The following is a 44,227-nucleotide window of genomic DNA, read 5'->3' as shown; positions in this document are numbered from 1 at the left end:
GGTTATAATCAGGTTTTTCTTTGTGTAACATAGGAGAACCTCACAAGTCCTTTTTCTTATATTATACTCCTAAATATCATGAAAAGCCCCTAGAAAAGTGATTCTAAGGACTTTGTCTTCAGTCTGAAAAAGCCTCTTTGGAGGCTTTTTTTGCCTGTTAAAAGCTGGCAAGTTTTATTATAGGAGTCATATCTTTATGTTATAATAAAATCATGACAAATAACATCGAACATCTAGCTATTTTTGATACTCATACTCATTTGAATGTAGCAGAATTTCAAGGACATGAGACTGAAGAATTGGCTCTGGCTCAAGAAATGGGCGTAGCCTATCACAATGTGGTTGGCTTTGATCAGGCTACTATTGAGGGAGCACTTGCTCTCGCAGACCAGTATCCTAACGTGTATGCTACTATTGGATGGCACCCGACAGAAGCAGGCTCTTATTCTGAAGCAGTTGAGAAGTCTATCGTCTCCCAGTTAGCACACCCTAAAGTCATTGCCTTAGGTGAAATTGGCTTAGACTATTATTGGATGGAGGACCCAAAAGAGGTTCAAGTTGAGGTTTTTAACCGCCAAATCCAGTTAGCGAAAGAGCACGATTTGCCTTTTGTAGTACACACCCGCGATGCCTTGGAAGATACCTATGAGGTCATCAAAGCAGCTGGTGTTGGCCCTCGTGGAGGCATCATGCATTCTTACTCAGGCTCGCTTGAGATGGCTGAACGTTTCATTGAACTTGGCATGATGATTTCCTTTTCAGGGGTGGTGACTTTCAAAAAGGCTCTTGATATTCAAGAGGCAGCGCAGCACTTGCCTTTGGATAAGATTTTGGTGGAAACAGATGCCCCTTATCTTGCTCCTGTGCCAAAACGCGGCAAGCAAAACCGTACAGCTTATACCCGTTATGTGGTTGATAAAATCGCAGAGCTGCGTGGAATGACTGTGGAAGAAGTTGCCGCAGCAACGACTGCTAATGCAAAGAGGGTATTTAAGCTTGACTGAAAAAATTATTATTCAAGAGGTTCTTGTTGTAGAAGGCAAGGACGACACGGCTAACCTACGCCGTTTTTACAATGTGGATACCTACGAGACCAGAGGATCTGCTATCACCGAGGAAGATTTAGAACGAATCAATCGCCTAAACGATTTGCGTGGTGTTATCGTTTTAACAGACCCAGATTATAATGGCGAGCGCATTCGTAAGCTCATTATGGCTGCTGTGCCCACAGCTCGTCACGCCTTTTTAAATCGAAACGAGGCGGTTCCGAGTTCTAAGAGTAAGGGCCGTTCCTTAGGTGTTGAACATGCCAGCTTTGAGGATCTCCAAAAGGCACTTGCGAAAGTCACTCAGCAATATGATGATGAGTCTTATTTTGACATTCGTCAAACAGACCTGACTCGTCTAGGGCTTTTAATGGCGGCAGATAGCCGTAAACGCAGGAAATACTTGGGTGAAAAGCTCCGCATCGGTTATGCCAACGGCAAACAACTGATCAAGCGCCTCGAATTATTTGGCATTACCCTATCAGAAGTGGAAGAAGTGATGGAGATGTATGAGGGGTAAAGAGTACTACGGAATATAACAGCCCCGTTAACTGAATGGCGTGTCTTGGCAAAAAAGTCTAGACCAGTGGTTCAAATGTCAAAAAGAAAGTGATCATAAAAAGAAGAGAATATATGAGAATTGCAGATTATAGCGTGACCAAGGCTGTCCTTGATCGTCACGGATTTACCTTTAAAAAATCTTTCGGTCAGAACTTTTTGACCGATACCAATATTTTACAGAAAATCGTTGACACGGCTGAGATTGATCAGAATGTCAACGTTATCGAAATTGGTCCTGGAATTGGAGCTTTGACGGAGTTTTTGGCAGAAAATGCTGCTGAAGTGATGGCTTTTGAGATTGATGACCGCTTGGTGCCGATTTTGGCAGATAACTTGCGCGATTTTGATAATGTGCAAGTGGTCAATCAAGATATTTTGAAAGTTGATTTGCAGACCCAAATCAAGCAGTTTAAAAATCCGGATTTGCCTATCAAGGTGGTGGCTAACCTGCCTTACTACATCACAACACCTATTCTCATGCACTTGATTGAGAGCAAAATTCCATTCCAAGAGTTTGTAGTCATGATGCAGCGTGAAGTGGCAGATCGTATTTCTGCGGAGCCAAACACTAAAGCTTATGGTTCCTTGTCCATTGCGGTACAGTATTACATGACTGCCAAGGTTGCCTTCATCGTGCCGCGCACCGTCTTTGTACCTGCGCCAAACGTCGATAGTGCTATCCTCAAAATGGTGCGTCGCGACCGGCCTTTGATTGAGGTTAAGGACGAAGATTTCTTTTTCAGAGTATCTCGTCTTAGTTTTGTCCATCGTCGCAAGACTTTGTGGAATAACTTGACTAGCCATTTTGGTAAGTCTGAAGACATCAAGGCCAAACTTGAAAAAGGTCTGGCACTAGCAGATATCAAGCCCTCTATTCGTGGTGAAGCCTTGTCGATTCAAGATTTTGGTAAATTAGCTGATGCTTTAAAAGAAGTTGGATTATAAAAACCTCTCAGTTAGTTGAAATCATAAGAAACCCCCTTGCAGTACATATCAGAGATGTACAGTGCAGGGGGAGTTTTTATTGACTAGTGCTATTTAAAGTTTTTTTCAAGGCTTGAACCTGTTGTTTAGCGGCAGCTTTAGGATCTTTTTTCAAGAGTTGTTGCAATTGTGCGGTAGCTTGTGGGTTGGCTTGTACCAATTTAGCTTGATCGGCTTTTAATTTGGGAAGAAGGACTGCTAATTGCTTAGCTTGTGCCTTAGTGACCGCCAGCCAAGTTTCTTTTGGAATGGCTACCACCGTCTTTTGTGATATTAATTGACCGTCTTCTCTAGCGAAACCAAACATGGCTTTAGCTAGTTTGGACTTCCAGATATAACGTTTGGTAGTGGTTGTGACCTTAGCTGTACTGCTATCAGTGGTAATATAATGGGCTTCTTTTTTGATGGCTTGGCTCATGTGTTTTTGATCAGGAATAAAATGAGCTCTTGGTTTGGGATCAGTTGCTTTATCCCGATATATCAAAACCTGATGCCTAGCAGTTTTACCGACAGGCTGGTAGATCAGGAGACCAAAGGGAGCTTTGCTATCACCAGCAGAATAAATGGCCTGTGTCTGACGCTTCGTTTCAACCGACATCCCTGTATGATTGACAAAGTGATTGGTTAAATAAAGCACAGAGCCAAGAAGGAGTCCTAAAGAGAGGGTTCCTAAAAGGAATCGCTGTTTAGCATTAGGGAGTAACATCCAACTAGCAAAAGAGGCAATAGTGGCAAGGCCAATAATAAGAATAATCATGCTGACAAATCCCTTTCTATTTCAATGTGTTTTCCTTTTCTAAGGAAAAGAGCAACCATAATCCCTAGTAAGGCAAAAACAAGACCGAGGCTAAACGAGGTTTGAAAGCCTTTCAAGCTGGCGTCAATCATTTTAGAAGCATACGCCAAGGGATCATTGGTCAAGAGTAGTTTGGCTGGTCTATTGGTATTGATGACATTTTGGGTTACGCTTGAGAGGAGAGCGACCACGATAGCAGAGGCAATTTGACGCGCAGTGTTATTGGCAGCTGTTCCGTGAGCCGCTTCGTGTGGTGATAAGGCGCTCATAGCAGAAGCGGTCAAAGGCATCATGACCATGGCAATCCCGAACATACGAACAGCATACATCAGTGTGATGAAGTGGTCTGGTGTTGCAGCCGTTAAGAAGGTAAATGGAATGGTACCGATAGCTAAAATACTAAAGCCGACAAGGGCCATACGACGAGCACCGACCTTGTCATAAACACGCCCAGCAATTGGACTAACGAGTCCCATCATAAGAGCTCCAGGTAACAAGGCTAAACCAGAATCAAGAGCTGAAAGACCATGGACATTTTGCAAGTAGAGGGGTAGCATCATTTCAACCCCCATCATAGCCATCATGGAAAGAGCAATGGCAGCAGTAGTGACAGAGAACTGTTTGACCTTAAAGACCCGAACATCAAGGAGAGGCACTTCGAGATGCAATTGTCGATAGATGAATAGGGCGATAACGCTAACCCCAATGACAATAGGAAGGATAACGATTGTGAGGTCGCCCCAGCCATTATTAGCGACGTTGGTGAAGCCCCAAAGGAAACTTCCGAAACCAATAATGGAAAGAATGAGAGAAGGGACATCGAGTGACATGTCCCGGTTGGCAATAACGTCTTTAACGACAAATGGTGCCGCTAAAAAGCTAAGGTTAGAATGACCAGTGGCAAGATGAAAATTGCTCGCCAGGACAGGTGGACACCCATTAAGACAAAATCGTGTTTTAAAATCCAGCCAGCAAAAGTAGGCCCTATGGCTGGTGCGAGCCCCACCACAAGACCGTTAAGTCCCATTGCAGCTCCGCGCTGTTCAGCAGGGAAAATATTGACCATCACCACTTGCATCAAAGGCATGGTAATCCCCACTGCAGAGGCTTGAATAATACGACCAAAAAGAAAAAGCGCCCAATTATCTGTCGGAGCAAGGGCAGTAATTAAGAGTCCAGTAATTAAGATAGCGTAGGCCGTGACATAGAGCCACTTGGTTGAAAAGCGGGTGGTTAAATAAGCGGACACGGGAATCATAATCCCATTTGCCAACAAGAACCAGGTCGTAGCCTGTTGAGCAGTAGCTAAATTAATATTGAAGCTGGTCATTAAGGTCGGAATTGCAGTGCCGAGACTGGTTTGATTTAATACCCCAGCAAAAGTAGCGATTAACAAGAGCATGACCATAGCGGTACGATTATACTCTTTTCCGTGAATATCAAAGGTTTTCTTAGAATTCATATCGTCTCCTATCTCAAAAAATCATTAGTGAACTGATTTTTATTTGGTGAAACATTATATTTTCAGAAAACAAAATAGTTACCTAGAGAACTATAGCACAAAAGCAAAGGAAGAGCAAAATCTTTGTCTTGAAATGATGGGGTCTGAAAAAGCTAAAACGATTGCGAGTGGAGTTGAGAACATTGTAAAGTCTTGAAGACAAGCGAAACTTAGAGTCAAATGCTGATTTGGGAGCGTTTTTCTGATATAATAGAGATATTATAGTAGGGCAAAGGAGCACAGTTGCAAGGCAAAATCATTAAATCTCTGGCTGGTTTTTATTACGTGGAGTCAGAAGGACAGGTATATCAGACGCGAGCGCGTGGCAATTTTAGGAAGCGCGGTGAGACACCTTATGTTGGAGATATCGTGGATTTCTCAGCAGAGGATAACTCTGAAGGTTATATTTTAGCGATTCATCCTCGTAAAAACAGTTTGGTCCGACCACCTATCGTCAATATTGACCAAGCGGTGGTTATTATGTCTGCTAAAGAACCAGAATTTAACAGCAATCTCCTAGATCGCTTTCTCATCTTGCTTGAACACAAAGCCATTCATCCGGTGATTTATATCTCTAAGATGGACTTATTAGATAGTCCCGAGGAGATTGAAGCTATTGGTCGACAGTATCAGGCAATCGGCTACGATTTTGTGACCAGTCTTGAGGAATTGTTGCCTTTGCTAGCTGATAAAATTACCGTCTTTATGGGACAAACAGGTGTTGGAAAATCAACCCTTCTCAACCGAATCGCCCCCGAATTGGCTCTTGAAACAGGAGAAATCTCTGATAGTCTAGGGCGTGGTCGTCACACCACCCGGGCTGTTAGCTTTTATAATACCCATGGTGGGAAAATTGCGGATACGCCAGGTTTCTCATCATTAGACTATGATATTGATAATGCTGAAGATTTGAACGAATCCTTTCCAGAGCTGCGCCGGCTGAGCCATGAGTGTAAGTTTAGATCCTGTACCCATACCCACGAACCCAAGTGTGCTGTCAAGGCAGCGCTTGAAACGGGAGAGTTGTGGCCAGTTCGTTATGAGCATTACCTGCAATTTCTCAGTGAAATTGAAAACCGTCGTGAAACATATAAAAAAGTTATCAAAAGAAAGTAGGAATTCTCCATGTCAACTCTAAAAATTGCCCCATCTATTCTAGCAGCTGATTATGCTAATTTTGCTTCTGAGCTAGCTCGTATTGAAGAAACAGATGCCGAATACGTTCACATTGACATTATGGACGGTCAATTTGTTCCTAATATCAGTTTTGGTGCAGATCTTGTGGCAAGTATGAGAAAGCACAGTAAATTGGTCTTTGATTGCCATCTAATGGTGGTTGATCCTGAACGCTATGTTGAGGCTTTTGCACAAGCTGGTGCTGATATCATGACCATTCACACAGAAAGCACTCGTCATATTCATGGAGCCCTTCAAAAAATCAAAGCAGCTGGCATGAAAGCAGGGGTGGTGATTAATCCCGGAACTCCAGTAACTGCCTTAGAACCTTTGCTTGACCTAGTTGATCAAGTCCTCATTATGACAGTAAACCCAGGGTTTGGTGGACAGGCCTTTATCCCAGAGTGCTTGGAAAAAGTTACGACGTTGGCTAAATGGCGTGATGAAAAAGGTTTGGCTTTTGACATTGAGGTTGATGGAGGAGTAGACAATAAGACCATTCGTGCTTGCTACGAAGCTGGAGCTAATGTCTTTGTAGCAGGGTCTTACCTTTTCAAAGCCAGTGACTTGGTAAGCCAAGTGCAGACTCTAAGGACGGCCTTACATGACTAAAGTAGCCCTCTTTTCTGGGGGGGATCTTTCTTATTTCACCCGTGAGTTTGATTATTTTGTCGGTATTGATAGTGGGAGCCTGTTTTTATTGGAAAATGGGCTTCCTTTGAATATGGCCGTTGGTGATTTTGATTCGGTTTTCCAAGAAACATTTACGGATATAAAAGAGAAGGCAGAACTTCTCATCACTGCTAATCCAGAAAAAAATGATACCGATACTGAATTAGCACTTAAAGAGGTCTTTGCTCGTTTTCCTGAGGCGGAAGTGACCATTTTTGGTGCTTTTGGGGGTCGAATGGATCACTTATTATCCAATATTTTCTTGCCTAGCGACCCTGATATTGCTCCTTTTATGAGCCAAGTCACTCTGCGGGATCAGCAAAATCTCCTGACCTATCGCCCGGCAGGTCGACACCTCATTCATCAAGAGGAAGGGATGACGTATGTTGCGTTCATGGCAGAAGGGGAATCAGATTTGACCATTACAGATGCCAAGTTTGAGTTAACTCAGGCCAACTTTTTCAAAAAGAAAATCTATTCAAGCAATGCTTTTACCCAACAGCCCATTATGGTCTACTTGCCAAGTGGCTACCTTATTATCATTCAAAGTAAAGATAGGAGTTAATATGGACCTGATAATGTTTGTTTTGGTGCTGGTTCTTGTGGGCTTAGGCATCTATTTACTGATAAAGCTAAATCGTCTTCAAGATCAACTTTCTCAGACTTTAGAGAGCAATGCGGATAATTTGTCTGACCAAATGACTTATCAGTTGGACACCGCCAATAAGCAACAGTTATTGGAAGTAACCAGTCTGATGACCAGACAGCAGACTGATCTCTATCAACAACTCACAGATATTCGTGACGTCTTGCACCGTAGTTTGTCTGACAGTAGGGACCGGTCTGACCAACGCTTAGAAGTGATTAACCAGCAAGTTAACCAGTCGCTCAAAAATATGCAAGAATCCAACGAAAAACGTTTGGAAGAAATGCGTCAAACAGTCGAAGAAAAATTAGAAGAGACCCTAAAGAATCGTCTACATGCCTCCTTTGATTCGGTTTCCAAGCAACTAGAAAGTGTGAATAAAGGATTAGGAGAAATGCGTACTGTGGCTCAAGATGTAGGCACCCTCAATAAAGTCTTGTCCAATACCAAAACTCGAGGAATCCTTGGTGAACTTCAACTGGGTCAAATTATTGAGGACATTATGACGTCTCACCAGTACGAAAGAGAATTTGTGACGATTAGTGGCTCTACTGAACGAGTAGAATATGCGATTAAGCTACCTGGAAATGGTCAGGGGGATTACATTTACCTCCCAATTGATTCCAAATTCCCTCTTGAAGATTATTATCGTTTAGAAGATGCTTACGAACTTGGAGATAAATTAGCTATTGAAAATAGCCGAAAAGCTTTGTTAGCAGCTATTAAGCGTTTTGCCAAAGATATTCGTAAAAAGTATCTGAATCCTCCAGAGACCACCAATTTTGGTATTATGTTTTTACCAACCGAAGGTCTGTATTCAGAAGTGGTCAGAAATGCTGCTTTCTTTGATAGCCTTCGTCGGGAAGAAAATATCGTGGTTGCAGGCCCGTCAACCTTGTCTGCTTTGTTGAACTCCTTGTCTGTTGGCTTCAAAACCCTCAATATTCAAAGAAATGCCGATGATATCAGTAAGATCTTGGGAAATGTCAAATTGGAATTCGATAAATTTGGAGGTTTATTAGTTAAAGCTCAAAAACAAATGAATACCGCCAATAATACCCTAGAACAACTCATTTCAACAAGGACAAATGCTATTGTTCGTGCTCTAAATACGATTGAAACCTATCAAGACCAAGCAACGGCATCTCTCTTAAACATGCCCCTATTAGAAGAGGAAAACAATGAAAATTAACCAAATGAAAAAAGACCAACTTTTTGAAGGTTTTTACCTCATTAAGTCGGCAGAAGTTCGTAAAACAAGAGCTGGGAAAGATTTTATTAACCTTACCTTTCAGGATGATACTGGCGAAATTTCAGGAAATCTTTGGGATGCCCAACCTTATAATGTGGAAGAATTCACTGCTGGTAAAATTGTCTTTATGAAAGGGCGCCGAGAGGTTTATAATGGTACTCCCCAAGTCAATCAAATCACATTGAGGAATGTTCGCCCAGGAGAGCCCAATGATCCAAAAGACTTCAAAGAAAAGGCACCTGTCAGTGTGACAGAAGTACGTGACTATTTGGAACAGATGCTCTTTAAAATTGAAAATGCAACTTGGCAACGAATTGTTAGAGCCCTCTACCGTAAATATGATAAAGAATTTTACACTTACCCAGCGGCTAAAACCAATCATCATGCCTTTGAGTCAGGGCTTGCTTATCATACCGCGACAATGATAAGATTGGCAGATAGTATCGGTGACATTTATCCTGAATTAGATAAAAGTTTACTTTTTGCGGGTATTATGCTCCATGATCTTGCAAAAGTATTGGAATTGACAGGGCCAGATAATACAGAATACACGGTTCGTGGTAACCTGATTGGCCACATCGCCTTGATTAACGAAGAAATTACTAAAGTGATTGCTGAGCTCAACATTGATGACAGTAAGGAGGAAGTGATTGTTCTTCGTCATGTTATTTTGAGTCACCACGGTCAATTAGAATACGGTAGTCCTGTTCGTCCTCGTATTATGGAAGCTGAAATTATTCACATGATTGATAACATTGATGCCAACATGATGATGATGACCACGGCACTTAACCGCGTTAGCGAGGGGGAAATGACCAATCGTATTTTTGCTATGGATAATCGTTCTTTTTATAAACCTAAATACTGATTTTAAATAAGATGAAAAACGGACATTTCCTTAATCGAATGTTCGTTTTTTTATGAAGAATATGGTATAATATGATAAAGTACACGAAAATGGGGAAAATATGAAATTAAGACGAAGTGAACGTATGGTTGTAATTTCAAATTACTTGATTAACAACCCTTATAAATTAACCAGTTTAAACACCTTTGCTACTAAGTATGAAGCAGCTAAATCTTCTATTTCAGAAGACATTGCTATCATAAAAAAAGCCTTTGAAGAGGCCAATATTGGAGAGATTGATACGCTAACAGGTGCTAGTGGTGGTGTGATTTTTACGCCAAGTATTTCAGAGGCGGAAGCTCGCACAATTGTTGAAGATTTGTGCCAACGGTTATCAGAAAGTGACCGTATTTTACCAGGCGGTTACATTTACCTATCAGATCTTTTGAGCACCCCTAAGATTTTACAGAACATAGGTCGTATTATTGCCAATGCCTTTAAAGGGCAAAAGATTGATGCTGTCATGACAGTTGCAACCAAAGGAGTGCCCCTTGCGAATGCTGTTGCTAATATTTTGAATGTTCCATTTGTCATTGTGAGACGCGATTTGAAAATCACAGAAGGGTCTACCGTCTCTGTCAACTATGCCAGTGCTTCGAGTGACCGTATCGAAAAAATGTTTTTGTCCAAACGTAGTTTGAAACCAAACAGTCGAGTGTTGATTGTGGATGACTTTTTGAAAGGCGGCGGGACGATTACGGGGATGATTAGTCTGCTAGCAGAATTTGATAGCACCTTGGTTGGTGTAGCTGTTTTTGCAGAAAATGCCCAGTCTGAGCGAGAACAAATGGCGTTTAAATCATTGCTAAAGGTGTCTGAGATTGATGTCAAAAACAATAACGTAGTTGTAGAAGTTGGGAATATCTTTGACAAATGAGACAAGGGGAAAAGGAGAGAGCATGGACCTAGAACAACCAAAGCCAAATCAAGTTAAGCAAAAAATTGCCTTAACATCGACTATCGCTTTATTAAGTGCCAGTGTCGGTGTGTCCCATCATGTTAAGGCAGACGATTTGGCATCAGAGGGAGCTCAAGCAAGTAATACTAGTGAAGAGAGTCTTCCAAAACCAGAAACTTTTGAAGAGGCAAAGGCAACTGTTGAAGCTGTTGAAACTAATCTAAATCAACAAAAAGCAGAACTGGCGCAAGTTGATGCTAGCCTTGCTGATAAAGAAAAAGAGGTTGAACAGCTACAAGCTCAAAAGACCGAACAAGAAGCGGCTCTGGCAACGGCACAGACAGTTTATACCGAGACCATTGCTAGCAACGAAGAGAACCTTCTTGCAGAAGCGCAGGCGTATCAAGACCAGCTCATCGCTACTGAAGTTGAACTTGCTGAGATACAAACAGGTCAAGAAGCTGAAGCGGCTGCTTTAGCTTCTCAAAAAGCCATTATTGCAAGTCAGAGTGAACAGGCGAAAAACTTAACGAAACAGGTCGTTGATTCAGAGCAAGAAGTGGCAAAGCTCAATGACATGATTAGCAAACCACAAGCCATTTCTGCAGCAGCACAAGCGGCAAGTGATGGTACTCAAAAGGTTGTGGCTGAGTTGGAAAAAGCTAAAGCTGCTTTAGCGAGTCAGAAAACGTTAGTGACTCGACAGCTCACTGAGGATTTAGCAGCCAATAAAGCAGCCTTAGCAAACAAGGAAGCGGAATTAAGTGGTCTAAAGATAACAGCGCCAACAGCGCAAAGTAGCATTATTGGACAAAATAAGATGCAAGCGCCGCAAAGTTATCCTTTTGAAGAGATTAAAAAGTTAGCTGCGAGTGGTTACATTGGTTCTGCGAGTTACAACAGTTATTACCGTGAACATGCAGATACCATCATTGCTAAGGCAACGCCAGGAAATCAGCAAAATCAGTATGTAGACATTCCGGCTGATCGCACTCGTTTTGTTGATCCAGATAATCTCACGCCAGAAGTTCAAAATGAACTGGCCCAATTTGCTGCACACATGATTAATGGTGTGCGTCAACAACTTGGTTTAGTTCCAGTCGTTGTGACAGCTGGTTCCCAAGAATTTGCTCGTCTACTCAGTACTAGCTACAAGCAAACACACGGCAATGTTAGGCCTTGGTTTGTTTACGGGCAACCTGGCGCTGCGGGTCACTACGGTGTAGGTCCTCACGATAAAACACTTATCGAAGCCTCTGCTGTTGCCACGGGTCTAGTGCAACGAGACGATAACATGTATGAAAACGTAGGGGCTTTTAATGATGTGCATACGGTTAATGGCATTAAGCGTGGTATCTATGACAGCATCAAGTATATGCTCTTTACTGATAATCTACATGGAAATACTTACGGCCATGCGGTTAATTTCTTACGTGTGGATAAGCATCGTCCGGAAGCGCCTGTTTATCTTGGTTTTTCAACAAGTAATGTAGAATCATTAAATGAACATTTTGTTATTTTCCCGGAATCAAATATTGTAGACCACAACCGCTTCAGCAAATCTCAAATTGCAGCTTCAGGTGACACTCACGATTATTCAACTAGAGTGGCGACAGTGTCCGCTGGTATTGCAACAATTAAAGGGAAAATTGCATCATTAGAAAGCCGCTTAAAGGCTGTTGATCAGGAAGCTGAAATCATCGCAGCGCAAGCAAAAATCATGCAGCTGCAAAATCAAGTAGAACAGTCAGCGAATCGCTCAGCTCTCTTGAATCGCCAAATGACACAACAATTGAGTAACAGTAAGGGTGCATTACGAACTAAGTTGTTGGCTGCAAAAACAGAATTAGAAGCGTTGCAAACAAAACTTGACCAGTCATTAGCGCAATTGGCGGCTTCGAAAGTCACTCTTCATCATATGGAGGAAGCAGCAGCAAAAGCTTCAGCAAAAGTTGCTGACTTAATGACAAAGAAAGCCAACCTGGAAGCCTTGCGTGATTTCAAAGCAAATCCAAACCGTCTTCAATTGGCGCTGAAACAAATCGACCAAACTAAACAAGAGTTAGAAGCCACAACAGTAGCTTTGGCAAATGCTCAAGAAAATCTCTCAAGTTTACAAACACAGAAAGCTAGCTTAGCAGCAGCTATTGCAACAGCAGAGCATCAATTGACGCTTCTAAGAACTTTAGTTCAGGAAAAAGAAGATCGTTGGGTAGAAGAGAGAATCACTGAATTGACAGACCTGTCAAGACTTCCTATTTTGGATGCTCGTGAATTTCTTCTTCCGGATCAAGAGGACAAAACACCTATTGTGAAAGAAGTGGTTAAAGAAACAAAAGAGCTACTCGATGCATCGGCTAAAATGGCTGCTGAGAGCACAAGTCTTGTAGCGGAAGCCCTTGTGGGTCAAGTCTCTGAAATGGTTGCTACAAACGCTATTGTTTCTAAAGTAACCTCTTCTGTTACGCAAACCTCAACCAAGAAATCATACGGTGCTGGTTCATCTACCACAAGCAATATGACTTCAGAATTTGACGAAAGTACGCAACGTGCTCTCAAAGCAGGTGTGGTTATGCTGGCGGCAGTTGGTTTGACTGGGGTTAAACTTCGTAAGGACACTAGATAAAAGCCTGTGTTTATCCTGTAGTCAGATTAGCATTCTATTGTTGTATGAGTCTCTAAACAGTAAGTTGAAATAAGCTAAAAAAGCGGAAAATCTATTTGACATGAAGTACCGTCTGTGTTATTATATTAGACGGTACTTTTTACTTTTGGTCTCTCAAAAGTGTACAGAGACGTGCTGACAATTGTTGCAAAAAGTGCACCGGATATGGGCTGTCACCAAGTGCCATATCAACCAAAAATAAAAAACACAGGAGAATGTAGATGCCTACAATTAACCAGTTGGTACGTAAACCACGTAAATCTAAAGTTGAAAAATCAGATTCACCAGCTTTGAACATTGGTTACAACAGTCACAAAAAAGTTCAAACTAAAATGGCTGCCCCACAAAAACGTGGAGTTGCAACTCGTGTTGGAACAATGACACCTAAAAAACCTAACTCAGCCCTTCGTAAATTCGCTCGTGTACGTTTGAGCAACCTTATCGAAGTAACTGCCTACATCCCAGGTATCGGACACAACTTGCAAGAGCACAGCGTTGTTCTTATTCGTGGTGGACGTGTAAAAGACCTTCCAGGGGTACGTTATCATATCGTTCGTGGCGCACTTGATACAGCAGGTGTTGCTGACCGTAAACAAGGCCGTTCTAAATACGGTGCTAAACGTCCAAAAGGATAATAGAAGGGGGATAAGAAAGAATGAGTCGTAAAAATCAAGCGCCTAAACGCGAAGTATTACCAGATCCATTATATAACTCAAAAATTGTAACACGTCTTATCAACCGTGTTATGCTTGACGGTAAACGTGGTACAGCTGCTACTATCGTTTACGATGCTTTCAACGCTATCAAAGAAGCAACAGGAAACGATGCTCTTGAAGTATTTGAAACAGCAATGGACAACATCATGCCTGTACTTGAAGTACGCGCACGCCGTGTTGGTGGTTCTAACTACCAAGTCCCAGTTGAAGTTCGTCCAGAACGTCGTACTACACTTGGGCTTCGTTGGTTGGTAAACGCATCACGTGCACGTGGTGAGCACACTATGAAAGACCGTCTTGCAAAAGAAATCATGGATGCTGCAAACAACACAGGTGCATCAGTTAAGAAACGTGAAGATACTCACAAAATGGCTGAAGCTAACCGTGCATTCGCACACTTCCGTTGGTAATATAAGATATTTTAGCGTCAAACAAATGCTAGCCAAAATAGGGAAATTGACGCAGAAACTTCAGTTTCTAGGCAATTTTATCTTTTTGGCAGACATTTATAGCTAAAATTCAACTAATATAAGATGTGAGAGCGTTAAGCAAGTCCAAGACAAAACAGGAACTATTATCTTTTTGTCAGTGGCTTGTAGCTCGAACTCAATTAATAAGATACAAAGAGTTAGCATATCAGTGAAAAATAGAGAAGTGACACTGTGCGCTTGTGCATAAGGGAGTCTATCTTTGTTCACTGAAGGTCTGTAACTCGTGTTCAATTATAAGATGTAACAACTTAACGATAACTGTTTGAGTTACTCACATCAAACTAATGAACTCTTATTATCAAAAATAAGAAGAAAAAACGGGTAGGTCCTGCCTATCCGTTTTTTCTAAATAATGCTATAATAAAGAGTAAACTAAAAAAATAGGAGAAACACATGGCTCGCGAATTTTCACTTGCAAAAACTCGTAATATCGGTATCATGGCTCACGTTGATGCTGGTAAAACAACAACAACAGAGCGTATCCTTTACTACACTGGTAAAATCCATAAAATCGGTGAAACACACGAAGGTGCATCACAAATGGACTGGATGGAGCAAGAGCAAGAACGTGGTATCACAATCACTTCTGCCGCTACAACAGCTCAATGGGATGGGCACCGCGTTAACATCATCGACACACCAGGACACGTGGACTTCACTATCGAAGTACAACGTTCCCTTCGTGTTCTTGACGGTGCTGTAACCGTTCTTGACTCACAATCAGGTGTTGAGCCTCAAACTGAAACAGTTTGGCGTCAAGCTACTGAATATGGTGTTCCACGTATCGTTTTTGCCAACAAAATGGACAAAATCGGTGCTGACTTCCTTTACTCAGTACAAACCCTTCATGACCGTCTTCAAGCAAATGCACACCCAATCCAATTGCCAATCGGTGCTGAGGATGATTTCCGTGGTATCATTGACTTGATCAAAATGAAAGCTGAAATCTATACTAACGACCTTGGTACAGATATCCTTGAAGAAGATATTCCAGAAGAATACTTAGAACAAGCTCAAGAATACCGTGAAAAATTGGTTGAAGCAGTAGCTGAAACTGATGAAGACTTGATGATGAAATACCTTGAAGGTGAAGAAATCACTAACGAAGAATTGATTGCTGGTATCCGTAAAGCAACAATCAACGTTGAATTCTTCCCAGTTCTTTGTGGATCTGCCTTCAAAAACAAAGGTGTTCAATTGATGCTTGATGCGGTTATCGCATACCTTCCAAGCCCACTTGATATCCCTGCAATCAAAGGTATCAACCCAGACACAGACGCTGAAGAAGAGCGTCCAGCATCTGATGAAGAGCCTTTTGCAGCCCTTGCCTTCAAGATCATGACTGACCCATTCGTAGGTCGTTTGACTTTCTTCCGTGTATACTCTGGTGTTCTTAACTCAGGTTCATACGTGATGAACACATCAAAAGGAAAACGTGAGCGTATCGGACGTATCCTTCAAATGCACGCGAACAGCCGTCAAGAAATCGAAACAGTTTACGCTGGTGATATCGCTGCCGCTGTTGGTTTAAAAGACACAACAACAGGTGACTCATTGACTGATGAAAAAGCAAAAGTTATTCTTGAGTCAATCGAAGTTCCAGAACCAGTTATCCAATTGATGGTTGAACCAAAATCTAAAGCAGACCAAGACAAGATGGGTGTTGCCCTTCAAAAACTTGCTGAAGAAGATCCAACATTCCGCGTTGAAACAAACGTTGAAACTGGTGAAACAGTTATCGCTGGTATGGGTGAGCTTCACCTTGATGTCCTTGTTGACCGTATGCGTCGTGAGTTCAAAGTTGAAGCAAACGTAGGTGCTCCTCAAGTATCTTACCGTGAAACATTCCGCGCTTCTACACAAGCTCGTGGATTCTTCAAACGCCAATCTGGTGGTAAAGGTCAATTTGGTGATGTTTGGATTGAATTTACACCAAACGAAGAAGGTAAAGGTTTCGAGTTCGAAAACGCTATCGTTGGTGGTGTGGTTCCTCGTGAATTCATCCCTGCTGTTGAAAAAGGGTTGATCGAATCTATGGCAAACGGTGTTCTTGCTGGTTACCCAATGGTTGACGTTAAAGCTAAACTTTACGATGGTTCATACCACGATGTCGACTCATCTGAAACTGCCTTCAAGATCGCTGCATCACTTGCACTTAAAGAAGCAGCTAAATCTGCACAACCAGCTATCCTTGAGCCAATGATGCTTGTAACGATTACAGCTCCAGAAGATAACCTTGGAGACGTTATGGGACACGTGACAGCTCGTCGTGGACGTGTTGATGGTATGGAAGCACATGGTAACAGCCAAATCGTTCGTGCTTATGTACCACTTGCTGAAATGTTCGGTTATGCAACAGTTCTTCGTTCTGCAACTCAAGGACGTGGTACGTTCATGATGGTATTTGACCACTATGAAGATGTTCCTAAGTCAGTTCAAGAAGAAATCATTAAGAAAAACAAAGGTGAATAATCACCACTAAGAGGTTAAGGATAGCTATCCTAACCTCTTTTTTAGGTCAGCCAACTTTATAGTACAGTCCAACCTAAAAGGAGTGATTTCTTTTAAATGCTAAGAAGTGTTAGTAAAGATTTAAGAAAGGGGTTTCCTACTTTTAGGCTATTTTATGGGACAAACAAGGAAAGTGTCCTTTATGAAAATGGCTAATTTATTTGCATTTTTTCTGAAATAGTTATATAATAGTTCTGTTGAAAGGTTATTACAGATGGCTGTAAGTTAATCTTTTCACAATAGGTAGGGAGTATTCCCTTTAATAATATTCTTTTGATTTTCATAAGGAGGAAATCACTAATGGTAGTTAAAGTTGGTATTAACGGTTTCGGTCGTATCGGACGTCTTGCATTCCGTCGTATTCAAAATGTTGAAGGTGTTGAAGTAACTCGTATCAATGACCTTACAGATCCAAACATGCTTGCACACTTGTTGAAATACGATACAACTCAAGGACGTTTTGACGGAACTGTTGAAGTTAAAGAAGGTGGATTTGAAGTAAACGGAAACTTCATCAAAGTTTCTGCTGAACGTGATCCAGAAAACATCGACTGGGCAACTGACGGTGTTGAAATCGTTCTTGAAGCAACTGGTTTCTTTGCTAAAAAAGAAGCTGCTGAAAAACACTTACATGCTAACGGTGCTAAAAAAGTTGTTATCACAGCTCCTGGTGGAAACGACGTTAAAACAGTTGTTTTCAACACTAACCACGACATTCTTGACGGTACTGAAACAGTTATCTCAGGTGCTTCATGTACTACAAACTGTTTAGCTCCTATGGCTAAAGCTCTTCACGATGCATTTGGTATCCAAAAAGGTCTTATGACTACAATCCACGCTTACACTGGTGACCAAATGATCCTTGATGGGCCACACCGTGGTGGTGACCTTCGTCGTGCTCGTGCTGGTGCTGCAAACATCGTTCCTAACTCAACTGGTGCTGCTAAAGCTATTGGTCTTGTTATCCCAGAATTGAACGGTAAACTTGACGGTGCTGCACAACGTGTTCCTGTTCCAACTGGATCAGTAACTGAGTTGGTTGTAACTCTTGACAAAAACGTTTCTGTTGACGAAATCAACGCTGCTATGAAAGCTGCTTCAAACGACAGCTTCGGTTACACTGAAGATCCAATCGTTTCTTCAGATATCGTAGGCGTATCATACGGTTCATTGTTTGACGCAACTCAAACTAAAGTTATGGAAGTTGACGGATCACAATTGGTTAAAGTTGTATCATGGTATGACAACGAAATGTCTTACACTGCTCAACTTGTTCGTACACTTGAGTACTTTGCAAAAATCGCTAAATAATTAGTTATTAATGCTTAGAACCTAGCTTTTGCTAGGTTCTTTTTTTGATGTAAATTGGAGCTTTATCAGATAAGTGTTCTCTTTGTTTCAATAGGACAATGGTTTGTTTTATATTTAACAGCACTTGACTTTTAAATTAAATAAGGTTAAAATTTTTTTAATAAGAAAAAAGGAGTTTTTCAATGAAAACGAAACAAGTTGCTAGTGTCGTATCTCTTGCCCTGTCCCTTTTTTTAGTGACAGGCTGTGCCCAGCTTGACCATAAAGCCAACGTTAATAGTAAAGAAACTGTTAAACAGACTAAGGTTACTTATAGTGATGAGCAGTTACGATCTAATGAAAATACCTTGTCTGTGTTGTGGTATCAGCGAGCTGCAGAAGCTAAAGCGCTATATTTACAAGGTTATCAACTAGCGACTGATCGTTTGAAAAATCAATTGGGACAAGCAACGGAAAAGCCCTATTCTATTGTGTTAGACATTGATGAAACAGTCCTTGACAATAGTCCCTACCAAGCTAAAAATATCTTAGAGGGAACAAGCTTCACACCAGAAAGTTGGGATGTTTGGGTACAAAAGAAAGAAGCTAAACCTGTTGCAGGCGCTAAAGAATTCTTGCAATTTGCAGATCAAAATGGGGTTCAAATTTATTACATCTCAGACCGTGCTGCTAGCCAAGTTGATGCTACAATGGAGAATCTCAAAAAAGAAGGTATTCCTGTTCAAGGTCGTGATCACTTGTTATTCCTAGAAGAAGGCGTAAAATCTAAAGAAGGTCGTCGTCAAAAGGTTAAGGAAACAACTAACTTGATTATGTTATTTGGTGATAATCTTGTTGATTTTGCTGATTTCTCTAAAAAATCTGAAGAAGAGAGAACAGTATTATTATCAGAATTACAAGAAGAGTTTGGACGTCAATTTATTATTTTCCCTAACCCAATGTATGGATCATGGGAAAGTGCGGTTTATAAAGGTGACAAACTTGATGCTTCTCATCAATTAAAAGAGCGCCGTAAGGCTCTGGAAAGTTTCGAAAAGTAAGTCAGATAAAGGAGAGAGTCGTCTCTCCTTTTTACGATAGCTATTTTCTGAAAATCAATCCTTTCTTTGGAAAGGATTTTCTATTTTGTGAAATTATTATTTTATTGTTTTCATATTTTAACTTTATCAAGAGAATTGTGGTATAATAGAAGAGTATAAAAAATATTAAGGAGTCTATTCAAATGGCTAAATTAACAGTTAAAGACGTTGATTTGAAAGGTAAAAAAGTCCTTGTTCGTGTTGACTTTAACGTACCTTTGAAAGATGGCGTGATCACTAACGACAACCGTATTTCTGCGGCACTTCCAACTATCAAATACATCATTGAACAAGGTGGACGTGCTATTCTTTTCTCTCACCTTGGTCGTGTGAAAGAAGAAGCGGACAAAGCTGGTAAATCACTTGCTCCAGTGGCTGATGATTTGGCTGCTAAACTTGGACAAGACGTTATTTTCCCTGGTGCTACACGTGGTACTGAATTAGAAGCAGCTATTGATGCTTTGGAAGATGGACAAGTTCTTCTTGTTGAAAACACTCGTTTTGAAGACGTTGATGGCAAAAAAGAATCTAAAAACGATCCTGAACTTGGTAAATACTGGGCTTCACTTGGCGACGGTATCTTCGTAAACGACGCTTTTGGTACTGCTCACCGTGCCCACGCATCAAACGTTGGTATCTCAGCAAACGTGGAAAAAGCTGTTGCTGGTTTCCTTCTTGAAAACGAAATTGCTTATATCCAAGAGGCTGTTGAAACACCAGAACGTCCTTTTGTAGCTATCCTTGGTGGTTCAAAAGTATCTGATAAAATCGGTGTTATCGAAAACCTTCTTGAAAAAGCTGATAAAGTCCTTATCGGTGGCGGTATGACTTATACCTTCTACAAAGCGCAAGGCATCGAAATCGGTAACTCACTTGTGGAAGAAGATAAACTTGATGTGGCTAAAGAATTGCTTGAAAAATCAAATGGTAAATTGATCTTGCCAGTTGACTCAAAAGAAGCAAATGCCTTTGCTGGTTACGATGTTGTTCGTGATACAGAAGGTGAAGCAGTTTCAGAAGGCTTCCTTGGTCTTGACATCGGTCCTAAATCAATTGCTAAATTTGACGAAGCCTTGACTGGTGCGAAAACTGTTGTTTGGAATGGTCCAATGGGTGTCTTTGAAAACCCTGACTTCCAAGCTGGTACAATCGGTGTGATGGATGCTATCGTGAAACAACCAGGCGTTAAATCAATCATCGGTGGTGGTGACTCAGCTGCTGCAGCAATCAACCTTGGCCGTGCTGACAAATTCTCATGGATCTCTACTGGTGGTGGAGCATCTATGGAACTTCTAGAAGGTAAAGTTTTACCTGGATTAGCAGCACTTACTGAAAAATAAACAACAAATCAGTACAGACTATCTGAAAGATAGTCTGAGGCTAGAGATAGAAGAAACGAGGCTTCTGTCATTTAAGAATGAAAAGAGTTGGGGAACCAACTCTTTTTTAGTGCAACAAGTAGTATTCCTAGAATTTAAAATCAGTAAGGGAAATTAGCCTGACTAAAGTTAGGTTTTTGCTGGTCTTAGCGACTGTATAAGAATGATAACTCCGACTGACTTGCTCTTGGAATCTTTGAGGTACCAGCAAGGAATCGTAAAGGGAGTGAACCATCATCTTTTTGTGTGATTAGAAAGGTAGGCGGGCAGCAATACAGAGGTTGGTTTTATAGGGACAAGTATTATTTTTGTGCGATGAAGAAAAGGTGACATGTTATTTTTTAGAAAGGAAAACGTCTTCTTTTAGCGGGAACATAAAATTAGTTTTCTTTGTCAGGTAATCATGTTAGAATAAACTGTGTCTAAAAAAGAAAGTAAGGTAAGGAAAGCGGGTAAGATGAAATACAGATTTGACCCTCAAAAATTTAGAATTGGCATGAGGACATTTAAGACAGGCTTATCGGTCTTTTTTGTTCTGTTGCTCTTTATTCTCTTTGATTGGGATGGGTTACAGATTGGCGCCTTGACGGCTGTGTTTAGTTTGAGAGAAGATTTGGATAGAACCCTATCGTTTGGTTTTTCAAGGATACTAGGCAATAGTATTGGTGGCCTGTTAGCTTTGGTCTTTTATTTTTTCAATGCCCTTTTTCAGCAACATATTTTGGTGACACTCATTTTGGTCCCGATTTTAACGATGTTGACTATTATGTTTAACGTCGCTTTCAATAATAAATCAGGGATTATTGGTGCTGTAGCAGCTCTCTTAATTATCACTTTGTCGATTCCGACAGGTCAAACGTTCATTTATGTGATTTCACGTGTTTTTGAAACTTTCTGTGGGGTTTTTGTGGCTATTTTGGTCAATGCTGACGTGGAATTGATTAAAAATAGGTGGTTCAAGAAAAAATCTGTAAAATGATGTTAGATAATATGACATATAGGCTTGACAGCCTATTTTTTTCAGCCTATAATAGGGGGTGTGAAAGGAGTTTGTCATGAAAGAAAAAGAACTTAGACGATCAATGGCTGTTTTTCCTATCGGTACTGTCATGAAATTGACGGACCTCTCTGCTAGACAGATTCGCTATTATGAAGATCAAGAATTGATCAAACCTGAGCGAACGGAAGGCAACCGTCGCATGTTTTCTTTAAATGATATGGATCGTTTATTGGAGATTAAGGACTTTTTAGCTGAAGGACTCAATATTGCAGCGATTAAGCGTGAATATACTGAGCGTCAAGATAAACTGTTGCAAAAACAAAAAGCTTTGACGGATGCAGATGTTAGACGGATCTTACATGATGAATTGCTAACTCAAAGTGGTTTTTCTACCCCTTCACAACATATTGGTAATTTTCGTATCTAAGATACGACTCGGATGAAACGTAAAGGAGACCTATTCAATGGCAATCACAGCAGCTGACATTCGTCGCGAAGTCAAAGAGAAAAATGTAACCTTCCTTCGCTTGATGTTCACTGACATCATGGGAATTATGAAAAATGTCGAAATTCCTGCAACTGAAGAGCAATTAGAAAAAGTGTTATCGAATAAAGCCATGTTTGATGGTTCATCTATTGAAGGATTTGTGCGTATCAATGAGTCTGATATGTACCTTTACCCTGACCTAGATACTTGGATAGTTTTCCCTTGGGGGGATGAGAATGGGGCGGTCGCGGGGTTGATTTGTGACATTTATACTGCAGAAGGAAAACCTTTCGCAGGAGACCCACGTGGCAATTTGAAAAAAGCCTTGAAACATATGGACGAGGTTGGTTATCAATCCTTTAACCTTGGGCCAGAACCAGAATTTTTCCTCTTTAAAATGGATGACAAGGGGAATCCAACTCTTGAAGTTAACGATAATGGTGGCTATTTTGATTTGGCTCCTATTGACTTGGCAGACAACACGCGCCGTGAAATTGTCAATGTCTTGACGAAAATGGGTTTTGAAGTAGAAGCTAGTCACCATGAAGTAGCGGTTGGGCAACATGAAATTGATTTTAAATACGCTGATGTCCTAAAAGCCTGTGACAATATCCAAATTTTTAAACTTGTGGTTAAAACAATTGCGCGTGAGCATGGACTTTATGCCACTTTTATGGCTAAGCCTAAATTTGGGATTGCTGGATCAGGAATGCACTGTAACATGTCCTTGTTTGACAAGCAAGGCAACAACGCCTTTTATGATGAAAATGATAAGCGTGGCATGAAGTTATCAGAAGATGCTTACTATTTCTTAGGCGGTTTGATGAAACATGCTTACAATTATACTGCCATCACCAATCCAACGGTTAACTCTTATAAACGTTTGGTTCCAGGCTATGAAGCGCCTGTGTATGTGGCTTGGGCAGGAAGCAATCGTTCGCCATTGATTCGGGTGCCAGCATCGCGTGGCATGGGGACTCGTTTAGAGTTACGTTCCGTGGACCCAACGGCAAACCCTTACTTAGCTCTTGCAGTCTTGCTTGAAGCTGGACTAGATGGTATTATTAATAAAATTGAAGCACCAGAACCAGTGGAAGCTAATATTTACACCATGACAGTCGAAGAACGCAATGCAGCAGGTATTGTTGACTTACCATCAACCCTTCATAACGCTTTGAAGGCCTTGCAAAAAGACGAAGTGGTTCAAGAGGCACTTGGTGATCATATTTATACCAATTTCTTGGAAGCAAAACGTATTGAATGGGCTTCCTATGCGACCTTCGTGTCTCAATGGGAAATTGATAACTACCTTCACAATTATTAGAAAAATAGAATCCCGCTCAGTGGCTGAGTGGGATTTTTATATTATTATTCAAATCATGTGTTTATTTATTCTTTAAAATGCTAAAAAAGCTTGTCATATCAGCTTTTATAGTGATATATCCATTATAAAAATAAATTCAAAAATTTTCAGATAAATGTGTTCCATTTTTTCAGAATTGTGATATAATTTAACTTAATAATTTTAACAACAGTTTTTCTAGGAGGTTTAGAGATGAAAGGATTACAATCATATCCATGGAAACGGATTGGACTGGGAACATTAACACTTGCGTCAGCTACGCTTTTAATGGCATGTGGAAATAAGGCGGCTTCTACCGATAATAAGGATGAAATCAGTTGGTACACGCCTACCGAAATCATCACCCTTGATATTTCCAAAAACACAGACACGTATTCAAGTTTAGCCATTGGTAACTCTGGTAGTAATCTTCTTCGTGTGGATGCCAAAGGGAAACTTCAACCGGATCTAGCTGAAAAAGTGGATGTTTCAGAAGATGGTTTAACCTATACAGCAACCTTGCGTGATGGGTTGAAATGGTCTGACGGTAGTGATTTAACTGCAGAAGATTTTGTTTATACCTGGAAACGTATGGTAGACCCTGCCACAGCATCTGAATATGCTTATCTGGCAACAGAATCTCACTTAAAAAATGCTGAAGATATCAATACTGGTAAGAATACCGATTTGGATAGTTTAGGCGTTAAGGCTGATGGCAATAAAGTTATCTTTACCTTGACAGAACCAGCTCCACAATTCAAGAGTTTGCTATCCTTCTCTAACTTTGTTCCTCAAAAAGAATCCTTTGTTAAAGAAGCAGGTAAAGACTACGGTACTACATCAGAAAAACAGCTTTACTCTGGACCATATACGGTCAAGGATTGGAACGGTACAAGTGGCACCTTTAAGTTAGTGAAAAACAAAAACTACTGGGATGCTAAGAACGTGAAGACTAAAACGGTCAAAGTTCAAACCGTTAAAAAACCAGACACAGCCGTTCAAATGTACAAACAAGGTAAACTTGATTTTGCTAACATTTCAGGAACATCTGCTATCTATAACGCCAATAAAAAGAATAAAGATGTTGTCCCAGTGTTAGAAGCAACCACAGCTTACATGGTTTACAATCAAACAGGGTCTGTTGAAGCCCTCAGCAATCTTAAGATTCGCCAAGCCTTGAATTTAGCAACTGATCGTGAAGGTATTGTTTCCGCTGCTGTTGATACGGGTTCAAAACCAGCAACTGGTATTGCACCAACTGGTTTAGCGAAGTTAACCGATGGAACAGACTTGGCAAAACATGTTGCACCAGGTTACAAATATGATGAAAAAGAAGCTGGTAAGCTCTTCAAAGAAGGTTTGGCTGAGCTTGGAAAAGATTCTCTTAAAGTAACCATCACTGCTGATGCGGATACCCCAGTTGCCAAAGCTTCTGTTGATTATATCAAAGAAACTTGGGAGAAGGCCCTTCCTGGTTTAACCGTTGAAGAAAAATTTGTACCATTCAAACAACGTTTGGAAGACACCAAAAACCAAAACTTTGAAGTAGCTGTAGCCCTTTGGGGAGGTGACTACCCAGAAGGATCAACCTTCTACGGTTTGTTTAAATCAGGTTCTGCTTACAACTATGGTAAGTTCACTAATTCAGATTACGATTCAGCTTACGAAAAAGCCTTAACAACAGATGCTCTTGATACAGACAAAGCAGCAGATGACTACAAGGCAGCTGAAAAAGCGCTTTATGACAATGCCCTTTACAACCCACTTTATTTCCGTAGTGGTAAAGGTTTGCAAAATCCAAGCATCAAAGGACTTATCCGTAACTCAACTGGATTAAACGTTGACTTTACATACGCTTATAAAAAATAAATCAGAAAACACTGCAAGAGACTAAGAATGAGCTCAGATAGCATCATACCATTGTTTAGTTGGCGCTTAGGATGACGTAATGGCAGCACTTGGCTTACTTACTAAGAAAAGTAGCTAAGGCATTATGATGATCAGGCTAACGAGACGATAGGGGATTAGTAGGTTTCTTAGAAGTTTACGCTATCTCACTTCATTGTAACGGTCTATGGTAACGAAATATTGCAAGAATTGGCCTCGGTCAGTTCTTGCTTTTGTTAGAGGAAAAATATGACAAAATATCTCTTAAAACGTGTGGCTATTTTACTAGCGACACTGTGGGTTGTGGTGACCTTATCTTTCTTTTTGATGCAGGTTATGCCAGGGACACCATACAATAACCCTAAATTAACTGATGAAATGATTGCCATGATGAATAAGCAATATGGCTTGGATAAACCCTTGTGGCAACAATACTTGAAGTACCTATTTGATATTTTACATGGTGATTTTGGTACCAGCTACCAATCTATTAACCAATCAGTCACTAGATTGATTTCGCAACGGCTAGGTGTTTCCGTTCATTTGGGTATTCAAGCCCTTGTGGTAGGGATTAGCTCTGGATTGTTTGTCGGAGCGGTTTCAGCACGTAATAAAAATAATAAGATTGACGCCATTCTAAGCGTGATTTCTACTCTTGGTATTTCGGTGCCAGCCTTTATTATTGGTTTGTTGCTGTTGGACTACTTTGGTTTCAAATGGGCTTTATTACCACTTTCTGGCTGGGGAACCTTTGGGCAAACGATCTTGCCAACGTTAGCGTTAGCTGTTCCTGTATTTGCTCAAGTCACTCGCTTTTTCCGTAGTGAAATGATTGAAACCTTGAACTCTGACTATATTCAATTAGCGCGTGCCAAGGGACTAACCAAACGTCAAGTGACTCGAAAACACGCCTATCGGAATTCTATGATTCCTGTATTGACCTTGGTAGGGCCTATGGCTGCTAATATTTTAACGGGATCGGCCTTAATTGAACAAATTTTTTCCATTCCAGGTATTGGGCAACAATTTGTATCGTCCATTCCAACAAAAGATTATCCTGTGATTATGGGAACAACGATTGTGTACGCCCTCATGTTGATGGTAGCTATTTTGATAACTGATATTATCATTAGTATAGCAGACCCACGTGTGCGGTTGGGATAGGAGAGTGTTATGGTAGAAGAAAGAAAATCATTTCAACTTGTGGGGGCAGGAAGCTCTGATTCACAAGAAAAAATTCAAAAGCCAGCACTGTCTTTTCTGCAGGATGCTTGGCGTCGTCTAAAACATAATAAATTAGCGGTTGTTGCCATGCTATTTTTGGCTGTGCTACTGGTCTTTTCAGTAGGGTCAAATGCAGTGGTTTCTAAGCAAGATGCCAATAGTTTTAACAGTAAGGAAGTTAGCATTTACCGTAATTTACCTCCTAAATTGAGCAGTATCTTGCCATTTTGGAACGGAACCATTACCTATGCTGGAAATACGGAGGCCAATGATGCTTATGCTGACCAAGGTGTCCCAGAAGGGAAAACATTTCTATTAGGAACGGATAATCTGGGACGTAGTCTTGGCAAACGCATTACGGTGGGTATTCGGATTTCGCTTTTGATTGCTATCGTCGCAACCTTAATTGACCTTATTATCGGGGTTACTTACGGGTTAGTCTCTGGATTTACTGGAGGTAAGGTGGATACGGTCATGCAACGGATTATTGAGATTATTTCCTCTATTCCTAACTTAGTTATTGTAACCATGTTGGGACTCTTGCTTGGAAATGGAGTAACCTCAATTATTATTTCGATTGCGATTGTGGGTTGGACTTCTATGGCTAGGCAGGTGCGTAATTTGACCTTATCTTACCGTGAACGCGACTTTGTGTTAGCCTCTCGGGCATTAGGCGAAAGCAATGTCAAAATTGCCTTTAAACATGTTTTGCCAAATATTTCAGGGATTATCATTGTGCAAATCATGATGACAGTACCAAGTGCCATTATGTATGAATCAGTCTTGTCTGCCATCAACCTCGGTGTCAAACCACCGACTGCTTCACTTGGCTCTTTGATTACAGATGCTCAGGAAAACTTGCAATATTACCCTTCTCAAGTCTTGCTTCCAGCTCTTGCTTTAGTTTTTATTTCCTTGGCATTTATTCTTTTAGGAGATGGGCTACGCGATGCCTTTGATCCAAAATCAAGTAACGAATAGGAGGAGAACAAATGACAAACGAAACCATTTTAAGTGTTAAAAACCTCCACGTTGATTTCAAAACCTATGCAGGGGATGTGAAAGCTATTCGCGATATTAGTTTTGATCTCAAAAAAGGAGAAACGCTTGCGATTGTTGGGGAATCTGGATCAGGAAAATCAGTGACCACTAGGACCTTGATGGGCTTAAATGCTAAAAATGCTAACCTTTCTGGGGAGATTGATTTTAAAGGAAAAAAACTCAATGCCCTTAAGGAAGAAGAATGGGTTAAGGTACGTGGTAAAGAAATTGCCATGATTTTCCAAGACCCAATGACCAGTCTCGATCCAACGATGAAAATCGGAATGCAAATTGCTGAAGCTATTTTGATTCATGAGAATATTAGTAAGCAAGAAGCCTTGAGTCGCGCCCTTGAATTGATGCATCAAGTAGGTATTCCAAATGCTGAAGAGCATATTAATGATTATCCACATCAGTGGTCAGGTGGGATGCGTCAGCGTGCTGTGATTGCTATCGCTCTTGCAGCTAATCCAGAAATCCTGATTGCTGATGAACCGACCACAGCGCTTGATGTTACCATTCAGGCACAAATCTTGAAATTAATGAAAGAAATCCAACAACAGACGGAATCGTCTATTATTTTCATTACCCATGACCTTGGAGTTGTGGCTGGTATGGCTGACCGTGTCGCGGTAATGTATGCTGGAAAAATTGTTGAGTATGGAACGGTGGATGAAGTCTTTTATAACCCACAACACCCTTATACATGGGGCTTGCTTAATTCTATGCCAACTACAGATACCACCTCAGGGAGTTTAGAATCTATTCCTGGAACGCCGCCTGACTTGCTTAATCCTCCTAAGGGAGATGCTTTTGCAGCCCGCAATGAATTTGCCTTGGATATTGATCATGTGGAGGCTCCGCCGATGTTTAAGGTCAGCGACACCCATTATGCGGCAACTTGGTTATTAGATGAGCGAGCGCCCAAAGTCACTCCACCAGTTCAAATTCAAAAACGATGGGCAAAATGGCAAAAACGAGAAGGAGGCAAGCTAAATGAATGATAATCGAAAGAAATTAGTAGAGTTAAAAAATGTCTCCTTAACTTTCAATAAGGGAAAGAAAAACGAAGTCAAAGCCATTGATAATGTGAGCTTTGATATTTATGAAGGGGAAGTGTTTGGACTGGTTGGGGAATCTGGATCAGGAAAAACAACTGTTGGTCGCGCCATTTTAAAGCTTTATGATATTAATGAAGGGGAAATTATTTTTAATGGTGAAACCGTTTCTCATTTGAAAGGGAAAGACTTGCGGACCTTTCGTAAGGATGCTCAGATGATTTTCCAAGATCCTCAGGCTAGTCTTAACGGCCGTATGAAAATCAGAGATATTGTGGCAGAAGGGCTAGATATTCATGGACTAACAGCTTCAAAGGCAGAACGAGAAGACCGCGTGCAAGAACTCCTTGATTTGGTTGGGTTGAATAAGGACCATTTGACACGTTACCCTCATGAATTTTCTGGTGGTCAACGTCAACGGATTGGGATTGCCCGTGCTTTGGCAGTGAAACCTAAATTTATCATTGCTGATGAACCTATCTCAGCTCTCGATGTGTCGATTCAGGCCCAGGTGGTTAACTTGATGCAAAAGCTTCAGCACAAACGTGGATTGACCTATCTTTTTATTGCCCATGACTTGTCAATGGTCAAATACATTTCTGACCGTATCGGAGTCATGCACTGGGGTAAAATGTTGGAGATTGGGACCTCAGATGATGTCTATAATCACCCTATTCATCCTTATACCAAGAGCCTACTCTCGGCTATTCCTGAGCCAGATCCAGACAAAGAACGTCAGCGGGTGGCTGATGTGTATGATCCAAGTCAAGAATTGGACGGCCAAGAACGTCAGATGCATGAGATTACTCCAGGCCATTTTGTCTTAGCTACCCAAGAAGAAGCAGACCAATATCGACGGGAGTATCATTAAGCAGTCACAAAATAATTGAGACATTAGAAAAAGGATTACTAAAAACCTTGCATTTGGTTTTGTCGTTAATCCTTTTTTTGATGGGAAAAATATGTCAATTTCATTTAATAAGTTAGGACCGAATATCGCTTGATGAGAGGACAACAAAAAACACGAGTGGTTAAACTCGTGTAAAGATATTAGTCTTTGTCCGGTGTCAAGACCATCGGAATAATAATAGGTTCACGTTCGGTTTTTTCATATAGGAACGGACGAAGGGCGTTGACAATGGCCCCGTTGACTGATTGGATGCTGGCATCCTTGTTTTTCAAGGCAATACGGATAGCATTGAATAACACCCGTTGGCTTTCGCGAATCAAGTCGCCTGACTCACGCATATAAATGAAGCCACGACTTAGAATATCTGGTCCAGCGAGAATCATTTGAGTCTCAAAATCAACAGTAGCAACAGCTAAAACAACACCATCTTCTGATAAATCACGACGGTCTCTCAAGACAGCTGTACCAATATCGCCAATACCATTTCCGTCAACGTAAATGTCTTGTGCGTTGAAATGACCTGCAATACGAGCACTATCACTTGTCAAGGCAAGGACGTCGCCGTTTTCCATGATAAAGATATTTTCCTTTGGAATACCGGTATCCATAGCGAGTCCTGCGTGGACTTTTTGCATACGGTATTCCCCATGAACAGGCATGAAATATTTTGGTTTAATCAAGCGCAGCATGAGTTTTTGCTCTTGCTGGCCACCGTGCCCTGACGTGTGGATATTATTCACTTTTCCGTGGATAACTTCAACGCCAGCTTCTTGGATGGTGTTGATCAGTTTGTTGACACTTGTGGTGTTTCCTGGAATTGGGCTAGATGAGAAAATAACCGTGTCGCCTGGTTGTAAGCTAACCTGGCGATGCGTCCCGTTGGCAATACGAGCAAGCGCAGCCATTGATTCCCCTTGACTACCTGTACACATAATCAATACTTCATTGGCATGGTAGTTTTTAAGCTCATTTGCTTCAATAAAGGTGCCTTTTGGAACCTTGATGTAGCCAAGTTCAATCCCGTTAACGATGGCTTTTTCCATTGATCGTCCAAAGACAGCAATTTTACGCCCAGTTTTGACAGCAGCTTCAGCAGCCTGTTGCAAACGGTAGATGTTTGAAGCGAAGGAAGCAAAGATAATGCGTCCATGAATGCCTTCGATAATTTTCAAGATGGACTGGCCAACGACTTTTTCAGAATTGGTAAAGGTTGGGACCTCCGCATTGGTCGAATCAGAGAGTAGGCAAAGAACGCCTTCTTCACCCAGCGCAGCCATACGGTGCAAGTCAGCTGGGTCTCCTACTGGGGTAAAGTCAAACTTAAAGTCCCCTGTACAGATGATTTTTCCTTGTGGGGTATGAATCACAATACCAAGGGGTTCTGGGATGGAGTGAGTCGTCCTAAAGAAGGTTACACTCATGTTTTTGAAGGTTAGTTCAGTGTTGTGATTGATTTCGTGAACCGTAGCGTCACGCCAGAGACCGTGTTCTTCCAATTTCCCACGGATGAGGGCGAGGGCTAAAGGTCCTGCATAGATAGGGATATTAGCCTGTTTGAGGAGGAAAGGAATCCCACCGATATGGTCCTCGTGACCGTGTGTGATGACAAGGGCCTTAACCCGATCCAAATTATCAACAATATAAGAATAGTCTGGAATAACGTAGTCAATTCCCAATAAGTCGTCTTCTGGGAATTTAATACCAGCATCAACGATGATGATTTCGTCTTGGTATTCAATCCCGTAAGTGTTTTTTCCGATTTCCCCGAGACCACCGATGGCAAAAACCCCAACTTCATTAGGTTTTAAACTGATATTTGTCATCTTAGAACTCCGTTAATTCAAAAACACCAGTCTCTTTTTCGTAATCGAGGTGTTTGTCAGAAAGTAACTCGATAAACTCAACGTTGTAGCCAGTGTGTTCTTCAACGAGTTTACGTGCTTTAATACGGCCCTCAAGTTCGTCAGTAGCATCAATATCAAGGTATAGGGCCTTGGTATTCTCGCGACGTGGGCTTTGGTCTTTTGTTTCTTGATAGAAAACTTTATAAATCATTTAGTCAATAGTCCTTTCGTTATGAATCAATTATCCAAACAATAACAAATAGGTCAAAACGCTAGGAATGTATCGTTTTGACGGTTTTAGTATGATGTCATTATTGTGTAGTAGATTAATTCCTGATTCTGTGCAATTACTAGAATTATACCATAAAGTCACCCTTTAGTAAAAAGTTTCGACAAATTTATTAGTCCCTTCAGCCCTTATTAGGAGAGCCTTTTTGATGTTGTCCCTTCATTTGTGTTATAATTGAAACTAGAAATTGCACTAGAAAGACAAAACATGAAGATACTTGCATTTGATACCTCAAATAAAACCCTCTCCCTTGCCATCCTGGAGAATGAACGGCTTTTGGCGGACATGACACTTAATATCAAGAAAAATCATAGCATTAGCCTTATGCCAGCTATTGATTTTTTGATGGCTTCTGTAGATCTCAAACCCAAGGATTTGGACAGGATTGTGGTGGCGCAAGGACCTGGATCTTATACAGGGTTGCGAGTAGCAGTTGCGACGGCCAAGATGCTAGCTTACAGTTTAGGCATCGATTTAGTTGGCGTCTCGAGTTTATATGCCTTGGCAGCACAAACCTGTCAGCAATACCCAGACAGTTTGGTAGTGCCCTTAGTTGATGCCAGACGCCAAAATGCTTATGTGGGTTACTACCGACAAGGGAAACTAGTTCTGCCAGAAAGTCATTCGTCTTTAGAGGCTATTTTGACTCAATTAGAAGGGGAGGCTAATCTCACTTTTGTTGGAGAAACGGCTCCTTTTGCTGAGCGCATTCAAGAGGAACTACCTCAAGCCAAAATCGTGCCAACCCTCCCTTCAGCCTACGAATGCGGTCTTTTGGGGCAAAGATTGGCACCAGAAAATGTAGATGCCTTTGTTCCTCAATACCTAAAGAGGGTAGAGGCTGAAGAAAATTGGTTGAAGGATCATCAAGTGAGTGATGACAGCCAGTACATTAAGCGGGTGTAAGATGAAAACACTTGAAGAAAAAGCGAGAGCCATTCACCAGCTCCTCGAAGTGACTTATGAAAAGTCGCCTTGGACTTTGGAGCAAGTCTTGGCAGATATGCAACAGGATCAAACAGATTATTTTCTGATTGAAGAGCAAGGAAAGTTGCTGGCTTTTTTAGCTATTCAATCCTTAATTGGAGAGACAGAAATCACTAATATCGCAGTTTTACCCAGTCATCAAAGTCGGGGACTAGCTTCTCAGTTGATGAGACATTTAGATGAGATTATCGGCGATATTTTTTTAGAAGTGAGGGAATCAAATCGTAAAGCCCAAGGCCTGTATCGGAAATTTGGTTTTGAGCTTGTCGGCAAAAGACAAGCGTATTACCATGATCCTATTGAAGCGGCCTTGGTGATGAAACGGGAAGGAAAACATGACAGATAGGTATATTTTAGCAGTCGAGAGTTCTTGTGATGAGACCAGCGTTGCTATTTTAAAAAACGATAACATTTTATTGAGTAACATCATTGCAAGTCAGGTTGAGAGCCATAAACGCTTTGGTGGTGTTGTGCCAGAAGTGGCTAGCAGGCACCATGTAGAAGTGATTACCACTTGCTTTGAGGATGCTTTGCAAGAAGCTGGTATTCAGGCCTCTGACCTTTCAGCAGTTGCCGTGACCTATGGTCCTGGACTTGTTGGAGCACTCCTAGTCGGTTTAGCAGCAGCCAAGGCCTTTGCTTGGGCCAATGACCTTCCCTTGATTCCAGTCAATCATATGGCAGGACACCTCATGGCTGCGCGTGAACAAAAACCCTTGGTTTATCCTTTGTTAGCCTTATTGGTATCAGGAGGCCACACCGAATTGGTTTATGTCACAGAACCTGGTTCCTATCATATTGTTGGTGAAACGCGCGATGATGCTGTTGGGGAAGCTTATGATAAGGTGGGACGTGTCATGGGCTTGACCTATCCTGCTGGTCGTGAAATTGATCAACTGGCTCATAAGGGGCAAGATACCTATCATTTCCCTCGTGCAATGATTAAGGAAGATCATTTGGAATTTTCCTTTTCTGGGCTTAAATCAGCTTTCATTAACCTTCATCACAATGCGGAGCAAAAAGGAGAAGAATTGGTCTTGGAAGATTTATGTGCTTCTTTCCAAGCTGCCGCTCTTGATATCTTATTAGCTAAAACTAAAAAAGCCTTGGCTAAATACCCAGCTAAGATGTTGGTGGTAGCAGGTGGTGTCGCTGCTAATCAGGGCTTGCGCGAACGCTTAGCAGAGGAAATCACTGACATTGATGTGGTCATTCCGCCACTAAGGCTTTGTGGGGATAATGCTGGCATGATTGCCTTAGCGGCAGCTGTCGAATACGATAAGCAACACTTTGCCAGCTTGGACTTGAATGCTAAGCCCAGCTTAACCTTTGACCAGTTCCATAAAGATTAGTTCTAAAGGTATTTTAAGTTTAATCTTGAAAGTAGTCTGCCCTACCTAGAGGCAGGCTTTTTCTGTGTTAACCGATAATAGTGCGACGATTACTTCATAGAATCTCATTGAAACATAGACAAGCTTATGATTGGCTGACTTGTATTCTTCCAGTCAACCCTAGGACTTTTGAAAGTATTGTGGTGACAGTTGTTCAATTATTGACACAAAAAACAACCCGGTATCTTGGCATACCGGATTGTCATGATGATAAGTAATTGGCTTCTATGATTACTAATATGTCAAACAATTACCTGCAAAATAATCGTTTGCTTTAGGTGAAGTAAGCTTACCAGCTAGCTTTAGTGATTCCTGGTAGTTGACCTTTGTGCGCTAGGTTGCGGAAATTGATACGGCTTACACCAAACTTACGCATGTAAGCGTGTGGACGGCCATCAATCATGTCACGGTTTTTCAAGCGGTTTGGGTTTGAATCACGAGGCAATTTGCGAAGTGCTTCATAGTCACCATTGGCTTTAAGTTCGCGACGGAGGTCAGCGTACTGTTCAATCAGTTGGAGCTGCTTGTGGTATTTAGCAATTTTTGATTTCTTTGCCATTGCTTTCTCCTTCTATAATATTAATAATCCCAGAGTTCCTATCAGCACTCTGGATTTTCTTAACCAGTAATGAACCAGTTAAGAAAACATAAATCCATTATACAATATTTCATAAGAAATGCAAGAAAAATATTTAACTGGTTATGGTTTTTTGTAATCTTCTGATAGTGATTGTGACCAAAAAAGCCTAAGAAAGAATCTTAAGCTTCTTATTTTTAGTCGTAATGCAGGCTCCCTGCTACCCAGCCGGAGCAAAGGGCAGAAGTGATATTAAACCCTCCGGTGTGAGCATTAATATCTAAGACTTCTCCAGCAAAATACAGCCCAGGCACTTTCTTACTTTCCAAGGTTTTAGGATTGATTTCTTTTAAATCCACGCCTCCTTTGGTCACAAAAGATTTAGCCAAAGACATTTTTCCTGTAATGGGTATCTGGAGGTGTTTGAGTTTATCAAGCAATTCCTTCTCTTGTTTTGGAGAGAGTTGTTTGACCTTCTCGGGATAATCTTCTGATAAAAAATCAGCTACTCGTTCAGGCAGTAGGCCTTTAAGAGCATTTTTGATGTTTTTATCACGTTGATCACTCAGATAAGCGGTTAAGTCATCTGTTGATAAGTGTGGCAAAAAATCTAGCTCTGCTATTTCCCCGCCTTTCACAAAAGAAGATAAACGGAGAGCTGCAGGACCTGAAAGGCCAAAGTGAGTGAAGAGTAAGTCGTGTGTGATGACGTGTTTGTCATAACTAAGAGTAACGTCGTCTAGGGAAATACCTTGCAAGACTTTGTGAGGAAAATCAGTTAACAGAGGACTCTCAGCAGCTTCTAAATCAGTCACTGTCAATTTAAAATGCCTTGCAATATCAAGTCCAAAACCTGTTGAACCAGTTGAGGGATAGGACTTGCCTCCTGTGGTCACAATTAATTTATGACAGCTAAATGTCTGGTCTGCAGTTTTGAGGTAGAAGAGGTCATCTTGTTTTTTAACGGAGACCACCTCAGTGTTGGTTAGTACCTTGCCTCCAAGAGATTTAATTTTCTTTTCAAGAGCATCAATGATTGTCCTAGATTTATCTGTGGTAGGGAACATCCGGCCATGGTCTTCTTCTTTTAAAGAGACGCCATTTTCCTTGAAAAAGGCAATAATATCGTGGTTATCAAACTGGGAAAAGACACTATATAAAAAGCGCCCATTTCCCGGAATCCCTGCTATAAGGTCATCAAGGCTCCCACTATTGGTCACATTACAGCGTCCACCACCGGTTCCCGCTAATTTTTTACCTAAGCGGCGGTTTTTTTCAATCAAGAGAGTTTTGTAGCCATAGTAGCTGCTGGAGATAGCGGCCATCATACCAGCTGGCCCCCCTCCAATAATAATCGTATCGTATTGTGTCATAGCTTTATTTTATCATAAAGGTACGGTATTTAATAGTAATGTAAATGAGCTAATATGTCATACTATTTTTCCACTCATCTAACAATGCTTTCAAGAAATAATGGATGCCTTTAGCACGACTGAAATGAGGTCAAATTGACAGAATACTCCTATTATGTTACTATTTTTAGTAAGAATATTCAGTGATTAATAAAGAGGAAAATATGGCAATTGAAAAGACAGTTAGTGAACTAGCTGACATTTTGGGAGTGAGCCGTCAGGCGGTCAATAATCGTGTCAAGTCTTTACCCGAGGAAGATCTTGATAAAAATGATAAGGGAGTCACTGTGGTTAAGCGTAGTGGCCTTATTAAGTTGGAAGAAATCTATAAAAAAACGATTTTTGACGATGAGCCTATCAGTGAAGAGACCAAACAACGTGAGCTTTTAGAGATTCTTGTGGATGAGAAAAACACTGAAATCACGCGACTTTATGAACAACTCAAAGCCAAAGATGCTCAACTTGCCTCAAAAGATGAGCAAATGCGTGTTAAAGACGTGCAAATCGCTGAAAAAGATAAACAATTGGATCAGCAACAACAATTGACAGCTAAGGCCATGGCTGACAAAGAAACCCTTAAATTAGAATTAGAAGAAGCCAAAGCAGAAGCTGACCAAGCTCGTTTACAAGTCGAAGAAGTTCAAGCTGAAGTTGGTCCTAAAAAAGGCTTTTTCACACGCTTGTTTGCTAAATAATCAGAAAAACGATTAAGGCCCTATAAGGGTCTTTTTTGGAGGAAAACATGAAACACCTAGACACTTATATTGCTTTTGATTTAGAATTTAACACGGTTAACGAGATTAGTCACCTCATCCAACTATCAGCAGTTAAATATGACAACCATAAAGAAGTTGACAGCTTTGACACCTATGTTTACACAGATGTTCCCTTACAGAGCTTTATCAATGGCCTAACAGGAATCACGTCTGACAAGATTGCTGCGGCACCAAAAGTCGAAGAGGTTATAACTGCTTTCAAGGATTTTGTCGGAGAATTACCATTGATTGGTTACAATGCTCAAAAATCTGACTTGCCTATTCTAGCTGAAAATGGCTTAGATTTAAGGGACCAATACCAGATTGACCTCTTTGATGAAGCTTACGATAGACGTAGCGCAGACTTAAATGGGATTGCTAACCTGCGTTTGCAAACGGTCGCAACCTTTTTAGGCATTAAGGGTCGAGGTCATAACAGCTTAGAAGATGCTAGAATGACAGCAGGTATTTATGAGTCTTTTTTAGAAACAGATACGAACAAAGCCTATCTCAGCCATCAAGAAGAAATGATTACCGATAACCCTTTCGCAGCTTTGGGAGGATTTTTCGACTAAAGGCTCTGCTATTTCTAAAAAATAAAAAAATCCTCTAGGGTTAGCCCTTGCTTGTAACGCTAGGTCATTTGATAAGATAGGGGCATATCAAGAGGGAGTCGGGTGCACACGAATCGTTTTTGATCACTAAATGATAGAAAGAAGGTGTGGAAATGTCTCAATTCTATTCGACTGGAGAATTGGCCAACTTAGCTGGGGTTTCTACTCGAACCGTCCAATACTACGACCAACGTGGAATATTGACTCCGACAGCATTGACAGAAGGTGGACGGCGACTCTATACAGATTCTGATTTAGAACAATTACGCATAATCTGCTTTCTGCGCGATTTGGGATTTTCCATTGAGCAGATTCGCAAAGTCTTAGCAGAGGAAAATGCAGCCCAGGTGCTGGAATTGCTTCTAGTTGATCATATTGCGACTGCCAAGGAAGACTTGACTGCAAAAGAGCAACAAGTTGACATAGCTGTCAAGATACTTGACAGACTTCGAAAACAAGACCCCCAGTCACTAGATTTTCTGATGGACATTTCGCTTAGCATGAAAAATCAAAAAGCTTGGAAAAAACGCTTTATTACTTTAATTGTCTGTTTGACAGTGGAAACTCTACTTTTTGTGGGTGGAGCCTATTTTCTCCAATTGACAGTCTGGAAATATTTATTAATCCCGGTGTTTCTTTTAGTCTTACTAGGAACCTTATACTGGTATTACCAAAATATCTGTTATATTTGTCCTTCTTGTCATCAAACATTTGAAGCAAAATGGACAGAATTTGCCCTAGCAGGTCATACGCCACGAACTAGAAAGTTAACCTGTCCCCATTGTCACCAAAAATCGTATTGCTTGGAACTGGCAAAAGAGGACACTGTCTCAAGAGACAAACACTAACTCATAAAAAACCTAGCCTGAGATTGTTCTCAAGCTAGGTTTTGTTTGTTAAAATGGTAATTTACCAGCAAAAGCGCCTAATGTTTTTTTAGTCGCTTCATCAACTTGCGCAAGGGCATCATTAATGGCTTGAGTGGTCATGTCTTGAAGGGTTTCCACATCTTCAGAATCCACAACAGCTTCTTTGAAGTCAATCCTAACCAATTTTTTATCACCTGTAAAGGTAGCAGTGACAAGGTCCTGAGCTGATTTTCCAGTAAATTGCATAGCAGCCAAATCTGCTTGTTTTTGTTCCATTTGTTTCTGAAGCTTTTGTGCCTGCTTCATCATGTTTTGCATATTCATCATAAGATTTTCTAGATTCCTTTCGTATCAAGGGTTTAGACCCTATTATTAAATTTTCGTTGCCTTATTTTGCCTTATTACTAAAAATTTTCAAAGGCAGAGGCTATTTCTTTTTGTTGAGCAGGAAATAAATGTGAGTACACATTTATTGTGGTATTGATTGAGGAGTGCCCTAATCGTTTCATCAAAATAAAGAAGATATAGTCTTTTCCTTCACCGTTTCTGAGACCTTGTGATATAAGGAAAGCTGCGTGCGAATGCCTGAAGTCATGATTGCGGATAAACTTCAAACCATTTGGGAACCGTTTTTTCAGTACAACCCTAAAATTGGAGACATCAGAACTAGTAAGCACTTCTGGATTTGTTTGAAAAATTTGCAGACTATTGGTATTGTCTACAAATTTTTGAAGTAAATCACGTTGCATAGCTTTCCATATCTTCAATTCTTCTACAAAAGCATTGTGTATGTAAATCCGACGATTGGATTGTGTGGTTTTTACTGTGTCGATATGAACTTGATTATTTCGATAGTAAGCAGAGTATTTAATATCGATGAATCCATGTTCAAGATTGATTTGCTCCCAGGTCAAAGCCAGTGCCTCTCCAATACGTACACCTGTATACATTAAGACACGATATAAGAGTTGAAATTGGTATTCATTCTCCTTAAATAGTGCATCAAATTGTTTAAACTGTTCAGGTGTATAGTATGCCATTTCCTTTTGTTGCTGTGGCAATCGTCTCAATCCATCGCAAGGATTATCTTGTCGAATCCGATTTGCGACTGCAACATCAAACATTTTATGGACGAAAATCATTTGCTGATTAACATGAGAATTGGTGAGAGTTCCACCTTTTACACTAGGTTGGCTTTTCAGCCAATTTCTATATTCTTTGATATCTGTAGTGGACACAGCTCGCATGTCCGCATTTTTAAAGTATTGGGACATATATACTCGATAGTATGATTCTTGACTATCTATTGTTCCTCGCTTATTCCCTCGAAGTTCATCTTCTTCTTGAACGAGCGAATATAGATAGGAAACAGAAACTTTATCTTTATGACTGACTTGATGTAGCTTATTGATACGATAATCTGCCTCATATCGTTCAGCCTCTTTGCGTGTTTTAAAATCTGTTTTTCTGTGACGTTTTTGTTCACCAGTCACGGCATCATAACCGTCACTAATATCCACCTTCCATTTTTTATTTTGTTGTCTAGTTACTGCCATTTCAAACTCCTTTTTCAAGAGCAGTATCTTCTTGTACGGATACTATTATATCATTTTGAAGAGATAACTCAAAGCCTAGAATATTTTCTACAGTCTTGAGAGGAACACGATTAATACGCTTATTTTGATACCATTGGAAGCCTTCAGAAACTAATAGTGCTTTTGCTTCTCGAATCAATTTCTTAGATTGAGAGTTGGAATAACCTGTTAGTTTCATAATATCATCTTTCGTTACAATTTGAATCATTCTTTTTCTCCTTTACTAAATTATTTAAATCATGTCGTCTTGAATCAAGATATTTTGCAAAAAAATAAGTTTTATTCATAATGAGATTAAGAATTCTAATATCTTCTGACCTAGCATATCGAACTAAGCTATTAAATTCTGTAAAGTTATGCTCTTCAATTAAATCTATAACTAGAGTTAAAAATTCATCAGAATGATTATCTATAAGGAATTTATCTAATTCAAATCCACAGCCACTTTCAATATCATCAACATTGTAAAGTGTTTTTTCAGGATTTTCTGCATGAGTAAAATAATCATACATTCCCTTAGGAGACATCACAATTTCAACATGAGCAGGGCCATTTAACTTATTTTTGATAAGTTCAGAGACTTGAGAGTAACTCTTGAGGGAATCAAAATAAAATACTCCATGTTTATGTGCTTTTTTAAATTCTCCTGTTTTTTTGTCCATATCCTTATCGTGCCAAGGCGATAATACAAAGGGAATGTGAATTTCTTCGAGGATGTCTAAATAGTTATCTGGTGCACTTTCCTTGTAAAAAAGGAAAGCCCACTTATTTGAACGCTTTTCTTTTGACATAAATGGTTCCTTTCTTTTTGGAATATTTTTAAAGGTTTCGATGATCATTGATTATTGACTAATTGGGGGTCGTAGTAACCCCAATTAGTCAATAGCAGAAGTAAGAAACGGGGCTGTCTGGCTTTTGCTTAACGCAAGCCACAGCCCCAAGGAATTAACGTTTTTGACCAGTGAACCACAATTGATTATGAACTCGAACAGGAGAAGAGAAATAATAGTCGCCGTGTTGACTGACAATCTCTTCTTTTAATTGTGCTTCCATGTCCGATAGGATTTTTTGTCCCTGTTGGTCTCCAGGAACTTTCAGAAAGATAGTGATAGCATCTTTTCGTATATCTACAATACACTTGCGAACAGCTCGGTTAAATCCGTTATGGATTGGGTTGATAGTGGTAACCATCTGGTGTTCAAAATTACTTATTTTCTGTACTCGTTCACGCTGGAAAAGGAAGTGTCTTAATAAAAAGGTGCAATAGACTGATAGACAGTAATTCCAAAAACTATCTGTTTTCAATCGTTGTATCATCTCTATCCCAGCCAATAATAAGGCAAGTAGTAGAGAAACAAGAGCAATTCTATGGCAAACGGAACCAATGATATCCGTAGTACTTTTGACCGTATCTAGATTGACAAATGTGATGTTGGTTAATTGAACTGAAAGAAAGTTGAATAACCAGCCAAATGCAGAACAGATAGGAGCAAATAGAAATAAGTATAGTATGAGATTAAAACTTCTCATAAAGTAGGTTTTATTGGTCATAGGATACCTCGTTTAGTGTAGTAGGTTGGGCAGAGTAAGGGGAGAACTTGGTAAGGGTGTTCATTGTCAATAACTTGAATTATACCTGTTCCATGTCCCATTGGAATGACAATCCCTTCTGGATCTAAGTCTGGAAATAAAAATTGAGTAGTCTTCTTATTGACATTTCCGATTTGTAGTAAAACATTTAGCTGTTCCCTGACTGAAATTGGAATGGTATTATAATCAAATCGCTGACTAACTAGAAACAAATGAATTTTCGTCACTCGTCCTAATAGAGCAACTTGTGAGAGTAAAGAAAAGAAAGCTTCTTTGATATTCTTATTGACTCCTTCTGAGAGGGCTAGGACTTCATCAATGACAATGGTTAGATGTGTAAATTGATGATTGGAATTATCATACAAAATGGCCTGTCGTTTCTGAATGAGATTCAGACACTGGCTTAATTGTTCATTTACTTGTGAAACAAAATCTGATTTTGAGCGGCTTTCAACTGGGTAGATAGCCGTAATCTGATTTTCTCTTGCCCACCTGCTTGGTATATCAAATTTAGGGTCAATGATAATCAAGTCAGACATATGCTTCAGTAAACTCAAAAAGTAAGTGAGAGCATAGGATTTCCCTGAGCCTGAATTGCCAGCAATTGCCCAATGATTAATCTTATCTAAGTTGAGTTCAAAATTTTTCATAATGGGAATTTTCCCATTTGTTAAACTAGCTGAAAACTTATCAAGATCAGAGATAATCAAACGTTCAGAAATACCCTTCCTCCATGGGAAAAACAACCCCCGTTGAATGTGCATATCATCAGTATTCATAGGAACAAAATAGGCTGCATTTTGTTTTAATAAGGTAAATTGAGGGTAAAGGGAAGCATTGGCGATAAGAAAGATTTTCTTGTATAAGTCATCATCAAGAATATAGGCGCACGGAAGGCGAGGGACAAAGACAAAGCCATCTTCTTGAATGATAATGTTAAAGGAATTCGTATAGCTGGTTTCTCCCTGTATCAAAGCTCCTAGGGCCATATTAAGACTCTGGAGCAAGTAAGATTGCAGGAAAGATCGGTTCAGCACATCATGAGATTGTGAAGTCATTAGCCAACCTCTTTGAGACCTTTTGCCTTGAAATAGATGTTATATTTCACTTCGCAAGCTTGTAGTGTGTCAAATTGAATCATAGATTGAAATGTTGGAAGCTCAATCGACTCTTCAAATTTCACTTGAAAAGGGTCTTGCCCTTCTTGCACAAACCATGCTTTGTAAGCGACTATTTCCCCTGTTGGCTTCCCGTCTTCAAACCGCTGTTGCGGTTCAAGTTCGGTGCTGAGTGAGTAAATCGGTTGCTTTTGACTGATAATTTTATCAGCTAATGTAGCGGTGTAACCACCTTTTGTGGTTTTCATTTTAAATGCCATGAACAGTTTCTCCTTGTGACTAATTTCAAAATTTTCTCGAGCTTTTCTAGAATCAGCTCGTAATATTGATGAGACGTCTCTTATCTTTTTGTAAACGAGAGCTTTGATATCTCTTGTTTACAGTCTTATAATAACATCACTAGAGACTTGAATCAACCCTGTTGTTTTTTGTTATATTGACAAAATAGCTATTTCTAGATACAATAATATATAAACTAAATACAAAAAAGGAGAGCTTATGAAAGAAATGCAATCACTTAAACAATTTGTTATTGAACAGGTTTCATTTTTTGGAATTGACGATACACAAAAAAATTTTAAAAAAATTTACACAAAAGCCAAAAGAATTCTTGAAAGCTGGAATTATTGGCAAGATGCACCTACCAAAGTTATTGAACGTAACCGTACTAAACTATTTACGCAAGAACAACTTCAAAAACTTAAATTTAACATGGAAACTTACTTACTTAAACAAAGCTCTAAATATGATTATAAACATTACTTAAAACTAACCAGTCAGATAACAGAACAAGTCGGAACTATGGAAGATGATATGGAAAATGGGCACCATCCCTTGAATTTATCTCCTCAAGCTTTCGATAAAATGATGATGCAAGCATCTAGTGATGATCCTTACTACATCAGTCAAGTTAGTCGAGAAGAGAAATTAGAAGTGATGATGACTGCTTTATTTGAAAGATTTTTCACTCCGCTCGACCTTAATTTATGGAATAAAGACATTTCGTTAGTTGAAGGTGCTCGTTTAGCCGATGATCCTCTTCAAATCATTTCTTCACTTGAATACCAACTTGCAAAAGAACGGTTAGATGCACCTAACAAATGTCACTATTATAGTCGTAAAAAAGATATTTCTTAAATAAAGAAACAAAAAAGCAGATAGGACAAGTCCTTATCTGCTTTTTTGATTTACTTTTCTTCTCTCTCAAAAGAAATGGTTTCACCTTCTAGAGTAACAACGAGGTTCCCTTTATCAGTAAAATCATAAGTGCCTTCCAGATCAACAGAAGCTCCCCATTTTTCTCCTTTGAGGTGGATTTCTTTCTTCTGTTGATTAATAGTTCCTTTTAAATGGTATGTTCCAAATAAAAAGTTTTTTATCTTCATCTTAGCGGTTTTGTTATCAGATATGGATAACTGACGTTGAATGCCGTCTCCTCTTTGAATATAAGTTCCATTTATAGATCTACCACAAGCGACTAAGCAGAAAACACTTAAGAAGAATAAAATAGCTAGTAGTTTTTTTCTCATTGCTCCTTGCTCAAACCTTTCTCTTTCTCTTTTTCTTTTTTATAATAGAAAGCATTTGCTTCAATCTCTTCAATCGTATCAGGAAATTGTTGAACCAATCTGGCATTCAATAATTTT

The 44,227-nt window shown here is 40.2% G+C and carries 44 protein-coding genes and 1 pseudogene; 31 read left to right on the top strand and 14 right to left on the bottom strand.

The annotated features are described in order from the left end of the window. The first annotated feature begins 212 nt into the window (after nt 1–212). From ACYTR8_RS06780 to rsmA, 3 genes are all read left to right on the top strand, one after another. Nucleotides 213–1,004: a TatD family hydrolase gene (locus ACYTR8_RS06780; RefSeq protein WP_164714892.1), complete on the top strand. Its 792-nt coding sequence runs from the start codon at nt 213–215 to the stop codon at nt 1,002–1,004. After that, a complete protein-coding gene (gene rnmV / locus ACYTR8_RS06775) occupies nt 976–1,566 on the top strand; it encodes a ribonuclease M5 (protein WP_479641903.1) in 591 nt (196 codons plus the stop codon). The genes ACYTR8_RS06780 and rnmV overlap by 29 nt, the downstream gene beginning before the upstream one ends. Nucleotides 1,567–1,679: 113 nt before the next feature. Continuing rightward, complete coding sequence (gene rsmA, locus ACYTR8_RS06770) at nt 1,680–2,552, top strand: 16S rRNA (adenine(1518)-N(6)/adenine(1519)-N(6))-dimethyltransferase RsmA (RefSeq protein WP_479641902.1); 873 nt, start codon at nt 1,680–1,682, stop codon at nt 2,550–2,552. 76 nt (nt 2,553–2,628) lie between these two features. Here the strand turns inward: rsmA and ACYTR8_RS06765 are convergent, their stop codons facing one another. Both ACYTR8_RS06765 and ACYTR8_RS06760 read right to left on the bottom strand, forming a co-directional pair. Further along, nucleotides 2,629–3,348 (bottom strand): DUF4811 domain-containing protein, encoded by a 720-nt coding sequence (locus ACYTR8_RS06765; RefSeq protein ID WP_269760437.1) that lies wholly within the window; start codon nt 3,346–3,348, stop codon nt 2,629–2,631. Continuing rightward, nucleotides 3,345–4,849, bottom strand: a pseudogene (locus ACYTR8_RS06760) (MDR family MFS transporter). Before ACYTR8_RS06760 ends, ACYTR8_RS06765 begins: the two are co-directional and overlap by 4 nt. A 282-nt stretch (nt 4,850–5,131) precedes the next feature. On the opposite strand from ACYTR8_RS06760, the gene rsgA reads away from it, so the two are divergent. The 21 genes from rsgA to ACYTR8_RS06655 all read left to right on the top strand — a co-directional run bounded on the left by rsgA (nt 5,132) and on the right by ACYTR8_RS06655 (nt 29,501). Next, entirely contained in the window at nt 5,132–6,004 is an 873-nt protein-coding gene (gene rsgA / locus ACYTR8_RS06755; RefSeq protein WP_111717609.1) for a ribosome small subunit-dependent GTPase A, read from the top strand. Nucleotides 6,005–6,013: 9 nt separating this feature from the next. After that, nucleotides 6,014–6,676 (top strand): ribulose-phosphate 3-epimerase, encoded by a 663-nt coding sequence (rpe, locus tag ACYTR8_RS06750; RefSeq protein ID WP_269760436.1) that lies wholly within the window; start codon nt 6,014–6,016, stop codon nt 6,674–6,676. After that, a complete protein-coding gene (locus ACYTR8_RS06745; RefSeq protein WP_479641901.1) occupies nt 6,669–7,301 on the top strand; it encodes a thiamine diphosphokinase in 633 nt (210 codons plus the stop codon). The genes rpe and ACYTR8_RS06745 overlap by 8 nt, the downstream gene beginning before the upstream one ends. 1 nt (nt 7,302) lies before the next feature. Further along, a complete protein-coding gene (locus tag ACYTR8_RS06740; protein WP_443597504.1) occupies nt 7,303–8,574 on the top strand; it encodes a DNA recombination protein RmuC in 1,272 nt (423 codons plus the stop codon). Further along, on the top strand, nt 8,564–9,502 hold the full coding sequence (locus ACYTR8_RS06735; RefSeq protein WP_012767558.1) for a 3'-5' exoribonuclease YhaM family protein: 939 nt from the start codon (nt 8,564–8,566) through the stop codon (nt 9,500–9,502). The genes ACYTR8_RS06740 and ACYTR8_RS06735 overlap by 11 nt, the downstream gene beginning before the upstream one ends. 100 nt (nt 9,503–9,602) lie before the next feature. Continuing rightward, nucleotides 9,603–10,418 (top strand): pur operon repressor, encoded by an 816-nt coding sequence (gene purR / locus ACYTR8_RS06730; RefSeq protein WP_129556274.1) that lies wholly within the window; start codon nt 9,603–9,605, stop codon nt 10,416–10,418. Between the two features lie 22 nt (nt 10,419–10,440). Continuing rightward, a complete protein-coding gene (locus ACYTR8_RS06725; RefSeq protein ID WP_479641900.1) occupies nt 10,441–13,065 on the top strand; it encodes an SEC10/PgrA surface exclusion domain-containing protein in 2,625 nt (874 codons plus the stop codon). Nucleotides 13,066–13,325: 260 nt separating this feature from the next. Next, nucleotides 13,326–13,739 carry a 30S ribosomal protein S12 gene (gene rpsL / locus ACYTR8_RS06720; RefSeq protein WP_003052844.1) on the top strand — a complete coding sequence of 138 codons (414 nt, stop codon included), beginning with the start codon at nt 13,326–13,328 and terminating at the stop codon, nt 13,737–13,739. 20 nt (nt 13,740–13,759) lie between these two features. Beyond that, nucleotides 13,760–14,230 carry a 30S ribosomal protein S7 gene (gene rpsG / locus ACYTR8_RS06715; protein WP_002992078.1) on the top strand — a complete coding sequence of 157 codons (471 nt, stop codon included), beginning with the start codon at nt 13,760–13,762 and terminating at the stop codon, nt 14,228–14,230. Between the two features lie 474 nt (nt 14,231–14,704). Beyond that, entirely contained in the window at nt 14,705–16,783 is a 2,079-nt protein-coding gene (fusA, locus tag ACYTR8_RS06710) for an elongation factor G (RefSeq protein ID WP_111717603.1), read from the top strand. Between the two features lie 339 nt (nt 16,784–17,122). Further along, nucleotides 17,123–18,133 (top strand): type I glyceraldehyde-3-phosphate dehydrogenase, encoded by a 1,011-nt coding sequence (gene gap / locus ACYTR8_RS06705; protein WP_003052840.1) that lies wholly within the window; start codon nt 17,123–17,125, stop codon nt 18,131–18,133. Between the two features lie 182 nt (nt 18,134–18,315). After that, nucleotides 18,316–19,173, top strand: a complete 858-nt coding sequence (locus ACYTR8_RS06700; protein ID WP_111717602.1) for a 5'-nucleotidase, lipoprotein e(P4) family — start codon at nt 18,316–18,318, stop codon at nt 19,171–19,173. A gap of 182 nt (nt 19,174–19,355) precedes the next feature. After that, a complete protein-coding gene (locus ACYTR8_RS06695; RefSeq protein ID WP_479641899.1) occupies nt 19,356–20,552 on the top strand; it encodes a phosphoglycerate kinase in 1,197 nt (398 codons plus the stop codon). Nucleotides 20,553–21,048: 496 nt separating this feature from the next. Further along, nucleotides 21,049–21,570 (top strand): FUSC family protein, encoded by a 522-nt coding sequence (locus tag ACYTR8_RS06690; RefSeq protein WP_111717600.1) that lies wholly within the window; start codon nt 21,049–21,051, stop codon nt 21,568–21,570. Nucleotides 21,571–21,646: 76 nt separating this feature from the next. Then, nucleotides 21,647–22,018, top strand: a complete 372-nt coding sequence (locus ACYTR8_RS06685) for a MerR family transcriptional regulator (RefSeq protein ID WP_003052801.1) — start codon at nt 21,647–21,649, stop codon at nt 22,016–22,018. A gap of 37 nt (nt 22,019–22,055) precedes the next feature. Next, the gene (gene glnA, locus ACYTR8_RS06680) at nt 22,056–23,402 is read left to right on the top strand and encodes a type I glutamate--ammonia ligase (protein ID WP_003058015.1); all 1,347 of its coding nucleotides are present in this window, start codon (nt 22,056–22,058) and stop codon (nt 23,400–23,402) included. A gap of 231 nt (nt 23,403–23,633) precedes the next feature. Further along, nucleotides 23,634–25,289 carry a peptide ABC transporter substrate-binding protein gene (locus tag ACYTR8_RS06675; protein ID WP_003058031.1) on the top strand — a complete coding sequence of 552 codons (1,656 nt, stop codon included), beginning with the start codon at nt 23,634–23,636 and terminating at the stop codon, nt 25,287–25,289. A gap of 267 nt (nt 25,290–25,556) precedes the next feature. Continuing rightward, entirely contained in the window at nt 25,557–26,471 is a 915-nt protein-coding gene (locus ACYTR8_RS06670; RefSeq protein ID WP_111717599.1) for an ABC transporter permease, read from the top strand. Between the two features lie 9 nt (nt 26,472–26,480). Continuing rightward, nucleotides 26,481–27,512, top strand: coding sequence for an ABC transporter permease (locus ACYTR8_RS06665; protein ID WP_479641898.1), 1,032 nt, complete (start codon nt 26,481–26,483; stop codon nt 27,510–27,512). An 11-nt stretch (nt 27,513–27,523) separates the two neighbouring features. Beyond that, on the top strand, nt 27,524–28,576 hold the full coding sequence (locus ACYTR8_RS06660) for an ABC transporter ATP-binding protein (protein WP_269760648.1): 1,053 nt from the start codon (nt 27,524–27,526) through the stop codon (nt 28,574–28,576). Next, nucleotides 28,569–29,501, top strand: coding sequence for an ABC transporter ATP-binding protein (locus ACYTR8_RS06655; RefSeq protein ID WP_111717596.1), 933 nt, complete (start codon nt 28,569–28,571; stop codon nt 29,499–29,501). Before ACYTR8_RS06660 ends, ACYTR8_RS06655 begins: the two co-directional genes overlap by 8 nt. Before the next feature lie 179 nt (nt 29,502–29,680). Here ACYTR8_RS06655 and rnjA read toward each other — a convergent pair whose 3' ends face one another. Both rnjA and ACYTR8_RS06645 read right to left on the bottom strand, forming a co-directional pair. Further along, on the bottom strand, nt 29,681–31,363 hold the full coding sequence (gene rnjA, locus ACYTR8_RS06650) for a ribonuclease J1 (RefSeq protein ID WP_003056700.1): 1,683 nt from the start codon (nt 31,361–31,363) through the stop codon (nt 29,681–29,683). 1 nt (nt 31,364) lies between these two features. Continuing rightward, the gene (locus ACYTR8_RS06645; protein WP_003056704.1) at nt 31,365–31,595 is read right to left on the bottom strand and encodes a DNA-dependent RNA polymerase subunit epsilon; all 231 of its coding nucleotides are present in this window, start codon (nt 31,593–31,595) and stop codon (nt 31,365–31,367) included. A gap of 285 nt (nt 31,596–31,880) precedes the next feature. Here ACYTR8_RS06645 and tsaB point away from each other — a divergent pair, with 285 nt between their 5' ends. The 3 genes from tsaB to tsaD are packed head-to-tail and all read left to right on the top strand — an operon-like array spanning nt 31,881 to nt 34,012. Continuing rightward, a complete protein-coding gene (gene tsaB, locus ACYTR8_RS06640) occupies nt 31,881–32,579 on the top strand; it encodes a tRNA (adenosine(37)-N6)-threonylcarbamoyltransferase complex dimerization subunit type 1 TsaB (RefSeq protein WP_443597501.1) in 699 nt (232 codons plus the stop codon). A 1-nt stretch (nt 32,580) separates the two neighbouring features. Beyond that, on the top strand, nt 32,581–33,006 hold the full coding sequence (gene rimI, locus ACYTR8_RS06635; RefSeq protein WP_111717594.1) for a ribosomal protein S18-alanine N-acetyltransferase: 426 nt from the start codon (nt 32,581–32,583) through the stop codon (nt 33,004–33,006). Continuing rightward, the gene (tsaD, locus tag ACYTR8_RS06630; RefSeq protein ID WP_003056674.1) at nt 32,996–34,012 is read left to right on the top strand and encodes a tRNA (adenosine(37)-N6)-threonylcarbamoyltransferase complex transferase subunit TsaD; all 1,017 of its coding nucleotides are present in this window, start codon (nt 32,996–32,998) and stop codon (nt 34,010–34,012) included. The genes rimI and tsaD overlap by 11 nt, the downstream gene beginning before the upstream one ends. A 328-nt stretch (nt 34,013–34,340) precedes the next feature. Here the strand turns inward: tsaD and rpsN are convergent, their stop codons facing one another. Both rpsN and aao read right to left on the bottom strand, forming a co-directional pair. Further along, a complete protein-coding gene (gene rpsN, locus ACYTR8_RS06625) occupies nt 34,341–34,610 on the bottom strand; it encodes a 30S ribosomal protein S14 (RefSeq protein WP_003052772.1) in 270 nt (89 codons plus the stop codon). A gap of 215 nt (nt 34,611–34,825) precedes the next feature. After that, entirely contained in the window at nt 34,826–36,001 is a 1,176-nt protein-coding gene (aao, locus tag ACYTR8_RS06620) for an aminoacetone oxidase (protein WP_479641897.1), read from the bottom strand. Between the two features lie 203 nt (nt 36,002–36,204). Between aao and ACYTR8_RS06615 the strand changes: the two genes are divergently transcribed. From ACYTR8_RS06615 to ACYTR8_RS06605, 3 genes are all read left to right on the top strand, one after another. After that, a complete protein-coding gene (locus ACYTR8_RS06615) occupies nt 36,205–36,735 on the top strand; it encodes a DUF536 domain-containing protein (protein ID WP_111717589.1) in 531 nt (176 codons plus the stop codon). A 47-nt stretch (nt 36,736–36,782) separates the two neighbouring features. After that, the gene (locus ACYTR8_RS06610) at nt 36,783–37,370 is read left to right on the top strand and encodes a 3'-5' exonuclease (protein WP_143927942.1); all 588 of its coding nucleotides are present in this window, start codon (nt 36,783–36,785) and stop codon (nt 37,368–37,370) included. Nucleotides 37,371–37,522: 152 nt separating this feature from the next. Beyond that, nucleotides 37,523–38,257 (top strand): MerR family transcriptional regulator, encoded by a 735-nt coding sequence (locus tag ACYTR8_RS06605; RefSeq protein ID WP_269760003.1) that lies wholly within the window; start codon nt 37,523–37,525, stop codon nt 38,255–38,257. A gap of 48 nt (nt 38,258–38,305) precedes the next feature. Here the strand turns inward: ACYTR8_RS06605 and ACYTR8_RS06600 are convergent, their stop codons facing one another. From ACYTR8_RS06600 to ACYTR8_RS06570, 7 genes are all read right to left on the bottom strand, one after another. Further along, nucleotides 38,306–38,605, bottom strand: a complete 300-nt coding sequence (locus ACYTR8_RS06600) for a YbaB/EbfC family nucleoid-associated protein (RefSeq protein WP_479640112.1) — start codon at nt 38,603–38,605, stop codon at nt 38,306–38,308. Between the two features lie 77 nt (nt 38,606–38,682). After that, nucleotides 38,683–39,834, bottom strand: coding sequence for a site-specific integrase (locus ACYTR8_RS06595; RefSeq protein WP_368385074.1), 1,152 nt, complete (start codon nt 39,832–39,834; stop codon nt 38,683–38,685). Between the two features lies 1 nt (nt 39,835). Beyond that, complete coding sequence (locus ACYTR8_RS06590; protein ID WP_002982972.1) at nt 39,836–40,081, bottom strand: DUF3173 family protein; 246 nt, start codon at nt 40,079–40,081, stop codon at nt 39,836–39,838. Next, the gene (locus ACYTR8_RS06585) at nt 40,056–40,664 is read right to left on the bottom strand and encodes a replication protein (RefSeq protein ID WP_368385076.1); all 609 of its coding nucleotides are present in this window, start codon (nt 40,662–40,664) and stop codon (nt 40,056–40,058) included. Before ACYTR8_RS06585 ends, ACYTR8_RS06590 begins: the two co-directional genes overlap by 26 nt. Nucleotides 40,665–40,818: 154 nt before the next feature. Next, nucleotides 40,819–41,424: a hypothetical protein gene (locus ACYTR8_RS06580; RefSeq protein WP_368385073.1), complete on the bottom strand. Its 606-nt coding sequence runs from the start codon at nt 41,422–41,424 to the stop codon at nt 40,819–40,821. Continuing rightward, nucleotides 41,421–42,521 (bottom strand): AAA family ATPase, encoded by a 1,101-nt coding sequence (locus ACYTR8_RS06575; protein WP_317613346.1) that lies wholly within the window; start codon nt 42,519–42,521, stop codon nt 41,421–41,423. Before ACYTR8_RS06575 ends, ACYTR8_RS06580 begins: the two co-directional genes overlap by 4 nt. Further along, nucleotides 42,521–42,841: a hypothetical protein gene (locus ACYTR8_RS06570; protein WP_317613345.1), complete on the bottom strand. Its 321-nt coding sequence runs from the start codon at nt 42,839–42,841 to the stop codon at nt 42,521–42,523. The genes ACYTR8_RS06575 and ACYTR8_RS06570 overlap by 1 nt, the downstream gene beginning before the upstream one ends. A 238-nt stretch (nt 42,842–43,079) precedes the next feature. Between ACYTR8_RS06570 and ACYTR8_RS06565 the strand changes: the two genes are divergently transcribed. After that, nucleotides 43,080–43,718, top strand: a complete 639-nt coding sequence (locus ACYTR8_RS06565) for a hypothetical protein (protein ID WP_368385071.1) — start codon at nt 43,080–43,082, stop codon at nt 43,716–43,718. Nucleotides 43,719–43,768: 50 nt separating this feature from the next. Here the strand turns inward: ACYTR8_RS06565 and ACYTR8_RS06560 are convergent, their stop codons facing one another. Next, nucleotides 43,769–44,110 (bottom strand): hypothetical protein, encoded by a 342-nt coding sequence (locus tag ACYTR8_RS06560; protein WP_431979560.1) that lies wholly within the window; start codon nt 44,108–44,110, stop codon nt 43,769–43,771. Nucleotides 44,111–44,227: the final 117 nt, after the last annotated feature.

The sequence above is a fragment of the Streptococcus sp. F2 genome, from assembly GCF_056500955.1.
Note: the sequence above shows the minus strand (reverse complement) of the source record. Positions and strands in the feature narration are given on the sequence as shown.

Excerpts from the sequence above, each read along its gene's own strand:
- ACYTR8_RS06780 (WP_164714892.1), top strand. The coding sequence starts at position 213 with ATGACAAATAACATCGAACATCTAGCTATTTTTGATACTCATACTCAT.
- rnmV (WP_479641903.1), top strand. The coding sequence starts at position 976 with ATGCAAAGAGGGTATTTAAGCTTGACTGAAAAAATTATTATTCAAGAG.
- rsmA (WP_479641902.1), top strand. The coding sequence starts at position 1,680 with ATGAGAATTGCAGATTATAGCGTGACCAAGGCTGTCCTTGATCGTCAC.
- ACYTR8_RS06765 (WP_269760437.1), bottom strand. The coding sequence starts at position 3,348 with ATGATTATTCTTATTATTGGCCTTGCCACTATTGCCTCTTTTGCTAGT.
- rpe (WP_269760436.1), top strand. The coding sequence starts at position 6,014 with ATGTCAACTCTAAAAATTGCCCCATCTATTCTAGCAGCTGATTATGCT.
- ACYTR8_RS06745 (WP_479641901.1), top strand. The coding sequence starts at position 6,669 with ATGACTAAAGTAGCCCTCTTTTCTGGGGGGGATCTTTCTTATTTCACC.
- ACYTR8_RS06740 (WP_443597504.1), top strand. The coding sequence starts at position 7,303 with ATGGACCTGATAATGTTTGTTTTGGTGCTGGTTCTTGTGGGCTTAGGC.
- ACYTR8_RS06735 (WP_012767558.1), top strand. The coding sequence starts at position 8,564 with ATGAAAATTAACCAAATGAAAAAAGACCAACTTTTTGAAGGTTTTTAC.
- purR (WP_129556274.1), top strand. The coding sequence starts at position 9,603 with ATGAAATTAAGACGAAGTGAACGTATGGTTGTAATTTCAAATTACTTG.
- ACYTR8_RS06725 (WP_479641900.1), top strand. The coding sequence starts at position 10,441 with ATGGACCTAGAACAACCAAAGCCAAATCAAGTTAAGCAAAAAATTGCC.
- rpsL (WP_003052844.1), top strand. The coding sequence starts at position 13,326 with ATGCCTACAATTAACCAGTTGGTACGTAAACCACGTAAATCTAAAGTT.
- rpsG (WP_002992078.1), top strand. The coding sequence starts at position 13,760 with ATGAGTCGTAAAAATCAAGCGCCTAAACGCGAAGTATTACCAGATCCA.
- fusA (WP_111717603.1), top strand. The coding sequence starts at position 14,705 with ATGGCTCGCGAATTTTCACTTGCAAAAACTCGTAATATCGGTATCATG.
- gap (WP_003052840.1), top strand. The coding sequence starts at position 17,123 with ATGGTAGTTAAAGTTGGTATTAACGGTTTCGGTCGTATCGGACGTCTT.
- ACYTR8_RS06700 (WP_111717602.1), top strand. The coding sequence starts at position 18,316 with ATGAAAACGAAACAAGTTGCTAGTGTCGTATCTCTTGCCCTGTCCCTT.
- ACYTR8_RS06695 (WP_479641899.1), top strand. The coding sequence starts at position 19,356 with ATGGCTAAATTAACAGTTAAAGACGTTGATTTGAAAGGTAAAAAAGTC.
- ACYTR8_RS06690 (WP_111717600.1), top strand. The coding sequence starts at position 21,049 with ATGAAATACAGATTTGACCCTCAAAAATTTAGAATTGGCATGAGGACA.
- ACYTR8_RS06685 (WP_003052801.1), top strand. The coding sequence starts at position 21,647 with ATGAAAGAAAAAGAACTTAGACGATCAATGGCTGTTTTTCCTATCGGT.
- glnA (WP_003058015.1), top strand. The coding sequence starts at position 22,056 with ATGGCAATCACAGCAGCTGACATTCGTCGCGAAGTCAAAGAGAAAAAT.
- ACYTR8_RS06675 (WP_003058031.1), top strand. The coding sequence starts at position 23,634 with ATGAAAGGATTACAATCATATCCATGGAAACGGATTGGACTGGGAACA.
- ACYTR8_RS06670 (WP_111717599.1), top strand. The coding sequence starts at position 25,557 with ATGACAAAATATCTCTTAAAACGTGTGGCTATTTTACTAGCGACACTG.
- ACYTR8_RS06665 (WP_479641898.1), top strand. The coding sequence starts at position 26,481 with ATGGTAGAAGAAAGAAAATCATTTCAACTTGTGGGGGCAGGAAGCTCT.
- ACYTR8_RS06660 (WP_269760648.1), top strand. The coding sequence starts at position 27,524 with ATGACAAACGAAACCATTTTAAGTGTTAAAAACCTCCACGTTGATTTC.
- ACYTR8_RS06655 (WP_111717596.1), top strand. The coding sequence starts at position 28,569 with ATGAATGATAATCGAAAGAAATTAGTAGAGTTAAAAAATGTCTCCTTA.
- rnjA (WP_003056700.1), bottom strand. The coding sequence starts at position 31,363 with ATGACAAATATCAGTTTAAAACCTAATGAAGTTGGGGTTTTTGCCATC.
- ACYTR8_RS06645 (WP_003056704.1), bottom strand. The coding sequence starts at position 31,595 with ATGATTTATAAAGTTTTCTATCAAGAAACAAAAGACCAAAGCCCACGT.
- tsaB (WP_443597501.1), top strand. The coding sequence starts at position 31,881 with ATGAAGATACTTGCATTTGATACCTCAAATAAAACCCTCTCCCTTGCC.
- rimI (WP_111717594.1), top strand. The coding sequence starts at position 32,581 with ATGAAAACACTTGAAGAAAAAGCGAGAGCCATTCACCAGCTCCTCGAA.
- tsaD (WP_003056674.1), top strand. The coding sequence starts at position 32,996 with ATGACAGATAGGTATATTTTAGCAGTCGAGAGTTCTTGTGATGAGACC.
- rpsN (WP_003052772.1), bottom strand. The coding sequence starts at position 34,610 with ATGGCAAAGAAATCAAAAATTGCTAAATACCACAAGCAGCTCCAACTG.
- aao (WP_479641897.1), bottom strand. The coding sequence starts at position 36,001 with ATGACACAATACGATACGATTATTATTGGAGGGGGGCCAGCTGGTATG.
- ACYTR8_RS06615 (WP_111717589.1), top strand. The coding sequence starts at position 36,205 with ATGGCAATTGAAAAGACAGTTAGTGAACTAGCTGACATTTTGGGAGTG.
- ACYTR8_RS06610 (WP_143927942.1), top strand. The coding sequence starts at position 36,783 with ATGAAACACCTAGACACTTATATTGCTTTTGATTTAGAATTTAACACG.
- ACYTR8_RS06605 (WP_269760003.1), top strand. The coding sequence starts at position 37,523 with ATGTCTCAATTCTATTCGACTGGAGAATTGGCCAACTTAGCTGGGGTT.
- ACYTR8_RS06600 (WP_479640112.1), bottom strand. The coding sequence starts at position 38,605 with ATGATGAATATGCAAAACATGATGAAGCAGGCACAAAAGCTTCAGAAA.
- ACYTR8_RS06595 (WP_368385074.1), bottom strand. The coding sequence starts at position 39,834 with ATGGCAGTAACTAGACAACAAAATAAAAAATGGAAGGTGGATATTAGT.
- ACYTR8_RS06590 (WP_002982972.1), bottom strand. The coding sequence starts at position 40,081 with ATGATTCAAATTGTAACGAAAGATGATATTATGAAACTAACAGGTTAT.
- ACYTR8_RS06585 (WP_368385076.1), bottom strand. The coding sequence starts at position 40,664 with ATGTCAAAAGAAAAGCGTTCAAATAAGTGGGCTTTCCTTTTTTACAAG.
- ACYTR8_RS06580 (WP_368385073.1), bottom strand. The coding sequence starts at position 41,424 with ATGACCAATAAAACCTACTTTATGAGAAGTTTTAATCTCATACTATAC.
- ACYTR8_RS06575 (WP_317613346.1), bottom strand. The coding sequence starts at position 42,521 with ATGACTTCACAATCTCATGATGTGCTGAACCGATCTTTCCTGCAATCT.
- ACYTR8_RS06570 (WP_317613345.1), bottom strand. The coding sequence starts at position 42,841 with ATGGCATTTAAAATGAAAACCACAAAAGGTGGTTACACCGCTACATTA.
- ACYTR8_RS06565 (WP_368385071.1), top strand. The coding sequence starts at position 43,080 with ATGAAAGAAATGCAATCACTTAAACAATTTGTTATTGAACAGGTTTCA.
- ACYTR8_RS06560 (WP_431979560.1), bottom strand. The coding sequence starts at position 44,110 with ATGAGAAAAAAACTACTAGCTATTTTATTCTTCTTAAGTGTTTTCTGC.